This is a genomic window from Chryseolinea sp. H1M3-3 (assembly GCF_029360725.1).
Classification (GTDB): domain Bacteria; phylum Bacteroidota; class Bacteroidia; order Cytophagales; family Cyclobacteriaceae; genus Chryseolinea.
In genome coordinates this window covers 346,028-403,698 of record NZ_JARKMY010000019.1, presented here as the reverse complement: position 1 = coordinate 403,698, position 57,671 = coordinate 346,028, and the positions used below count along the sequence as shown (strand labels likewise).

39 protein-coding genes (2 of these 39 running past the window's edge) are annotated in these 57,671 nt (G+C 42.3%); 18 read left to right on the top strand and 21 right to left on the bottom strand.

What is annotated here, in order from left to right:
* A protein-coding gene (locus tag P2W71_RS28655; protein WP_276374994.1) for a TerC family protein crosses the window boundary here: on the top strand, nt 1-519 show its 3' portion. Its footprint begins 405 nt before the window's first position; 519 of the gene's 924 nt are visible here — the last part of the coding sequence; its start codon lies off the left edge, out of view; the stop codon is at nt 517-519.
* A gap of 27 nt (nt 520-546) precedes the next feature.
* Here P2W71_RS28655 and P2W71_RS28650 read toward each other — a convergent pair whose 3' ends face one another.
* From P2W71_RS28650 to P2W71_RS28640, 3 genes are all read right to left on the bottom strand, one after another.
* Nucleotides 547-6,423 (bottom strand): S8 family serine peptidase, encoded by a 5,877-nt coding sequence (locus P2W71_RS28650; protein WP_276374993.1) that lies wholly within the window; start codon nt 6,421-6,423, stop codon nt 547-549.
* A 285-nt stretch (nt 6,424-6,708) separates the two neighbouring features.
* Entirely contained in the window at nt 6,709-8,754 is a 2,046-nt protein-coding gene (locus P2W71_RS28645; protein WP_276374992.1) for a 3'-5' exonuclease, read from the bottom strand.
* 199 nt (nt 8,755-8,953) lie between these two features.
* Nucleotides 8,954-9,832, bottom strand: coding sequence for a c-type cytochrome (locus P2W71_RS28640; RefSeq protein WP_276374991.1), 879 nt, complete (start codon nt 9,830-9,832; stop codon nt 8,954-8,956).
* Nucleotides 9,833-10,076: 244 nt separating this feature from the next.
* Here P2W71_RS28640 and P2W71_RS28635 point away from each other — a divergent pair, with 244 nt between their 5' ends.
* The gene (locus tag P2W71_RS28635; RefSeq protein ID WP_276374990.1) at nt 10,077-11,063 is read left to right on the top strand and encodes an AraC family transcriptional regulator; all 987 of its coding nucleotides are present in this window, start codon (nt 10,077-10,079) and stop codon (nt 11,061-11,063) included.
* A gap of 30 nt (nt 11,064-11,093) precedes the next feature.
* Here P2W71_RS28635 and P2W71_RS28630 read toward each other — a convergent pair whose 3' ends face one another.
* Both P2W71_RS28630 and P2W71_RS28625 read right to left on the bottom strand, forming a co-directional pair.
* Nucleotides 11,094-11,573, bottom strand: coding sequence for a nucleoside deaminase (locus P2W71_RS28630; RefSeq protein WP_276374989.1), 480 nt, complete (start codon nt 11,571-11,573; stop codon nt 11,094-11,096).
* A gap of 66 nt (nt 11,574-11,639) precedes the next feature.
* Entirely contained in the window at nt 11,640-12,671 is a 1,032-nt protein-coding gene (locus tag P2W71_RS28625) for a phosphotriesterase (protein ID WP_276374988.1), read from the bottom strand.
* A 197-nt stretch (nt 12,672-12,868) separates the two neighbouring features.
* Between P2W71_RS28625 and P2W71_RS28620 the strand changes: the two genes are divergently transcribed.
* Nucleotides 12,869-13,363: a VOC family protein gene (locus P2W71_RS28620; RefSeq protein ID WP_276374987.1), complete on the top strand. Its 495-nt coding sequence runs from the start codon at nt 12,869-12,871 to the stop codon at nt 13,361-13,363.
* Nucleotides 13,364-13,500: 137 nt separating this feature from the next.
* Here P2W71_RS28620 and P2W71_RS28615 read toward each other — a convergent pair whose 3' ends face one another.
* From P2W71_RS28615 to P2W71_RS28605, 3 genes are all read right to left on the bottom strand, one after another.
* Nucleotides 13,501-14,520: an alpha/beta hydrolase-fold protein gene (locus P2W71_RS28615; protein WP_276374986.1), complete on the bottom strand. Its 1,020-nt coding sequence runs from the start codon at nt 14,518-14,520 to the stop codon at nt 13,501-13,503.
* Between the two features lie 107 nt (nt 14,521-14,627).
* Nucleotides 14,628-16,784, bottom strand: a complete 2,157-nt coding sequence (locus P2W71_RS28610) for a molybdopterin cofactor-binding domain-containing protein (RefSeq protein WP_276374985.1) — start codon at nt 16,782-16,784, stop codon at nt 14,628-14,630.
* A gap of 31 nt (nt 16,785-16,815) precedes the next feature.
* Nucleotides 16,816-17,886: an alpha/beta hydrolase-fold protein gene (locus P2W71_RS28605; protein WP_276374984.1), complete on the bottom strand. Its 1,071-nt coding sequence runs from the start codon at nt 17,884-17,886 to the stop codon at nt 16,816-16,818.
* A 403-nt stretch (nt 17,887-18,289) separates the two neighbouring features.
* Between P2W71_RS28605 and P2W71_RS28600 the strand changes: the two genes are divergently transcribed.
* The 4 genes from P2W71_RS28600 to P2W71_RS28585 all read left to right on the top strand — a co-directional run bounded on the left by P2W71_RS28600 (nt 18,290) and on the right by P2W71_RS28585 (nt 23,468).
* Nucleotides 18,290-20,920, top strand: a complete 2,631-nt coding sequence (locus P2W71_RS28600; RefSeq protein ID WP_276374983.1) for an ABC transporter permease — start codon at nt 18,290-18,292, stop codon at nt 20,918-20,920.
* Between the two features lie 39 nt (nt 20,921-20,959).
* Entirely contained in the window at nt 20,960-21,307 is a 348-nt protein-coding gene (locus P2W71_RS28595; RefSeq protein ID WP_276374982.1) for a PadR family transcriptional regulator, read from the top strand.
* A 193-nt stretch (nt 21,308-21,500) separates the two neighbouring features.
* On the top strand, nt 21,501-22,937 hold the full coding sequence (locus P2W71_RS28590; protein WP_276374981.1) for a S41 family peptidase: 1,437 nt from the start codon (nt 21,501-21,503) through the stop codon (nt 22,935-22,937).
* Between the two features lie 159 nt (nt 22,938-23,096).
* Nucleotides 23,097-23,468, top strand: a complete 372-nt coding sequence (locus tag P2W71_RS28585; RefSeq protein WP_276374980.1) for a nuclear transport factor 2 family protein — start codon at nt 23,097-23,099, stop codon at nt 23,466-23,468.
* Between the two features lie 122 nt (nt 23,469-23,590).
* Here P2W71_RS28585 and P2W71_RS28580 read toward each other — a convergent pair whose 3' ends face one another.
* A complete protein-coding gene (locus P2W71_RS28580) occupies nt 23,591-25,987 on the bottom strand; it encodes an ABC transporter permease (protein ID WP_276374979.1) in 2,397 nt (798 codons plus the stop codon).
* A 604-nt stretch (nt 25,988-26,591) separates the two neighbouring features.
* On the opposite strand from P2W71_RS28580, the gene P2W71_RS28575 reads away from it, so the two are divergent.
* Complete coding sequence (locus P2W71_RS28575; RefSeq protein WP_276374978.1) at nt 26,592-27,074, top strand: SRPBCC domain-containing protein; 483 nt, start codon at nt 26,592-26,594, stop codon at nt 27,072-27,074.
* A gap of 172 nt (nt 27,075-27,246) precedes the next feature.
* Here P2W71_RS28575 and P2W71_RS28570 read toward each other — a convergent pair whose 3' ends face one another.
* From P2W71_RS28570 to P2W71_RS28555, 4 genes are all read right to left on the bottom strand, one after another.
* Nucleotides 27,247-29,667, bottom strand: a complete 2,421-nt coding sequence (locus P2W71_RS28570) for an ABC transporter permease (RefSeq protein ID WP_276374977.1) — start codon at nt 29,665-29,667, stop codon at nt 27,247-27,249.
* Nucleotides 29,668-29,807: 140 nt separating this feature from the next.
* On the bottom strand, nt 29,808-30,266 hold the full coding sequence (locus P2W71_RS28565) for a DinB family protein (protein ID WP_276374976.1): 459 nt from the start codon (nt 30,264-30,266) through the stop codon (nt 29,808-29,810).
* A 60-nt stretch (nt 30,267-30,326) separates the two neighbouring features.
* Nucleotides 30,327-31,271: a hypothetical protein gene (locus P2W71_RS28560; protein ID WP_276374975.1), complete on the bottom strand. Its 945-nt coding sequence runs from the start codon at nt 31,269-31,271 to the stop codon at nt 30,327-30,329.
* Between the two features lie 47 nt (nt 31,272-31,318).
* Complete coding sequence (locus tag P2W71_RS28555) at nt 31,319-31,684, bottom strand: hypothetical protein (RefSeq protein ID WP_276374974.1); 366 nt, start codon at nt 31,682-31,684, stop codon at nt 31,319-31,321.
* A gap of 636 nt (nt 31,685-32,320) precedes the next feature.
* Between P2W71_RS28555 and P2W71_RS28550 the strand changes: the two genes are divergently transcribed.
* Nucleotides 32,321-32,782 carry a GNAT family N-acetyltransferase gene (locus P2W71_RS28550; protein WP_276374973.1) on the top strand — a complete coding sequence of 154 codons (462 nt, stop codon included), beginning with the start codon at nt 32,321-32,323 and terminating at the stop codon, nt 32,780-32,782.
* 62 nt (nt 32,783-32,844) lie between these two features.
* Here the strand turns inward: P2W71_RS28550 and P2W71_RS28545 are convergent, their stop codons facing one another.
* Nucleotides 32,845-33,423 (bottom strand): class I SAM-dependent methyltransferase, encoded by a 579-nt coding sequence (locus P2W71_RS28545; RefSeq protein WP_276374972.1) that lies wholly within the window; start codon nt 33,421-33,423, stop codon nt 32,845-32,847.
* Nucleotides 33,424-33,652: 229 nt separating this feature from the next.
* Nucleotides 33,653-34,198, bottom strand: coding sequence for a PepSY-associated TM helix domain-containing protein (locus P2W71_RS28540; RefSeq protein ID WP_276374971.1), 546 nt, complete (start codon nt 34,196-34,198; stop codon nt 33,653-33,655).
* 341 nt (nt 34,199-34,539) lie between these two features.
* On the opposite strand from P2W71_RS28540, the gene P2W71_RS28535 reads away from it, so the two are divergent.
* The 3 genes from P2W71_RS28535 (at nt 34,540) to P2W71_RS28525 (ending at nt 40,055) form a co-directional block, all read left to right on the top strand.
* On the top strand, nt 34,540-37,980 hold the full coding sequence (locus tag P2W71_RS28535; RefSeq protein WP_276374970.1) for a ThuA domain-containing protein: 3,441 nt from the start codon (nt 34,540-34,542) through the stop codon (nt 37,978-37,980).
* A gap of 226 nt (nt 37,981-38,206) precedes the next feature.
* Entirely contained in the window at nt 38,207-39,325 is a 1,119-nt protein-coding gene (locus P2W71_RS28530; protein WP_276374969.1) for a histidine kinase, read from the top strand.
* 7 nt (nt 39,326-39,332) lie between these two features.
* Complete coding sequence (locus tag P2W71_RS28525; protein WP_276374968.1) at nt 39,333-40,055, top strand: LytTR family DNA-binding domain-containing protein; 723 nt, start codon at nt 39,333-39,335, stop codon at nt 40,053-40,055.
* A gap of 24 nt (nt 40,056-40,079) precedes the next feature.
* On the opposite strand, the gene P2W71_RS28520 is transcribed toward P2W71_RS28525, so the two are convergent.
* Entirely contained in the window at nt 40,080-41,516 is a 1,437-nt protein-coding gene (locus tag P2W71_RS28520) for a sulfatase (protein ID WP_276374967.1), read from the bottom strand.
* 228 nt (nt 41,517-41,744) lie between these two features.
* Here P2W71_RS28520 and P2W71_RS28515 point away from each other — a divergent pair, with 228 nt between their 5' ends.
* Together P2W71_RS28515 and P2W71_RS28510 are read left to right on the top strand one after the other, a co-directional pair.
* Entirely contained in the window at nt 41,745-43,763 is a 2,019-nt protein-coding gene (locus P2W71_RS28515) for a sensor histidine kinase (protein ID WP_276374966.1), read from the top strand.
* Nucleotides 43,764-44,068: 305 nt separating this feature from the next.
* A complete protein-coding gene (locus tag P2W71_RS28510; RefSeq protein ID WP_276374965.1) occupies nt 44,069-44,344 on the top strand; it encodes a hypothetical protein in 276 nt (91 codons plus the stop codon).
* Nucleotides 44,345-44,396: 52 nt separating this feature from the next.
* Here the strand turns inward: P2W71_RS28510 and P2W71_RS28505 are convergent, their stop codons facing one another.
* Nucleotides 44,397-45,569 carry an FAD-dependent oxidoreductase gene (locus P2W71_RS28505; RefSeq protein ID WP_276374964.1) on the bottom strand — a complete coding sequence of 391 codons (1,173 nt, stop codon included), beginning with the start codon at nt 45,567-45,569 and terminating at the stop codon, nt 44,397-44,399.
* 232 nt (nt 45,570-45,801) lie between these two features.
* Between P2W71_RS28505 and P2W71_RS28500 the strand changes: the two genes are divergently transcribed.
* Nucleotides 45,802-46,317, top strand: a complete 516-nt coding sequence (locus P2W71_RS28500) for a RidA family protein (protein WP_276374963.1) — start codon at nt 45,802-45,804, stop codon at nt 46,315-46,317.
* Between the two features lie 48 nt (nt 46,318-46,365).
* Here P2W71_RS28500 and P2W71_RS28495 read toward each other — a convergent pair whose 3' ends face one another.
* Nucleotides 46,366-48,762 carry an ABC transporter permease gene (locus P2W71_RS28495; protein ID WP_276374962.1) on the bottom strand — a complete coding sequence of 799 codons (2,397 nt, stop codon included), beginning with the start codon at nt 48,760-48,762 and terminating at the stop codon, nt 46,366-46,368.
* An 804-nt stretch (nt 48,763-49,566) separates the two neighbouring features.
* Between P2W71_RS28495 and P2W71_RS28490 the strand changes: the two genes are divergently transcribed.
* From P2W71_RS28490 to P2W71_RS28480, 3 genes are read left to right on the top strand one after another with little or no spacing between them, the layout of a single operon-like run.
* On the top strand, nt 49,567-50,646 hold the full coding sequence (locus P2W71_RS28490) for an HlyD family efflux transporter periplasmic adaptor subunit (RefSeq protein WP_276374961.1): 1,080 nt from the start codon (nt 49,567-49,569) through the stop codon (nt 50,644-50,646).
* A complete protein-coding gene (locus tag P2W71_RS28485) occupies nt 50,643-51,902 on the top strand; it encodes an FtsX-like permease family protein (RefSeq protein WP_276374960.1) in 1,260 nt (419 codons plus the stop codon). The genes P2W71_RS28490 and P2W71_RS28485 overlap by 4 nt, the downstream gene beginning before the upstream one ends.
* Nucleotide 51,903: 1 nt before the next feature.
* Nucleotides 51,904-52,584, top strand: coding sequence for an ABC transporter ATP-binding protein (locus tag P2W71_RS28480; RefSeq protein ID WP_276374959.1), 681 nt, complete (start codon nt 51,904-51,906; stop codon nt 52,582-52,584).
* Between the two features lie 73 nt (nt 52,585-52,657).
* On the opposite strand, the gene P2W71_RS28475 is transcribed toward P2W71_RS28480, so the two are convergent.
* The 3 genes from P2W71_RS28475 to P2W71_RS28465 form a co-directional block, all read right to left on the bottom strand.
* Nucleotides 52,658-53,347 carry a hypothetical protein gene (locus P2W71_RS28475; RefSeq protein WP_276374958.1) on the bottom strand — a complete coding sequence of 230 codons (690 nt, stop codon included), beginning with the start codon at nt 53,345-53,347 and terminating at the stop codon, nt 52,658-52,660.
* 182 nt (nt 53,348-53,529) lie between these two features.
* Nucleotides 53,530-57,042: a tetratricopeptide repeat protein gene (locus tag P2W71_RS28470; protein WP_276374957.1), complete on the bottom strand. Its 3,513-nt coding sequence runs from the start codon at nt 57,040-57,042 to the stop codon at nt 53,530-53,532.
* A gap of 166 nt (nt 57,043-57,208) precedes the next feature.
* On the bottom strand, nt 57,209-57,671 hold the end of the coding sequence (locus P2W71_RS28465) for a carboxylesterase family protein (protein WP_276375001.1). The gene runs 1,124 nt beyond the window's last position; 463 of the gene's 1,587 nt are visible here — the last part of the coding sequence; its start codon lies off the right edge, out of view; it ends in the stop codon at nt 57,209-57,211.

The following is a 57,671-nucleotide window of genomic DNA, read 5'->3' as shown; positions in this document are numbered from 1 at the left end:
GGGGCTTTCCTTGTGTTCACGGGCATCAGGATTTTAACACAGGATGACTCAAAGTTTAATCCTGAAAAAAATCCTGTCGTTAAATTTGTTCGCAGATTGTTCCGCGTCACTCCCGGTTTTGAAGAAGACAAGTTTTTTGTGAAACGTGATAATTTGCTGTGGGCGACTCCCCTTTTCGTCGTGGTGGTAATGATCGAAGCAACGGATCTTATTTTTGCAGTCGACAGCATTCCCGCCATCCTGGCCGTTTCTGACGATTCCTTTATCGTTTATACTTCCAATGTGTTTGCGATTTTAGGATTACGCTCGCTTTATTTTGCTTTAGCCGGAATCGAAAAATATTTCGTCTATCTTAAATACGGACTATCCGCTATACTAATTTTTGTTGGCGTCAAAATGTGCGTCTCTGACTTTTACAAAATCCCGGTTGAGATATCGCTTGCTTTTATCATCCTGACACTTTCACTGGCAATACTTGCGTCTATGGCGATGCAGCAGCGTAAGGATATAGAAAAATAGGAATTGCTCCTGCAGGGTGAGATGGTGTTATCTTACAATCATTATTCTTTTCCAGACAACACCTTCATCGGTTTGGATGCATAACAAATATGGTCCTGCTGGCAAATGTGACGTATCTATAATGGTTGTATCGATATCAAATGATTGAGATATATTCAATCGCCTGCTTTCATTTGAAAAAAGTTGAATGTTACTAATCTGATTACCTCCTGATTCGATTTGGACATATTGCTGTGCAGGGTTGGGATATACTTGAATGGTGTTGCTTAATTGTGCTTCGATACTGGTAAAAGGGAGAACTTCTATATCCAGCAGGAAAACTTCACTATCCATCTCGCCATCGTTTACCAAGACATTTACTTTCAATGGCCCACTAAAATTTTCGAGCGGTTGTAGCGTGTTATTCTGCACGGTATAATCCGGGCCCGGAAGGACAAGCAACAGTAGATCATCTAAATCGTTGTCGATGTCAATTGCTTCTACATGATCCAGTGACAACTCCAATTGGCCGTTGCCTTCAAGCGTGAGACTTTCACCGCCCAGGATCTTGGGAGCATCATTGACAGGGTTAACCATCACTTCCAATAAGTATGGACTACTTTCGGAACTGCCATCACTCAACACGACGGGCACGAATAACGGGCCATTGTAGTTTTCATCCGGTGTCACGGTGAAACCAGAAAGCGAATAATTTGCGCCTGCTGTCAATTGCAAATTAATATCTTCCTTGATGTCATCGACGTCGCTGAACACTATATCTGTAATTTCGATCATGCGCTGATTGTCTTCGTCAACCTTCAGCGTATTCTGCCCGGCAATAACAGGTGCATCGTTGATCGGGCTAACCGTAATATTTACGTTGAAAGGTTCACTGTCATTCGTACCATCGTTAGCTACAACGGGTACGGAGAGCATTCCATAAAAATTCTCCAATGGAGTAACCAATGTACCCTCAACAGCATAGTTAAATCCAGGTAAGATTTTTAGAAAGAAATTATCACCGTCGACATCCGCTATTTTTAGATCTGAAATCTTCATCGTTATACTTACATCTTCCATCGTCGTAATGGATTCATGGTCTAGAATTACTGGAGCGTCATTCACGGCAGTGACTGTCACCAACAGATCGTATACCTCACTCGTTGTGTTTCCCTTCGATAGCGTGACGGGGATCATAAGGGGCCCATTGAAGTTTGGTGATGGCCTGATTGTTTGCTCCAAAACCGTGTAATTCTGCCCGGCATGTAACTTAAGTGAATAGGTGGCGGGAAAATCATTACCAACGTTTTTCACTTTAAAATTTGATATTGAAATTTCTCTTTCAGTATCCTCCGGCATCGTGATCGCTTCCAGGACACCTTCAATAATTGGCAGTCCATAATAGTAGGCACCCATATCCGCTCTCGTTGCATTGGCATCGGGACTAGAAGATGGATCGCCGGCATCAATGCAAGGCGAAGAATAGGTTAATGAATAGTCATCGTTTACAGGGTCTTTCAACTTAGGATTCGCATTTATATTTCCTGTTCCAGCTCGACCTCCTTTTACGTCCGAATAGGAAATAAATGCATTTCCGAAGATTACATTGTCAGTATTGTTCCAAAGAATGGCGTTGGAAATATACACTTTGGAAGTAAACTGTGTATAAACCTCCCGACCAGTAGTTGCCGCGTTATTATATAAGGTAACATGATCGAGTTTGGGGTTTGCACTATTCCCGGTATAATAAATTCCACCGCCGTGGGTTGCACTGTTTTTTGAAACGACGGAATAGCGAATAGTGTTATTGGAAAAAGAGCTGTAGACACCTCCCCCGTTTGCAGCAGTATTGTTAAGAATATACATCGCTGACAATTCCAGGTTGTTTGATTCAATATGTAAGCCCCCACCGCCGTTCACCGCAGTGTTGTTTTGAATTGTCAGATTTTGAATATCCGGCGCAGCTAAATATCCCAGAAATAATCCGCCACCGTTATTGCCCGAACGATTGGAAACAATCTTCGTATCTTTAATGACACTCTTGGATTGAGAAATGTAAATACCACCACCCTCACTGTAGTTAAATACGGACTCATTTGACTGTACCGTTACCCGCTCTAAGCGAGGATCGCCATTTTCTATAAAAATGCCGCCGCCGCGATAGTTCGATTTATTATTTTTAACAAGTACATCAACTATAGTGGGATTGGAATTTTCGATAAAAATTCCGCCACCATAATATGCGGGATAATTATTGCCGTTCGCAAAGCCATTTTGCACGGTTAAGCCTGAAAGTCCAGCATTGGGTCCTTCGTTATTAGAAAATACCACAGCCCTGCCGTTGCTGCTGCCGTCGATAATAGTAGATGCAACATGTTTAGTATTGTTGTCTAACTGATAGTGGGATGAGACACGTACATCCTTACCGTTAAAATTTATGTTTTCCTTATATAGGCCATCCGCTACCAATATTACATCGTCATCGTCAGCTCGGTCGATACCATGCTGGATGGTCTTAAACGGTTTGTTTCTGGCTCCCGTACCGGTGGTATTTGAACCTGTAGTCGCCACATACAACGTATCAGAATCCACAACGTGTAAAAGACTAACTTTTATTTCATGATCCTCATATACATTATTTCGAATCGTTAGCTTCACCGTATAATCTCCTGCGGTTTTATATTCATGAACCGGGTTTTTATTCGTCGACAAATTGCCATCACCAAAATCCCAGGTCCAGGTGTCTGGTGGCGTTGTATAAAATCCATAAGACTCATCAGTGAATTGAACTTTGAGAGGAATATTGCCCGTTGTCCGATCCGTAGTAAAGGCTGCTTTCAAATAGGGATGATTGAATAAATATGCACCCATATCGGGCGCCGCTCCTTCAAATTCCTCGGGCTTAAGGTCAACATAAATTTTTTCATTTGTTTCGAAGTAGGCTATACCAGTCGCGGTACAAGGTGAACCCGAACCAAGGTGATAGTCTTTTTTTTCAGGATGGTAGAAGATGGGATCGGCATCCAGATTTCCTGCAAGCCAGTTTACAATAACTTTGGATGAACCGTCAAAAAAATGAAGCCCATTTTTTCCACCCTGAACATTCGAATACGCTACCGTTAGCGCCCCACCGTCATCCAAAAATGAAATTGCATCTGCGCGTATGATGCCTGTATTGTATTTCGTCCACAAATTATTGTATAAGATGGAATTGATTATCGTCAGGTGATTCTCTTCATTCGTCAGGAAGATGCCAGCGCCACCATAATGATTGGTTAGTTTGTTTCCGGCAATGGTAGCGTTCACAAGCTCCAGCGTGGTACTGTTACTCGTAATTGCACCCCCTGGAAAATTGTCAATGATTGCCGTATTCTTTATAATCAATTTTTCATTGGCGCGCGCGTCAACGCCTTGCCGGTTTCCGGTTATAACGGCACTATCCAGTTCAATGGTAGAGCGAATGGCAAATAACCCTGTGGCAATTGTTCCGGTGCAATCTTCAATGATGATGTTCCTTAATTTTACATTCGATGACGAAACATAAATGCCATCATTGTCGATGGACCGAATAACCCGGACATTTCGCATCATGATCTCATCGGGACGAGTAACATTGGCCACATAAATTCCGGCCGAATTTCTATTGTCTTTCAGAATTAGGTTTTTTAATGTCGGCATACCGCCGGAAACAAAAATTCCGGCACCGCTACCTGCTGCTACAGTATTCTCTTTGATAACAAGATTTTGTAATACAGGGCTGGATCCAACGCTTAATATACCCCCGCCTCCGGAATATGTGTTCGAAGTGCCGCTTCCTTTCCTGATTGTAAATCCAGACAATAAAGCCGACGCAGTTTCCCCACTCACAAAAGTCACAACGGTGCCCTTGGTGGCATTTACCGGCTTCGAACCATCGATGATCGTTTTTTCGATATAACTTGAGTCGCCTGTTGAATGATATAAAGACACCACCGAAATATCTTTTCCGATGAAGTCAATGTTTTCGTAGTAAACTCCAGGACTTACGGTGATGATGTCACCGTCTGATGCTGCATTAATGGCTGCCTGTATCGTTTGGTAAATCCCTGGAACTTCGAATTTCTTTGGTCCTACCGTTTCGAGTTCGAACGCAACGTTCTTTATTTCTTCGTCATAATTGATCTCAAGACTGAAAGCAATCTTATGATTAGGAGGAATGGAAGAACTGATTGTGAAAATAAAGGGGGTGTCGGTATTACCTTTAATACTTCCTCCGGGAATGCTCTGGTAATATCCAACAGTTTGAGAAATTGAAACGTTTGAATCATCGCTGCTAAGTGTGGCACTAACCATATCTGCCGTACGCCACGTATTTTGAAGATTTACCACCAGTGAAATTTGTTCACCGGCATTGATATTTCCGTCTTTGTTACCGATGATTTCTGTGATGTCAGTGCCATTGAAAACGATGTTCGGCCCGACCATATTTGCGATGGCCTTACTTACATTCACCCGCCCGTATCCTAGCAAAGAAACATACGATGGATTAAGCGCGTCAATATTATCAGCGGTGTTATATAGGGTTGAAATAATTTCTTCCCTTGTCAAAGAAGGATTCTTGGATTTGAGAAGGCCCGCAACGCCAGCGATATACGGAGACGCCATGGATGTACCGCTGAGTTCCTTATATCCATTAGTACCTGCCTGGCTTCCCACAGAAGGGACCGTTGACAGGATATCATGTCCCGGTGCAACGATATCCACCCAACTTCCATAATTGGAAAAATAAGAAAGGTTGTCGTATCGATCTGAGGATGCAACAGCTACTACTTCATCGTAACCGCCTGGATAATATTTGTCGCTCGTGCTGTAATTACCTGCGGCCGCCACGAGGATCACACCTTGGGCATACGCATAATCAATAGCGCTCTTTATGGTAAAGGATCCTCTGCCCCCAAAACTCATGTTAATGATATCTGCACCATTATCAGTAGCATATACAATCGCGTTCGCGATCGCATCATCGGGTAAGATGCCATATTCTGCACCGAAATATAATATGCTGCAGCCTGCCCGTACAGGTAAGATAGAACAGTTGTGACAAACACCGGATATGCCAACGTTATTGTCTCCCACACCGGCTGCAATTCCAGCGACATGGGTTCCGTGTCCATTGTAATCCGCTGGATTGTTATCCGGCACCGTGTAGTCCTCACCCTCCAAAAACTGGTACCCATAACTTTTGAACAGGGCCGTGTCTATGTCAACGAAATCATATCCCGTGTCATGTATGTTGGCACGCAAATCTTCGTGATAGGCGTCGATACCTGTATCAATAATGCCAATCACAGTTTCAACATCACCGGTTTCAACATCCCAAGCCTCGGTAGCGCCGGTTTTTGCATGTGACCATTGAGAAGAAAACATTGGATCATTTGGCGTAGCATTGACATAAAAAAGATTGATGCGCTCCGCACGAATATTGACGAACCCCGATGCTTGTAAGAATGTCTTGTCGTTGTTAATTTGATCTATCAGAAACTGAATATTCTCGTTCCTGTTGAGTTTTACGACAATCGATTTGGACAGGCTTGACTTAACAGGTGACGGTCTTTTATTTCGCAATCTTTTACTGAGATCTTTAGGCAGATCCGTCTCCGTGGAATTAAGGCGAATCATTTGATCTACGATGCCGGGGAACGCCGGGCTGTGATCTTTTATCGGTACTTTTAATTTATCCGAAACCAAACCCGTTAACTTGCGATGTTCCGAAATTATTTCCCGGCCTTTGGATGCTGCTTTACCCCGACTTTCGTAATGAATGATTATTCTATCCGGTATTTGATCCGGCAAGCCGGCAGGAATAGTTTGTGCATACGCATGAAGAATGCATAGCAACAATGCTAGTACAGCTATAACTCTTGTTCGATTTACGACAACAGGCATACGAAAGCGAATTTGATAGGATGCCCGCTATGGTTAAAACGCCGGTTGAAAATGAGAGGCAGGAGGATCAACTTCAAGACATTAATAGGCACCGTCGGTATTCGGGCTAAATATATGTAAATCGGAATATGCCGCAAGGTGGAGATGTGGAATTAATATTTACAGCCCGGCTGATGGGGCCTTCATGGTCGTAATGAATCAATACGCTACCATCCATAACAACGTAGCGTAGTCGTTACGACACGCCCTTTTTTGCCCTAGGACAATAAGACCTTCAACATCCCTTTAAATAAACTCCGTTTTCTCCTTCGAATACGTAATTGTTAAATGATGCATGGCCCGTGTGCAGGCAATGTACAGCATACTTTTGTCGACGTCAGTTTTGTAGTTTCGGGAGGAAGCGAAGGGTACAATCACTTCATCAAACTCCAGTCCTTTAGATAAATGAACCGTGGCAATAAGAACACCATTTGAAAAGGAGGTACTATCGGGCGTCAACAAGTGAATGCCGTGAGCTTTCACTTCATTGTATACGAATTCGGCTTGATCCAGTGTCTTGCAGATGATCCCCATCGACTGGTATTCAGACTCTTTAAAGTCGTGAATCATCTTTTTAATTTCCTCAAGTTCCTCTGCATTGCTAGTAAAGCCCTTGATGGCAGGTTCGTCGCCATGCCTTTCCATGGGAATGATGTTGGGATTACGGGAAATGCTTTGGGAAAAAGTTGTTATCTCAAACGTTGACCGGTAGCTTCTAAAAAGCTTAACAATATCAGCTTGCGGAAATATTTGTTCAATACTTTCTGCGGAGGATGCACTATAGGGATTCACGGTTTGACTCACGTCGCCAAGAATGGTTTTCTTGCAATGAAATATTCTTGAGAGAACTGCATATTGAACGGGGGTATAATCCTGCATCTCATCTACCAAAAGATGTTTTACATGGTCATAGGGTTGAGCACCTTCCAGGCGAATTTTGCAGTAGATCAAAGGGAAGACATCAGCATATTCTAGGGTACCATCCGTACCTGTCGCAAATAATTCAGGCCTTCCGATCCATGTGTAAAAATTCTTATACAGATCGAAAACATTTCCAAACTTCAACATCCGCGGTACGGCTTCCCATATCTTCGCTTTTTCCTGTCCATTCAGTTTGCGCTGTACTTCATTCCTGACATATTGTTGAATGTCTTTGACGACCTCGGGGAAACGTTTTAGCAGCGGAATCCTATGATAAGCCTTAAATTTTTCGAGGATGAAAGGAAATGGAACTACCGTTTTCCCTACACGCAACTCTGAAAAAGTAAAATAATTATTCTCAATGTGAATAAGATATTGATTGAGTTTGCTAAGGAATTCAAAAGTGGATTTGAAACGAATGCGTTCAATGAAAGCTGTGTCGTGCGCTTCTAAAAGATGCGAAACCTGGTCAAAGAAACTTTGAAAGTTAAATTTGTGTTCCAGTGCCTCCGCCGCAAGCTCTTCCATACCCATTTCCGGAATATGTTCCTCGCCAAGCTCGGGCAACACATTGGATATATAGTCCGCAAATACTTTGTTCGGCGAAAGGATCAAGATATCTTTTGCTGCAATTGTTTCGCGGAAACGGTAAAGTAAAAAGGCAATCCGGTGTAAAGCGATGGAAGTCTTTCCGGAACCGGCAACACCCTGGATGACCATGATCCTTGATGTTTCATTCCGGATAATTGCGTTCTGGTCGCGTTGAATTGTCGCGACGATATTTTTCATCTTGTCGTCCGATGATTTGCTCAGTTCCTTCTGCAAAACATCATCGTAAATGCTGACACCGGTTTCTATCATGAAATCCATGTTACCGTCACGAATCCTGTATTGTCGTTTCAAGGAGATTTCACCGTTGACTTTTCCACCTGGCGTGATATACCACCCTTGCCCTAATTCAAAATCATAAAACATGGAAGAGATCGGGGCCCGCCAATCGTAAATCAGGTTGGCCTTTTTCGTATCATCCGAAAAAGAATAAATACCGATGTAGAGCGGTATGGGCTCAAAATCTTTTTCAGTCTTGAAATCGATTCTACCGAAATAAGGTGATTGACCGAGCTTTAATAACTTTCTCTTCCGCGCTACTGCAGACTCACCCGAAAATGCCATTCGGTTAATGGATTGTCCCGCAGCGACCATATCAGCTTCATCCAGCCCAGACTGGTGCTCATAAATGTATTCTTTATTCTTTCTGAGTTCTTCTGAAAATTCCTTTACCGTGTCGTCAATCCGCCTGAGGGCTATCAACAACTTTTCCTTAATTTCCTCCAGATACTCGCGCTCTTCTTGCTCCGTGCTATTGATCATCTTTCGTTAAATCCAAACTTCAAAGTTCGGCATTTTTATCGAGAGTGCCACGGCAGGTTCAGGGTTATGAAACTTAAGAGGTTGATAAAGCGGATGACGCATCGATGATGGTCACCCAAAAAACAAACCTCAACTAAAAATGCGCTCAGTCTCAACTGAGCGCACCAAACATTGATCCGTCGAAACAAATGGAGAATGTTTACTTTATCGACTTCAGATACAAATGCAACGCTGTCAGTTCATCTTCGGTAAACGACTTAGTAATCGTCCAGGGCATCTCAGCAGGATTGAGGTGCTTTCCCTCAGGGGTGACGCCGGTATGAAGCGCCGTAATGAATTCCTGGTGTGACCATTTTCCCGGATTTCCCGTAGACGTAATATCAGCAACATATTTTCCGCCTGGCACAGGTGATTCTCCACCTTTAAGGTTCGGGCCATGGCAATTGATACAAATCGTGGATAGATATTGTCCGTAGGCAGCAGAAATTTCGCGCTTCACTTCTTTAGCAAAATGAATTTGGTGGTCCGTAAATTCTGCAGGCAGCAAAGGTATCAATCCAAATTCACTCAACACATAGCCTAATGGGCCGAGCGTAAATTCACGAGGCTCGCGGTCCACCGGGGGTACCTGGGAACAATACGCTATGATGGCAGCCATATCAGTCTCCGTTAATTGACTTAGTTCATGGGAGGGCATCAGAAAAAGCGGTTTCCTGTTCCTGTTCACGCCGTGTTTCAGCGCGCGTACCCAGTCCGATACCGTAAAGTCGTCAGGTAAGCCGCCTCTGCCCTTCGTGATATTTCTGGAAACAAAAGTTCCTAAAAGCGCGTCCTCGTATAAAACGGTGCCACCGAGATCTTTTCCGTGGCATTCAACACATGCCCGTGTGTTAACGAGCCGCTGACCCATGGCGAGAGAAGCAGAATCGTACTTTACTTGAATGGGTTCCGCATTGATATCGTAGGTTTTGGAAATGCGTAACCTCATGTCTACGTAAATGAAAGCGTAGGCAAGTATTGCAATTCCCACAATCACGCCAAGCGTGATTCCGGTTATTCTAAGGATTTTTTTAAACATGATGATGGTGAATTTTTTGTTGGTGATCTTTGTCCCCCTATACGAGGTCATCGTTGCGTCGGATCTACGTGGTCGGGTCAAAAACGTACGCGAAAGGAATTTTCTTCGGAGTACCCCTAAGCACTGTTAAGAAGTGGGCGGATGAGCGACGTTGCCGGATAAAGATCCATTTCTAAAAAGATTGTAAAACCCAAAGCAACTTTAGTGTTTGAACCTACGTATGAGGACATAATTTACTTACCCTGTGAAACTTAGACGCAACTCAATGGATGGTGCCACTGTCGCGGATTTCCAAGAGCGATTGACCATTTCTGAAATAAAGAGCATTCATCCCGAAAGCCCCGCAAGATTCAACATGCATGCTGCTTCTGAAATCGGCAGCCTTCAAGTGGAACAACTTTTTAACCGGCACTTTTCCGTCAGCAAAGTTGACATGCATTTTAAGTACAATACTTTAATCGATGTCAAAGAAGTGCCGACAGATAAGGTCGGCTTTTATATGCTGGATCATGGGCGCGGGGGAATTCCCTTATTTGGTGAAACTCATTATTCTGAATCCAGCTATGTAAGTGGTGGTGATTGTTACATCGCATTTAATCCCTCACTGAATGAGATTCACCGCTTTGACGCTCAAACTTCAAAACCTTTTTACATTGAGGTGACTGCAGATTATTTTGCTTCCTTGTTAGAAGGCGGCGACAACTTTACCGGTTCGCTGAGGGAAAAGATTTATAACAGGGAGTTCTTTGGGTTAAAGACGGTTTTAAAGCCAGCTCATTCTCAGTTGGCAGCTTCTATTTTTAATTGTCCGATTGAAGGTCCCCTCGGTAACTTGATGATCGAAGGAATCCTGCATCAATTTGTCGCCTTACAATTGTCTACCTATGTGCAACCGACTTTTACAACGGCGTGTTTATCTGCGCGTGATAGAGATACCATGCATGCCGTCAAAGACTACCTGCACCAGAATTTCCAAAAGAATCATTCGTTGATAGAATTATCCAAACAGTTTGGCATCAATCAAAATAAATTAAAAAAATCCTTTAAAGAGCTATTCGGTGTTCCTGTAATTGAATATCTGTATAACCTAAAGATGGAGAATGCGCGGACCATGTTGTATGACGAAGGAATGTATGTGAGCGAGGTAGCTTCTGTTGTTGGATATAAAAATGCCAATCACTTTGCCACAGCTTTTAAGAGAAAATTTGGTGTTAATCCGTCGAAGGTATAATGCGTAATCCCACGGTGTAACTACCATCTTTTAGTATGGAGTTTTGTCTTGTTTCTCTTGCCAATCCCGAAAAACTTCGAGGCCATTTTCTCTTCCCCATTGGTGCATGGGAATTTTACGATGACTTATTGGCGATACCATTTCCTTGTAAATAAAATCGTCGTCAAAGCCAATTGCGGCCGCATCCTGCCGGGTGCACGCGTATACGATTCGATCGGGTCTAGCCCAGTAGATCGCACCTAAACACATCGGACAAGGCTCGCACGATGTATAAATCGTACAGCCCGTCAGTTGAAACGAATTGAGAAATTGACTGGCCTGACGGATGGCAACAATCTCGGCATGCGCAGTCGGATCGTTGGTCGACAATACTTTATTATTGCCGGTTGCTATGACTTTCCCTTCTTTTACGATGACAGTCCCAAATGGTCCTCCCTCATTGTCTGACATTCCCCGCCTGGCAAGACCAATAGCCTGTTCGATGTAACGTAAATCTTCGTTTGATCGCATATTAGATTTAGAGCTCACATTCGTTTGATTTGTATACTAATTTACGATTTAGTGTTCCACTTGACGTTACTTATTTTTGGCGGTTGTTCTAACGCCAACGGTAAACGCTTTTGCGGGATTGGCAATAAAGAGCGTATCTACATCTTGCTGCGTGAAACCATTTTCCTTCAACGCGGGGATAAAATCCGTAAAGATGTAATGGTAGGGATTAAAATTGCCACCCCCTGGCTCTCCCACATGATACCAGCCAGCATCTTGCGAGACAAGGACAGCGTGAAGAAGCTGTTCGCGTTTCATAGCCTGCAAAAAAGAAATGTGATCTTTTGCGGAATCTTTGCTTACACCATCAAATGATACCCAGCTTCCCCGTTGTGCGGCGTCAATATGGTATTGTAAATCTTTTTCATTTTGCGCGTGAATCCATATTCGCGCCGAAGGTGCGACTCCTTTTGAAGCCAAAATTTCAAGCTGCTCTTTTGCTGCGGCTCCATCACCCGTATGAACACCAATCGTCAATCCTGTTGCCAGGTGTGTTAACGCTGCTGCCGTAATAAGTTTTTTCTGTACTGAAGTAAGCGGACCTTTATCGACGCCTGTTTTAATGAGCCCAGGCTTGATACCTGTTCCTTCAATTCCTTTTCTCCATTCGGAGATCCATCGGTCTGCAAGTTGTTCTGCGGTTTCAGTATACGCATGCTTCGGAACATACTTTTCTTTTGCAGCACCATAGTAGCCCGTGGGACAAATGATATGCATTCCACTCGCAACTGAAAGACGTTTTAAAATCTGAACATCTCTTCCGAGATATCCAGGTGTGCAATCAACGAAAGTGTTGCAACCCCTTTTCTCAGCATCTACCAAGTATGGTAAGGCTGTGTTATATACTTCATTAGCATCATAACGATTCTTGTTGACTTGTTCTGCTCCTATAAAATCAACCAGGATATGTTCGTGCGACAAAGTAAATTTCAAATCAGAAGATTTGATCGGTCCCGCGACAGTCATTATGGTCGCTTCCTCCATACCATAGTGTATCCGGGGAACAAGACAAGCGCCAGCGAAAAGTGTAATCTCTTTTAGAAAGGATCTGCGGTACATACAATTGCTTTTGTGAATTTAAAGTTAACAGTTTGCACCGTCAATACTGTAATTTGAATTGCTTCTTTCGGATGGTAATGCTCCCAATCTTTGTCGCATTTCCCCCCTAACATTGACAGATTTACACAATATCCTTCTGTAAAATATGGACTAGGTTTGTAGTGCAAACATGTCAAATACACTAACGCCAAATTAATATGGAACAGAAAATCACCCCTTTTTTATGGTTCGATGATAATGCAGAAGAAGCCATAAACTTTTATACATCCATTTTTAAAGATTCGAAAGTTGTAAACATTTCGCGATACGGTGAACATGGCCCGGGACCTAAGGGATCGTTAATGACAGCAACCTTCCAACTTCATGGACAAGAATTCATGGCCTTGAACGGTGGTCCGATGTTCAAATTTACGGAGGCGATATCATTATTTGTGAAATGCAAAACGCAGGAAGAAATCGATGAACTATGGGAAAAACTTTCTGCTGGTGGCGAGAAATCACGGTGTGGCTGGCTGAAAGATAAATTCGGCTTGTGGTGGCAAATCATACCGCCTGTTTTAGGAGAGCTTTTGAACAGTAAAGATTCCGAGAAATCCGGTCGTGTTATGGCTGCCATGATGAAGATGTCAAAAATTGAAATTAAGAAACTTCAGGATGCGTATGATGGTAAAGAAGAGTTGATAAAGGCTTGACTCACCTTAAATCGTATTTATTAAAAGCTATGCCAAAATGAATTGTGTCTTCTCATTTATAAAGACACAATTCTATTATCATCTTTTATCGAAGTTGAAGGCTATTTAAAAGTTTGAGACCTGGACATATGCGCGGATCATTTCTTTCCGGTTTTCACCCGGAGTGCTTCAGATAATTCTGATTCTTTAAAATAATAATTTACTACAGATACTTTATACTCATAGTCGGTGTGTTCATTTACGAGGTTGTCGGTATAATTTAACTTATCATTGTCCACTTCAGCGATTACGTTATTGTTCCTGTATATTTTATAATACCACGAATTGTTATCAGGTTTCAAGCTATTATCAGGTTTCCCCCATTCAAGAAAAACATGGCTAAACTCGTCCACCTTTCCCCGAACATTTTTTAATTGATCAGGGCGACCGTGAACCGCGCCCTTCCGTTGTGCGAGCAGCCAGGCATAAACTTTATTGTTATTCACATAATTCCATGCATTGTGTTTTACGTCCTTGAATTCCGTATACCGGATTTGTTTGCCACCCTTTGCAACGACTGCATGGTAAATACCTCGCGATCCTTCAACAGGCACGATGTCATCTTTTTCCCCATGAAAAATCCAAAAGGGAACTTGCGATAATTGAGGTCCCATTACCGGGGAAGCCCAGCCACAAATGGCATAACCTCCGGCAAACATGTCGGGATATTTTTGAATAGCAGCAAAGGTGCCGATAGCGCCCATAGATGTACCGTGAATATAAAGTCTATTCTCGTCGATATTATATTTCTTTTTTATGATATCGATCATTTCAAATGTTTTTTTCATCATGGGTGAAAGCACCGGTGAGGAGGTATCACCCCATCGGCCATCTTCACTTGCCGGGCATTTCGGTGTAAGAACAATCGCCGGATCTGCAAGCGCTGAAGGTTCGTGATACCACCCGAAATTTCGCGATGTGGTATCGGTATGTCCATGTAGATAAACAACAAGCGGATATTTCTTCGAGGGATTATAAGAAGGAGGCACAAAAACACCGCAGCGAAAATCCCCTATGTACCAATTCTTATATCCTTTTGGAAGAAGCACCGCCTGTGATGTACATTCTTGTGTACAACCCGCAAGTACAATGAGCAATAAAAAAAGATAGGTCTTCATGAGAAGTATCGAAAATTTTTATGGTGGACTATCACGATGAAATAAACCTCAAAAACACTGTTGTTCCCTGAACCAGGAGAAACCTGATGGCCACATATAAATTAGATTTATAGGGCATCCATATCAAATGGTAGTTTGCGTATGCGCTTGCCAGTTAAGTCAAAAATAGCATTGCACAAAGCTGGGGCTAACGGTGGAAATCCCGGCTCCCCTACACCTCCCGGTGGTTCATCGTTTTCCATGATGTGAGCTTCAATATCAGGGATATCACTGATGCGTGGCATTTTATAACGGTCAAAATTCTTTTCAACGGCCTTACCATCTTGAAAATGAGTTTCATGTTTGTATGCGGCAGCTAATGCCATCACGATGCTTCCTTCCAGCTGTGCCCGAATGGTGTCAGGGTTTACATACCAGCCGCAATCAATGATCGCGATCACTTTATCGATCTTAATTTTCTTGTCGCGCCCACGGGAAACTTTAACGACATGTGCAACAATCCCTCCGAAACATTCGGTTATCGCCACACCCTGTCCTTGCTTCTTGGTATGTAATTTCCAGTCACCCACATGTTCAATCTTATCGATGATCGCCTGGTACCTCGGATTATCTAAATGTGTTCTTCGAAATTGAAGGGGATCTTGCCTTGCCTGATGTGCCAATTCATCTATAAAACTTTCAACAGCAAACGCGTTTGTCGACGCATAAACCGATCTCCACCACATTACAGGGATTGGTGCCTTGGTTGGCGCATATCCAAAACTAAAATTAGGTATTGACTGGAGATAGGGCTTTGCTAATCCGTCCAATATACCAACCATGTCGTTGTCGGACGGAGGCGCAGGCGTTGGGTTCGGCCAGAAAGCCTGGGCCGCCATGAGCGTTTGAAAGGCAAGAATTTTACCGTGTTTATCCAGCCCTCCTTTACATTTATATACAGCTCCAGGACGAAAAGGTCCTGCTGTCATATCATCCTCTCTTGTCCATACCACTTGAACGGGTGCATTTATTTTTTGCGAGATGAGTGCCGCTTCATGCGGGTAGTCCGGGAAGGCCTTTCTTCCAAAACCACCGCCAAGAAAAGTCATATTGACGGTAATATTTTCTGTAGGAATTCCCATCCTAGCGCTTAAGTCATTCTGAATCCAATTGACTTCTTGTATGGGCCCCCAGATTTCAATCCTGTCAGCCTCCACATGGGCAATGCAATTAACGGGTTCCATACAACTGTGCGATTGGTATGGCGCTTCATAAGTCGACTCAATTTTCTTCGTCGCCTCTGGGAAGGCTCGTTCAAATCTTGTAGGCGCATGCGGCAATTCCAGGAGTGCGGATACGTCTGCATGCATTCGCGAAAAGATGGTTTCGGTATTCAAGTGTTCGAATCCCTCGTCATCCCACTCAATTTTTAAAACCTTTCTTCCTTCCATCGCTGCCCAAAGTGTATCTGCGACTACAGCCACACCCTCATAAAGGTTTTCGAATACGGCACGCTGTATTTTAAATACATGCTTGACACCTTTCACCGAAATTGTTTCGGAATCGTTAATGCTTTTTACCTTTCCACAAAACCTGGGGCTCCGCTCAACAACGGCATACAACATGCCAGGAAGTCTCTTGTCCATTCCGAATACAGCCATGCCGTTAGTTTTGAGAGGAATATCTTTTCTCGGAAGTGGCTTCCCAATGATGTTATAGTCTTTCCGGTTTTTTAATCTGGCATTTTGGGGAGGTGTTAATTTTGCAGCATCGGCTATAAGTTCGCCATACCCAAACTTTTGTCCGGAACTCCGATGAATCACAGAGCCATTTTCAGCATAGCATTCCGATGCAGTTGTGCGCCATCGGGCAGCCGCCGCTTCTATGAACATTTCACGTGCAGAAGCTCCGGCTTGCAGCAATTGCCTGTACCAGCCACGAACCGAATAACTTCCCTCCTGTGGCTGCGGGCCAAACTTTCCAGGATTAGCTGGAACAAAATTAACATTACACTGATCCAGGTTGACCTCAAGTTCCTCGGCAACCATTTGTGGAATTGCCTGAAAAGTGCCTTGTCCCATTTCTGACCTGTGCGTCATGATGGTTACAATACCGGAAATATCAATGGAGATCCAGGACTGTAATTCTATTCCCATGCCTCCGGTAGTATTGGCGTTGATAACCTGAATGATGTTCTTGCCAGCGCTTGGAACACAAATACCTAACGTTAAGGCTACACCCGAAAGGCCGGATAGCTTAATAAAATTTCTACGTGATATCGGCATGTTGTGCTTGGATAAATTTGGCGAATACACTTTACTGTTCTCGGAACACCAGGTGTTGATTAAAAAACGGGAGCATGTTATCTTCCACACGACCGTGGCTAATCCAATTCTTGTCGTATGCACCACCATTGTATTCTTCGGCAACATGCTCGATACCGAGGTGATCAAGTTTTCGTGTGAAGGCTTGATTCGAGTAAATGTGACTCTGTGTTTGATCATAACGTCCCCAGTCGAATGCAATACCACGCATCTTCCTAAGGTTGCCTGCATATTCGTCTAACAACTCATCCAGGTGAAAACGGGACTGCAACTTTTTTAAATTATCTGGTTGAAGCTGCGGCTCTCCATTTTCTAACTCGACAAAAAAGTCGCAGTAAAAAGGTGGGCGATTCGGATTGGGCAAGTAAGCTTGCGACATGGCAACAAAGCCTGGCGCGTAATGATCACCCCACAATTCTGCAAATGATTTTGATTTATGAAGTCGACGCCAATCGACAACACCTTGTGGCGGCATCAGTCCCGAGCCGGTGCCCACAGGATGAAGGGCATACACGACACTAAATAGCTCAGGATAAAGCATTGCGAATTTCAATGCGCCATAGCCGCCAATAAATTCTCCGGCTAAACCACGACTATCGCGGTGGCGAATCGTGCGAAAATTATTATCAACAAAAGGAACCACTTCCTTGATGGTATAGTCAAGCCAACGTCCGCTCGTCGCCGAGTTTTCAAACCAACTACCCAACGTGGGTGAGCTGTAATTCGCAGCAACAAGAATGAACTCATCAATAATACCGTTACCAATCGCCCGGTCAAGCAATGGTTGAACTAAATTATCTACTGTAAACATGCGCTCGTTACTTCCTCCTAACGAATGGAAAAAATATATTACGGGATAGGCCTTCCTGCTTTCATGATATCCCGGGGGCAGATATACAGATATGCTGCGCTTCAAATCAATACCAATTCGGTTATCGCGTAAGATTTCCGAATTGATATACTTCGTCACTAGCGTCCCTTGTTTTATAACCTTGCTTCTGTCGATGCTTATCTCTTGAGCAGTGTCATCAATCCCTGACTGGCCATGAACCTGTATCACCATAGTCAGGGCTAAAATATAGCCGTACACGAAACATTTAAATTGCCGTCCGATCTGTAGGTTTTGACGCTTAGAAATCCTACAAATTAAATAGGCTGCCGGGAGGATGCTTTTGGAAATTTGGTCTAACATGGTAATCATTTTCATGTCCCTATCATTTACTCGAATCAACGAACTTGCAAGGGTAATGACTAAGTGGAATGACAACAGGTAGAAATTAGTTGATGAAATGAACTGACTGGGTGATTTGCGAATGGCGACTTGGCATCTTTTTCACTCCCATCTCCGCCTTAAGGCGCCGCGCCATCATTCAACAAAATTGTATGCAAGTGATCTTATGGTTACTTTATATAAAATTCTACAAATATGAAACATATGTATTACTTTCACGTTTGTAGAATATTGTATGCCAAAGCATTCTCCACCTAAATGGGCCGACCGCTTCCTGGAGTGGTATTGTAATCCGAAGTTGCTGGAAGCAATTCAAGGAGATGCATATGAGCTTTACCATCGAGCGGCAATCAAAAACAAACTCACCGCAGACGTTTTATTTATCTGGAACGTGCTGCGCTTCTTCCGCTGGTCAAACATCAAACGTTCATCAACCACTTCTCCCTCCAATCTTATGATGTACAAAAACTATTTCAAGGTATTCAAACGTGGCTTTGTAAAGCAAAAAGGATATTCATTCTTGAATGTTTTCGGCCTTGCAATAGGCATTGCCTGCTTTCTGCTGATCAGTTTATACATCCGCGACGAATACAGTTTTGACAGGATGCATTCAAAAGCTGATCGCATCTACCGCATCCATGAAATCTTTCAATCGGAAGGTGTCGGCGAAAGATCGGCAAGCCAGCCATTTCCTGTAGCCGAAGCGTTACTAAACGATCACGGAGCACAGATTGAAAAAGCGGTTCGCCTTTTCAATTTTCAGGCCCCTACCCTGGTGGTGTCTACCATCGATAATAAGAAAGAATTTAACGAATCGCGATTGTTTTTTGCAGACTCTACTTTTTTTGACGTCTTCGATTTCCCACTTATTCAAGGTAATCCAACGGCTGCACTGGCAGATGCGAGGTCAATTGTTATTACAGAAAGCATGGCTAAAAAATACTTCGGGGATGAAGATCCGATGGGAAAATTCTTGAAGTTTCAAGGTACTCAGAATCTGCTCGTCACGGGTATCATGCAGGATATTCCGCTGAATACCCATTTTCAATTTGATTTCCTGGTATCTTTTGCAACCCTTCATGACGTTTATGATCCTAGTGTTCCCCAGCAATGGCACTGGTACTGGAATCCGTGCTGGACTTACTTGCTAATGAAAGATCAGGAAGCGGCAGCCGCAGTTCAATCCGCTATGCCTGCATTCGTGCAAAAATATTTTCCGGAAATCGTCCGAAACGATGTCTCCATGGAGCTCATACCCTTAACAGATATCCATTTGAAGTCCCACATGGATTATGAGATTCAGCCCAACAGCAGTCTTACAACGGTATATGTATTTGCTTCCATCGCAGCGTTTGTGTTGTTAATAGCCTGCATCAATTTTATTAACCTGAGTACAGCGCGGGCAGCTAAACGTGCGAAAGAAGTTGGTATGAGAAAAACATTGGGTGGACAAAAAAGTCAACTCGTTTTTCAATTCCTCTTTGAGTCAATATTGTTATGCGTGATATCGGTCGTCATCGCCGTTTGCATTGTTGTGGTAACCCTTCCCTTGTTTAATGCTTTTGCAGAAAAGAAAATCGACGTGGCTATTCTTTTTGAATCATTTTACCCGGGATTATTGATTTTGCTACCACTCGCGGTTGGTTTTCTTTCAGGAATATATCCTGCTTTTATATTATCCTCTTTCCGTCCGATTACTGCATTAAAATCAAATGCCACCCGGGAGAAAGGTGCTGTTTTCAGAAAGTCATTGGTAGTAGTTCAATTTACGCTGTCGATTATTTTACTTATAGGTACAGGCGTTGCGATTGACCAATTAAACATGCTGCGAAATAGTGACACGGGCTTTCATCATGAAAATGTCATTATGATTCCGGTGTTGCGTTTACCCATTGCAAAAAACTACATGAGCTTAAGAAATGAATTTTTGCGAAACGAAAATACGCTTAGTGTTACAGCCGTTGAAGAAATTGTGGGTGCCAAACACCAGGTTGGAAATTATTTATTCGAAGGAATGGAAGTTTCAAAACCCTTTCCGAGGCTCAACATCAGGCATGACTTTCTGAAAACATTTAACATTCCCATTGTCGCAGGCAGGGATTATTCTGAGGATATGATTACAGATGATTCGCTTGCGTTGCTGGTGAATGAGACACTGGTAAAACAAATGGGATGGACTAACGAAAACGCAATTGGCCGAAAATTTTCTAACCGATCGAACAGAATGATTGTTGGCGTGGTAAAAGATTTTCATTTCACTTCCAGGCACCAGCCGATTCGGCCGCTGGTATTGGATTTAAACATACGCGACCAGGGCTTCGACACGTTCATAAAGTATATGGCGGTCAGGATCAGTGGCAGCAATGTTTCAGAAACGATCTCATGGCTGGAGAGTCAATGGAAAGCACAAATGCCGGGCTGGCCCTTTCAGTATTTCTTCCTGGACAGCGACCTTGAAAAGCTTTATAAGGCAGAAAACAAAATGAGTAAAATCACACTGATATTTTCGGGTCTCTCCATCCTTGTTGCATGCTTAGGTTTGTTTGGCCTGTCTACCTTCACGGCCGAACAACGGAAGAAAGAAATGAGCATTCGAAAAGTTTTAGGCAGTACGGATTATGAAGTATTTGTTTTGTTTTCAAAACAATTCTTCGGTCTGATCCTGATTGCGAACGTCGTGGCGTTTCCGCTCGCTTACATCGTAATGAAACAATGGCTGGCAGGTTTCGCCTACCAGGTAAATATCGACTTTAAACTATTTGCGCTGGCGGGCCTATCCGCTGCGGCCATTGCCTTTTTAACGATTTCATATCAGGCCTTGCGCGCTGCCCACAACAATCCCGCAGACATCCTGAAGACAGAATAACTTCAACACTTCGAACTCCAACACTCCAACACTTATAACATGAAAGGAACAAACCTCGGCGAACTGGAAGAACTTGTACTACTAACAGTAGGGGTACTCTACAAGGAAGCTTACGGCGTGGCCGTGATGGACGAAATTGAAAAACAAACCGGACGGACTCTTAATATCAGTGCTATCCATGCCGTCTTAAAAAGACTGGAGGACAAAGGTTTTGTTAAATCAGAAATGAGCGAACCCACGAGTGAACGTGGCGGCCGCCGAAAGAAAATTTTTATCCTTACCGCATCCGGAAGAAAATCGTTGGAAGAAGCAAATGAACTTCGCAACCAATTGTTTAATCAGATCCCGAAAATTGCATTTCAACGTAGTCTAAAATACCAGGTTTAAACTGGCGTAAAACATTCCGTCGGGCTTCAAAACGGTGGTGTCAACTATGAGCTGACTATCCCCATACACCTTTAAATTAAGATACGCCATTTAAAACCTGCGCAACGGGAACTTTTGAGCGCAAAAATTTTTTCCTAACATTTATGATCCTGAAATAACTTTTACCGTTATACCTCCATCCATCGATTAAAATATGAATTACAGACTCGTTCAAAAACTTCAGCAAAGCATTTTTTCAATACTTTTTCTCTCCATTTTACTGCTCGTTTCTGCTTGTGATCAGGATGATGATCCTTCACCCGACGTCCTGAACGAAGACAACGCCCATGTAAACGAATGGATTTACAAGAATATGGAATTCTGGTATCTGTGGTCTAATGAGCTGCCCGCAAATCCAGACAAAAATTCCAATCCTGACGAATTCTTTCAGTCATTGCTTTCAGACGATGACCGATTTTCATGGATACAGGAAAATTATCAGGATTTGTTAAACTCATTACAGGGTATCAGCAAAGAAGCGGGATTTGAGTTCGTCCTTTATAAAGAAGATGACAGCAACAATATACTCGCACAAATTCTTTATGTGAAGCCTGCGTCTCCCGCCGACAACGCGGGATTGAAACGCGGCGATGCGATTACGCATTTTAACGGTCAACAATTAAATACCACTAACTACCAGGATGTTTTAAAAGGGCTGGGTAACAGCACTTTTTCAATTACTTATAAACCGCTGGATATCGCACAAGAAACATTTGGCGAGGCGAAAACAATGTCACTGTCAACGGTTGTCTATACGGAGAATCCTAATTTTCTGAGCAAGGTTATTGAAGTCAATGATAAAAAAATTGGTTACTATGTGTACAATTTCTTTTCACCTGGTACCGGCACAACCGAAATTTATGATAACGAAATGAATGATATCTTCGCTGGCTTTAAGGCGAAAGGTGTTACCGATCTTGTCCTGGATTTTCGTTTCAACAGTGGCGGTTCTGAAGTGTCCGCCAACAACCTGGCAAGCCTCATAGTACCCAATGCAAACGACAAGATTTTCTTCAAAAGAGAATATAACAGCAAGGTGGAAGACGAAATATTGAAAGATCCAAATGCTGGTCCTTCCCTGTTGCAAAACAAACTCAAAGACAAAGCAGAAAATATCGGCAGTCAGCTTCCCGGCCGCGTGTATGTACTAACGGGCTCGCGGACAGCTTCTGCAAGTGAATTAATCATCAACGGACTGAAGCCATACATGGATGTATTTTTAATCGGTGATGTGACGTATGGTAAAAATGTTGGGTCAATTTCGCTCTTCGATGAAGAAGATCCTAAAAATACGTGGGGCATGCAACCTATCGTTGTAAAAGTTTCAAACGCTCTTAACCAATCGGATTACAGCCAAGGTTTTACACCTAACATTGAAAATAAAGACAATAATCTTTTCATCTATCCCTTGGGAGATACACGTGAAGAACTGCTGAGTAAAGCAATTGAGCAGATTACGGGTGTTCCAACCACCGGACGTAAAGCTCAGGTGGAAAAGAAAGAAATTATCGGGCATTCTCTGGATAACAAACGAAGAAGCTTTAACCTTACTGTGGAAGGTCCAATCCCGGCACGCGTTATAACACAATAATTATTGTTCAGACAAAATATTTGAAAATCCGGCGAAAGTTGCTCGACATATAGGAGAACAAACAACGCATGAATACTGTTGAAGCTTTCATAAGCGGAAGTCAGGACTTTTTTTCAACGATATTTTGAGATCGCTAATAACTTACAATAAACGTCAGCCATGGCTTCTGAGGACTCATTAATTGTTTTTTCACATCAGTGGGATGAAGCGATGGTTAGAAATAACGTGAGTGAAATAGATCAATATATGGCCGACGACTGGGTTATAGTTGGAACAGAAGGTGGAATCACACCTAAAGAAATATTTTTGAAGTCGATTGAAACTGGTGATCTCGTTCACACTAGAATGGACGCCGACGAAATACGGGTTCGCATTTATGATAACACCGGTGTCGTTACCAGCCGAGGTACAAGCAGCGGAACATACAAAGGACAACCCTTTAGCTTTCACGAATGGCAAACCAGTGTTTTTGTTTGGAAGCAAGAGTCATGGCAATGCGTGCATACTATGTTAACGCCCGCGATGAAATAATTCGGAGTATTTCCATTATGTAAAAGAGTCGTCTACCTATCCCGAATATAACAGCAACATTTTAAAACATGTTGGCAAGCGAATGCTTGGTTGGGTGAAATTACTTCGCCATCCCCTTGCTATCATTCATATCGCAAAGAATCCACCGGATTGTTTCTGGCTGATCGTACCGTATGATAACTGATGGTAAGCAACGCGATGGCTACTGCAATTACACCACCCAGGAAAAACAACAAAGGGTTGATGGTAATGCGGTATGCAAAGCTCTCGAGCCATTTAAGCAATAGCCAATACGTAACAGGGCTGGCAATAACAAAAGAAATCATTAGTAAGAATGTAAAATTCTTTGAAAGCAGCATCGTGATCTGGGCTTCCGTGGCGCCAAGCACTTTACGAATGCCAATCTCTTTAACTTTACGCGCAGTAGTAATGGCTGCTAAGCCGAAAAGACCCATGCACGAAATCAGAATTGCAAGGCCCGCCATGATTGCTACTACTGAACTCATCTGTTGATCTGTCCGATAAAGCTTTTCAAAATGCTCATCAAGAAATGAATAATCGAACGGATAGGAAATATGTTCATCCCATAATTTCTTTACGAAGCCAATCGCTTCCTCGGCGTGTTCACTATCAATCTTGACAGACATTTCATCATAACCCCATTCGGGATGCACCGACATTTGCAGGGTGTTTATTTTATAATGCAAAGAATTAAAATTGAAATCCTTGGCGACACCTATGATAGTTCCCAATGAATCATTATGATACCAACCATGTCCTGCAGGAGTGCCGATAATATCTTTGATGCCTAATTCTTTTGCAAATGATTCATTGATAACGAATGCCATGTCCTTATCGGTCACAATATCCTTTTTGAATCCCCTCCCCTCTTTCAACTGAATACCATATACGTCTAGGTATTCGTAATCTACATTTACATTGGATGGTGTAATGGAGAATACGCCTGTATCAGCTTTCACTTTAAAACCCGATTGATGAAAATTTTCACCAAGACGCTGACCACTCGCGGTAACGCCCAGGATGAGTGGACTACGTTTTAATTCCGTACGAAGCAACTCAAATTTTTTATTCGCTTCATCATTCAAATCAACCAACATCATTTGCTCCTTGTTGAAGCCAAGATCCTTATTCTGCATAAAGGATAACTGTTGTATGACGATCAATGTGCTCACAATCATCGCCAGCGCTAATCCAAATTGAACAACCACCATCCCGCTTCGGAAGACAGACCGCCCATTTCCTTTTTTTCCACCCTTAAGAACGCTTGACATATTGAATGATGTCATGTAAAACGAAGGATAAATGCCAGTAATCAATCCAAGTCCGATCGTTACAACAAATAGATAAATAATATTTATGGGTGACTCCAAAAATGTAAATAACGATAACTGCCTGTCGAGTGCAACATTGATTAGCGGGACAAATAGCAAGCTCAATGCTACACCCAATACCAACGCAAAGAAAGCAAGAACAGTCGACTCAAAAATAAATTGCAAGAACAGTTGCAATTTCTTTGCTCCTACCGTTTTTCGAACCCCGATTTCTTTCCAACGGTGTGACGCCCGCGCTGTCGTGAGATTCATAAAATTCAGGCCGGCAATAAGTAAGATGAACACGCCCACGATTGAGAATACTTCCAGGTATTCGCCGTTAAATTTCCTGTAATTATTATAATCGTGTTCTATATCGGTGGAGCTAAGATGTACATCAGTCAGCCGTTGCAGAAAAAGCGTATAAAATTTATTGATGTCGGGATTGTCCATATGCCTGCTCATGAATGCGGGAAATTTTGATTCCAGCGCTTTTATGTCCGCGTTGGAATTAATGGTGAGATAAGTGTTCAGGAAATTGCTGCCCCATTGATCATTAAATTCTTTTCGCTCGGCTGTAATGGAGGTCATCGAAACAAGGGCATCAAACTTCATGTGAGAGTTCTCCGGCACTTGCTTCAACACCCCCGTCACTTTATATTCTTTCCCCTGAAATGTTAAAGTGTTATTAATGGCTTCCTGAGCGCTATTAAAAAACTTCAAAGCAGTTTGCTCTGTAACCATGATGCTATAAGGAGCATCAAGTGCCGTTGTACGATCGCCAATCAACACTTCAAAATCAAAAATTTCCAGAAACGTGCTGTCTACCGTTGCAATGTATGGAAGGAGAAAGCGCTTGTCTTCTCTTACTAATAACTGCTTTGGGCGACACATGAATCGCGCATAATTGCTCACTTCAGGAAAATCCTTCAACATCGAGGGTCCCATACCGGGCATGGAGAGGGCTACCTTTTGGAGGTTCGTTCCCGGAAAGTTCTGCACCTCATCAAGCCTGTAAATGGTGTCTTTCTTTGCATGGAATGCATCGAAGCTTTTTTCATCCTGAATGAAAAGGTAGATCACCATGCAAGCGGTCAATCCAATGGCCAGGCTGAAAATATTGATAAAAGCGTACAATGGACTTTGGCGTATGTTACGCAGGGCGATGAGGAGGTAATTTTTAATCATAAAACGAGGGGAATAAACTAAAATACTGATAAAAATTCAGAAGGTTACGGCGGATAAGAATTTTATTTGAACCCCTGAACTAATGCGTTGCACATGTTCATACCCGCTTGATGATAAATTTGCGCAACAAATTCAGCCGACCAGAATTATAACGGTATGCCTATGCATACAAAGCAAATCCTTCTAAATAAGAATAAACTGGGTCAAGGATTGTCGTATATCCACCCTAAGATAGCCGTAATTACACCGCCTCCCTTTCTGATTTACACCATATGTTTGTATCAGAAAGTCAGACGGTAAATATTAACATAACTGTCAGGAGGTACGGGAGGGAAATTCCACGGCTAGATTATCCTGCCTATTTCGGAGCCATGCTTGCGGCGTTCAAAATAGCGGGGTGTTTATGATAGGCTTTCAAAAACAGAATGGTATCAGAAACCATAACTTATACGCTTCTCACGGCTAGTAATCCGGGTCATATCAGCATGATCTTGAATGCTTGTTGAACATTCAAATTCTTAACTTGTTCAAATTAAGACAAGCTTGTAAAATACGACCTTGTCCTCGACCGAAATTAATTATGTTAAACCTAAAATAATCGATTATGGAAAGGCACCAATTTAAAATCACACTTGATGCTCCACGTGAAAGGGTTTGGGAAATCCTGTGGGGTGATGTAACGTACAGTGAATGGACTTCAGCTTTTGCCGAAGGGTCCCGTGCTGAAACGGATTGGAAAAAAGGAAGTAAGGTTCTTTTCCTTGATGGCAAAGGTCAGGGAATGGTCTCCAAGGTCGCTGACAACATTCCGAATGAATTCATGTCTTTCCTACACCTTGGTGAAATTATAGATGGAAAGGAGGACATGAATGCAGCAAAAGAAAAAGGCTGGGCAGGTGCTACTGAAAATTACACCTTAAAAAATGTAAATGGCAAAACCGAGTTAACCGTTGACATGGACGTGGCAGAAACCTATAAAGATTATTTTCTCGAAACATGGCCTAAGGCGTTGCAGAAGTTGAAGGAATTGGTGGAGGGAAGCGAATTTGTCGCTGAAGACGGTAAGTCGAAAGAAACATATCGATAATTACTTAGAAATTTAATGCAGAGCGTTGACAGATTTCCTTCTGATCAGTCAACGCTCTGTTCAAGCCTCGCCTCCAAGCAGAACAGCTTAATGATTTATGAAGTATGGATTCAGCCGTGCATCCGGCAGCTTCATAAATGAAAGGATTTATCTTTGCATAAAGCAAATTAAACTACTCACTTCTCAAAATCGTCGCTGGATTTACATGAGCAGCTTTTAAAGTCTGACTGCCGATCGTCAATGCTGTAATGACTAATGCAACGGTTGCTGCGGCTAAGTAGGTCATTACATTCATATCAACATGGTATGCAAATTCACTTAGCCATTCATTCATGAAATACCACGCCAGCGGCCAGGCCACTGCATTGGCAATTAGAACTAAAGTAAAAATTTCTGTTCCTAACAATTGAAGAATGCTCGCAACTGGAGCTCCTAGGACTTTTCTGATACAAACCTCTTTACTTCTTTGAAGGGTGTTGAAGGTTGCTAATCCGAATAATCCCATAGAAGCAATAAAAATAGCCAGACCCGCAAAAATGATGAACAACTCATTTTGATTTTTTTCACTCGTATATAAGTACTGGTAGCGTTCATTTAAAAAGCCGTATTGGAAAGGTCGATTAGAGACAAATCGACTCCATACTTTCTCCAGATGTGCCAATGCTTCTTTGATGTTAGATTTTTCTAGTTGCACAGAAATTCTGTAAAACCGCTTTTGTCCGTGAAACACCACAGGTACAATCGGCTCGTGAAGTGATTCAAAATGGAAGTCTTTAACCACGCCGACAACGGTTCCCTTGACGGACCCATTCTTTAACGCCTTGCCAACTGCTTCTTCATTGCTCCACCCAACCATGCGCGCAGCAGACTCATTAATAATAAAAGCAAGCGAATCATCTGTCTTTATTTCGCGTGAAAAGTTCCGACCACTGAGCATAGGAACTTGATAAGTATCAAAAAAATTAGGATCTACACTGACATCTTTCATTGAAATTTCCGTTGGCACCAAACTATCGCCTCTTTCAATCCACGTCCCCTGGTAAGCCAATAACCTATCCGTTGGTACAAGACTGGATCTGGTCGCATTGATGACTGCAGGATTCTTCGTCAACTCGTCATGAAAAGCTTCGAAACGTTCCATGAGTTGTTCGTCATAGTCAATGGTCACGACCTGATTTTTCGCATAGCCTAATTCGCGATTATTCAAGAAAGTAAGTTGTTGATAAGTGACCAGTGTTGCAATGATCATGATGATCGAAATTGAAAATTGAATAACGACCAATACTTTGCGAATGTTGCCCGCACCTTTTACGGAGCCAGCTCGTCCCTTTAAGATGAGTGATGGTTTAAAACCAGAGATGATAAAGGCTGGGTAAAGACCAGCAATCATTCCGATCACAATTATAAATGCGAGAACCACAAGCGTCGTGCTCACATTTACATAGTCCGAAAATTGTATGGACTTATTCGTAAAATCATTTAACCACGGGATGGCCATCGTTACAATGGCAACTGCTAGTATCAAAGCTGACAAGGCGGTTAAAGTTGACTCACTAAGGTGTTGTGTAATTAATTGTTTTTTAAATGCGCCCACAACCTTTCTTAACCCAACTTCTTTCCCGCGAGTAGAAGCCCGGGCCGTAGATAAATTAATAAAGTTAAAACACGCAATCAGAATTAAGAATATACCAATAGCTCCCATGGTATACAACTGATTTATATTTCCGTTTGCCTCAAGTTCAAAATCAAGATGGGAATGAAGGTGAATAGATGTGAGTGGTTGCAGGAAAAGATTTGTCCATGTATGAGGAAGCTCAGGATTTCCCTTTTCGCCCATATGTTTGTCGAGAAATGCAGGAAACTGGGATGCCGTCCTGTCGGGATCAAAATCATCATTAACGAGAATATATGTGCTAAAGGTATTATTTCCCCAACTACGTCCTTCCAATCTTTCCCTGCTATATACAGCATCGTCATTGAGGGTTGAAAATGAGATCAGTGCATCAGCGTGCCAATGAGTTTGTTTTTCGAAATCTTTAAATACACCTACGATCTCCAGAAAAACCTTGTCAGCTTTTATTTGCTCTCCGATAACATCCAACGTACCAAAGTACTTCATTGCTGTGGCCTCGGATATTAGCATGGTGTATGGTTTTTCCAGAGCAGTCTTTGAATCGCCCGCAACTATCGGGATCGTAAATATTTTAAATACCGACGGATCTGCGTAATAAACATTCTCGATATTTAAATGCTTTCTGGATTCTCCGCTTTCTTCTCTGCTCAAGGACTGATAAAAACGAAAAATCCTTGCGGATTCAATAATGTCCGAAAAATCATTTTTCAACAGCGGACCGAACGGTGGTGCTATTAGACCAAGATGCAAGCTTACACTTCCGTCAGGAGACAGGAAATTCCTGGTAACACGAAAAATACGATCGGCGTTTTCATGATAGCGATCGTAACTCAATTCATCATGGATAAAAATAGCGATCAACAGACTCCCCGCCAAGGCCAACGCTAGCCCTGATATATTAATGGCACTGACTAATTTATTACGTGTAAATAAACGTATCGCGATCTTCAGGTAATTCAAAAACATGCAGGGTAAAGGGTATGAATTGCCTCTCTACGAATATGGGGCCAGACCTGTTTTACCTATACCGCCAAAAGAAACATGCAACTGGAATTGTACGATTTGAACTATTTATGTCCGATAGTGAACTAACTTTCAAATCATATTATGGTACCGTATTTCAATGTTAATCCCAGTTGTCCTGCGTGATAGGCTGTATGCGACATAATTCTGCCAAGCGCTTCTGCTTTTGTTTTAGTACCGAATTCTTTTGTGATGATTGTTTTAATCCAATCATCATCGTTTTGTGCTTCAATGATTTTTTTTAATTCTTGGGCAGCTTCCTGCTGATAAATGATAAGCTCTTGCAAGTTTGTCCATTCACCTGTATCGTGCTGAGCAATCACAGTTTTAGCTTGAACTCTCAGGTCTATCGCACCAAAAACATTTTTCGCAAAGAGAAATTCTACATCGCCGACGTGGCGGATCAGAAAGCCAGCGCTGTTCTTCGTGTTTTGCAATTTCCGTTTCAGATCCTCTTCCTTTATGTCTTTCAGAATATTGGTAAAGCGGGTTCGTGCTTCTGCCCAGGTTTGGAGATAGAGGGTTGTAGTGCTCATGCTTTAGTGTTGAGGTGTTGAGGTTCGAAGTGTGGAGTGGGGTATAATTTAACCTTTGTACTAGTAAATTTTCCGATTTGACTCCGGTGAATAAAACCGCATCACACGTAAGGCTCTTAGGGTGTTCCAGCGGCTGGGCTCGCCGGCTTGCTCCATGTCAAAGTGGACTGCCCCGGGATGCTTTGCCGGAAGTTTCCATTGTCCTGTTTGCGTTCGCTTGTCGAGAATGACCTGCACAGCGTCGCTCATTCTGCTGTCGTACTTCAATCGTTCTGCCTGAAAGTAGTCCATTGCCTTGAGTATATCATAGTACCACCGGGGGGGATAATAAAGCTTTAAAAAATTTTCATTAATGATTTCTCCGGTTTTATCGGAACGGAACAGTTTGTGCATCAAAATAAATTCCTGGGATTTCTTTTTTGCCTGCCGAAGTTCTTTTAATCTGTAAGTGTATCCATTTCTTTCATATTCAAAAATTCCCTCCAGGATAGAAAGAGTAGTATGCAACGAGCTATGTACTGCCCCTCCCCGGTTTGACCGACAATTGAAACCTCCATCAGCCATCCATTGAGAAAGAATAAAATCTACGATTGACCTAAGAGATTCTTCTTTCGCCATAAAATAGCATGCATAATTTAAGACCATTCCATTAATACACACATCGCTTGCGGCTATCTCACGATTCGGGTTGATGCCGCCGTCTTGCGCCTTCTCGTTCTGTAAGATTAGGGCTACAGTTGCCTTGATTTCTTTGTTGGCCGGAGAAATACAAAGATTTTTTAAATCCAGCATCGTGTAATGTGTCGACGTCCATTTCGGTTGATAAAAGCCCCTGCCCCAGTGACCGTTCGGGTTTCTAAATGAAAGAAATTTCTTTCCCCACCCCTCCTGTTCAATCCTTTTTTGAAGGCGGGGCTTGTTAGTGTCCAGAAGGTCTTTATAGGTTTGATATTGGATGGACACATCACCTTCTAAAAGCCACGATGTTATTTCGTTTGTGTTCATTGCTTACCTGACTTCTATTCAAAACAGTTTATTTTACTACAATCTTTCTATTTCAACAATATATACAAGGCCACAGCTGCCATTGGGACAGCTCTTAATAAAATAGGGGCTAATGTATTTAAATGTTTTACTCTTCGGACTTGAAAGAACAGCACCAACGTGGTAGCTATGCAAAAAATCTGAATGCCTATCAATAATACTGGTTTGTATCCATGGTTGCCCGTGTAAAGTAAATATAAAAGGATACCAAAGGCGAGCAATGATGTACTAATCCACATCGCTTTAGGAAGTATCACGAACGCCAACAACTCTGTTAGCCCGGGGTTTTCATTTTCTGACCATTGTATCATCACCGGTCTATAGGTATACATGAAAAACGTTAAAGCCAAGCCACCCAGTGATATCTTGATCACGTTTGAATCTAATTTTAAAGCCATCAAAATTATTCCGACCAAAAGCCCAACAATGAAAAATCTTTCGATCAGGGAAAGATGTCTTGTGACCTTTACAATGAGCGGTAATTTAAGTGAAGCCATTCTTATATACTGAACTTCGATTTTGAACCCTGCAATTTGAACCGTCTGGAACGCGCTTTCCTAAGGTATACCTTATGCATATTAGGGCAAACTTCACTTTTCGACTGGTTTGTGATATGACGAATCTTATATCTGAATATGATTATTGTCACTAGCCATGTTGACATGCGGTTTGCCATCTGGTTTTTTTCATTCAAACTGCAAATTGTTTTGTCATTTTTTTTATCTTGTATACTCAATTTCCATTCTTTAGACCTCCTTTTCAACCCCGTATCCCGAATGAATGGCTCAATGTAGATTGACTGTAGGATGAGTGTAAGACGACTGAAGGATGGACAAAACTAACGGCCAGCTACCCTGAAGCTAACCCTCATCTCAGTTAAGGTGTTGCCGTTTCGATTCCAGGGCAAAAGCTGCAATGCCGATACCTTTTTAAGCTCCTTGAGATCAACAAATATTTTTGTCGTTTTTTTATCCAATTAATCGCAATATCCGTAATGGTGTAAAACAGATATGGTAGAATTAATTGAATACGCCGACAAATACGCCACAGATTTCAAACGGATAAACCTTGAATGGCTGGATAAATATAATCTTCTTGAAGAACCAGATCTTATGATGTTGAATGATCCTCGGGGCAAAATTCTCGATGGAGGCGGCGCAATTTATCTTGCCAGAGTCGACCACGAAATAGTTGGAAGTGCGGCCCTTATTCACGAACACAATGGCATCTTTGAACTAGCAAAAATGACTGTCATTCCCGCCTGGCAAGGAAGAGGTGTAAGTAAACTGCTATTGGAAAAATGTCTGGCTATGGCCCGATCGTTGAAAGCAAGGAAAATTGTTTTATTTTCAAATCATCAGCTACGCCCAGCGCTAGGGTTGTATCAAAAATATGGATTTCAATACGTGGAAGTCACCGACAGTCCCTTTGAAACTGCCGATGTAAAAATGGAGTTGGAAATCGGTATCTGATTTCCGGTAAAAAATACCTGCCAGAATCATTGAATTCCATGTCCATTGTACACCACAGGCAGTTACTTCTTCACAGCAATCACAATACCGGTTGCCCAAACTTGTCTCGTCAAAATTAGGTCGTCCCTGCTATCCAGGCAATCAAGGAGATTGATTGCCTTAGCATGATGACCTTCCGGCCAGTTCGGCTGAGGCAACATATCATCAATAATGTAAAGTCCTCCTTTATTCAACATCGACAATGCTTCATCCAGCATCAGATATTTACCGTGCCATGTATCGGCGAAAATGTAATCGAACCTTTGCTCAGCATTGTTGCTTATCCACTCGCCGCCATCCGTTGATACTAACGTCAATCGTTTATCACTGCCTAGAAATCTGTTTGCTATCTCCAGCAATTTTTGATCATTGTCGATAGAAATTAATGAAGATCCATCATCCATCCCGTCCAGTATCCACGAAGTCGACAGGCCAGTGCCTGTTCCAAGTTCTAGAAACTTTCCTCCAGGCTTCGAAGCGGCCAGTGTTCTTAAAAGCGAGCACGTCATCATATCGGACGCCATTGAAAATCCTGAAGCATTTGTTGCTTCAAGAATTTGATCATAAAACTTTGGCTTCGCGTGGTTAATTTCTTGAGTCATGGGAGCTGGTGTTTTTTTTAAGTATTCCAGGAAAGTGATACCTAAAAGTAGTGCGAACCACCATGAGAACTTTCGACTTTTGTACAAAAATTTAAATCAAAACAACACCCTGGATTCAATCAATGATGCCGAATACAAATTCGCTTAAAGGTCGTTTTGACAAAATAAAAAATTACAAGCTAACGTTAGCTCCGACAGTGGCCCGGTTAGCAACGTGGCCTGTGTGGTACTAGCTAATTATGAAAAGAAAGATCAATGGAAACACAATGCCAACAACAGCAAGCTTCCATCCTCTTTTACTGAAGCTATTTTTCCCACGCTCAATGAACATTCCTGTAATAGCGATGGTGAGCATACCTAGTCCAAATACATCTGAATAATAGATCCACCATTTGCTGGTGTCCAGGTGCAACTTAGTCATGTGGCCCAGCAACGGAATGGTTTTATAAGTCTCAATCTTACCTTTACCTGTTGCTATATCTACCTGTACATCATGATTTGCATAAGATATCTTGAGCATGCTCCCTTCAACAGAAAATCTTCTAACATCATCGTCAATATGCTGTTGCTGCGAAAATGCGGCAATGAATGCTTCATTGATAACTTCCTTGGTTGCAGGAACGGGAACAACAATTTCCTTAGACTCATAGGTGTAACGCCTCGGATTAAAATCTTGCCGGTGATTTAAAAAAATGCCGGAAATAGAAAAAGAAATAATCAATCCTACATAAAAGTAAGCGATATCACGGTGGGTGTTACGGGAAGTTAATTTCATGGGAAAAGTTTCGCAAATAAAAACAGTTTTTATGGCGATAGCTATTTTTGAGATAATTTTCGGCGACCATCTCACTTCTGGATCCAATGCACATGCGATTACATAAAGGGATCCGGCACTTCCATTTAATTGGCCATATAGTACCTCCAGAGATCAGGCCTTGCGGAATTTATATTCAATAGAAACCGCCAGTAGTCCCTACGCTTAGTCCGAACTTGTACCAATATTCCAAATAATCTTACGGATGGCCATTGTACGTCGTACCACCGATGGAATACGCATACGATATTTTTATTTATGCCGATAGATTGATATTATGCATAAGAATGATTTATTCCAATATGATTAAGACGGCCGTCACCCGCTTTAACCTGCTGATTGCACTGAATATTGCTGCTGTGCTTTGCGGGTGCGCTGATTTTGAGCACAAACCTTCCATCCTGATCGTCACCAAAACAAAAGGTTGGAAGCATACTTCTATCGACGCGGGTGTCGAAGCTCTTCAAAGACTTGGCGCTGAAAATAACTTCACCGTAGATACTACAAAAGATAGCAAGCGCTTTAACGATGAGGATTTGAAGCGATATGATGCCGTTGTTTTTTTGAACACCACCGGCAATATTTTGAATGCCGAGCAGCAAGCTTCTTTTGAGCGATACATACAAGCCGGCGGTGGTTTCGTTGGAATTCATTCTGCTGCCGCCACGGAATATGAATGGCCGTGGTATAACAAACTCGTTGGAGCGCATTTTGCAAGTCACCCCATTAATCCAGGCACACGAAAAGGTGTAATTGATGTTACCAACAACAACCACCCGGCTACTGTTGGTTTACCCTCCCGCTGGGAACGAAATGAAGAGTGGTACAACTTCGGAACGTTTTATCCCGGTATAAATGTGTTGGCACAACTGGATGAGAACAGTTATGAGGGCGGTACCCATGGAACCTATCACCCCATTGCCTGGTACCATGAATACGATGGTGGCCGGTCATTTTATACGGCGGTCGGTCATGAGAATTCAAGTTTCAGTGAACCACTTGTTGCAAAACATATTCTCGGCGGAATCAAATATGCCATGGGCGATGGTAAAAAAGACTATAAGAAAGCTCGTGCAGTTACAGTACCTGAAGAAAACAGATTTGTAAAAACAATTTTGGTAAATGATCTGAATACGCCGATGGAATTGGCAGTCTCTAAGGATGGATTAGTTTTCTTTACAGAATTGCGGACCGCCAATCTTTACGTGTTCAACACTAAGACCGGAAAAAATTCTATAGCGCACAGGTTCGATGTCTGCACACGCGGAGGCACCGGTCTCATCGGTCTGACACTGGATCCGAAATTTGAATCGAACCGGAATCTATATGTCTACTATTCCCCGCCGATAGAGGGCGAGCCGATATATTTTCACTTATCACGTTTTACTGTAAAAGTTGATAACACGCTGGATATAACATCCGAAAAAATTTTGTTGAAGGTACCGGTGGAGGAAAACAGCGGTGCGCATCATGGCGGCTCACTGGCGTGGGATAAAGAGGGTAATCTTTATCTTTCGACCGGAGACAGTTCTAGTCCCTTTCCTGCTAATGGGTATGCACCCCTGGATGAAAGACCCGGAAAAGAATTTTACAGCCTTGATGCCCAACGATCTTCGGCAAACACAAATGACTTGAAAGGAAAAATTCTCCGCATTCACCCCGAGCCGGATGGTACCTATACCATACCCGAGGGAAATTTATACGCAAAGGGTACAGAAAAAACACTCCCTGAGATTTATGTAATGGGTTGTCGGAATCCATATCGCATTGCGGTCAATCCAAAAACTTCAGTTTTATACTGGGGCGAAATAGGGCCCGATGCCGGCAAGGATAGTATTCAGGGCCCTCGCGGGTACGATGAATTCAATCAGGCAAAAGAACCTGGCAATTTTGGCTGGCCATATTTTGTAGGAAACAACGAAGCGTATTTTGACTGGGACTTTGCAACCAATACGGCCGGGGCGCGCTTCAACCCGGCGTCACCCGAAAACATTTCGCCGAATAATACCGGCCTTACAAAATTAAAACCCGCTATTCCGGCCATGATCTATTACCCCTATGAACCGTCGAAAGAATTTCCAGCGCTGGGCCAGGGAGGAAGGAGCGCTATGGCCGGGGAATTTTATACTTTTAGCAAGGCTGCAGATTCAGAGAACAAGTTTCCGGAATATTACGATGGTTCATTGTTCGTGTTCGATTGGATGAGAAATTGGGTGCTGGCGCTTCGGTTTGATCAGAATGAAAATTATTTATATAGCGAACCATTCATGGCTACCACAGGTGACTTCAGACGACCTATCGATCTGGCGTTCGGTAGCGATGGGGTTATGTACATGCTGGAATATGGTTCTGTCTATGGTGCAGACAATGCGGATGCGCGGCTGGTAAAAATCGAATACAATACGGGCAACCGTGCCCCTATTGCAAGCGCTGGTATTCCAGATCCTGAAAATGCCAATTGGAATTCCAAAGTCTTTCTCACGAATGAACAATCGACCGTACAGTTAAAAGAGATCGAAGGCGAAGCACCGCTGAAGATCACTTTCTCAAGTGCTAATTCAAGAGACCTGGACGACGATGACGCGCTTTCGTATGAATGGACGTTTGACGGAAAAATAAAGTCTTCTGATCCAAATCCCACGTTTACCTACAATGCCCATGGTAAATTTCATGCTATTCTTAAAGTGACAGATAAAAATGGCTCGACCGATACCGATACCGTGGTAGTTCTTGTTGGCAATACAAAACCAACGGTGTCTATTGTATCTGCTGATAACAAATCCTTCTATTGGGATAATAAACCATTTCGTTATTCAGTAAAAGTAACAGATAAAGAAGATCCTGTCATTGATCCGTCGAAAGTTTCGCTAACCGTTACCTATAACCCTGACGGCGGAATGCAGTCGTCGTCGGAGACAATCGCACGACCTAAGCTAATTCAAACTGCCGAACCCATACCCTTGGGCTACGCCAAGATACTTTCAAGCGATTGTAAAGCTTGTCATACCATTGATAAAAAATCAGTTGGCCCAACGTATACCGCTATCTCCGAGCGTTATAAAAACAAGACCAATGCTTTAGAAACACTTTCAAAAAAGATTATTGCCGGTGGCGGTGGAAACTGGGGAACAGAACATGTAATGAGTGCTCATCCGCAGCTCTCCGCCGACGATACTAAGCAAATGGTTCAATTCATTCTATCAATCACAGATCCGAACATAAAACGGAAGTTACCATTAACAGGTGCCGTAAACTTCACATCACATAAACCGAACGAAAATCCTGGCATCTATACCCTTACAGCCAGATATACCGATCAAAACGCTAACGGTGCAACCACCCTTTCGGATAATGAGACCATCCTATTGCGAAGTGCATCCATGAGGCCCATCGACGCTGATGCCCACATCGGCATTGATCGTTGGGGAAATGCGTTTGGGAGCGCAAAAAACAAATCATATATATTCTTAAAAAGCATCGACCTTTCTGGAATAAAAAATATTACCTACGATTATGGATCGGAAAGCCGGGGCGGTGAAATCGTTGTAAGGCTGGAATCACTCGCAGGCCCCGTCATCAGCAGAACCAAGTTTGAACCAACGGGTGGCGAGGAAAAGCGTAAAACCATTTCTTCTGCGTTTGATATGCCGGTTTCCGGCAGGCATCACATTTATGTTGTTATTGAAAACAAAGAAAAAACAATGGACGATTTATGTAAATTATGGTCCTTTACGTTTAATTAAATTTAAGGTTTTCTGCTTTTAAATGATCGTTTCGTCAACCTTAGTGATCGTGAAATAACGTCAGGGCTGGAATATATAGGCTAGAATTTGTTGTTCGTCAATTAATATGAGCCGGTTGTCAACTTTACATCATTGCAGCATGTAGTTAGCAGCATTATCCGGTTCTTTTAAATATTTTCACATTGGAGAGATTTTGTTAGCAACTGCTCCACCTAAAGATTTGTTTATGGCCGAACTGGGCAAAGCCAAAACCAATTGGCTGATCAAATACAAACTCTACCATCTACCCTTTTGGTTTGTTTATCATTATCTCTGGTGGTCATTAATTACAGGAAGCTTAACTGCGCCTGCGAATGCACTAAACACACCATACGCTTTTAAATTTTTGTTCTATGTAACCTTTCAGGCAATCGGTGTCTATTTTAATCTCTACTTTTTGATTCCAAAATTTCTGGAAAAAGGAAAGTACGTAACGTATGTTGTATTGGTATTCATCACCATTATTGCCGTTGCAGCCCTTATTGTTCCTGGATATTATATCAGTACATGGGTCTCAGGAAAAACTTTCCAGGAACTATTTAACATGGGTCCAGACTTCTTCTTTCTTTTTAAAAACAACTCTCTGGCATCATCAGCGGCAAGCATGACCTTAGCCATGAGCATCAAGCTTACCAAGAACTGGATACAAAGTAATCGCAGACAGCAAGAGCTGGAAAAGGAAAAGCTTGAAACCGAGTTGAAATTTCTCCGGTCACAATTCAATCCGCATTTTCTTTTTAACACCATCAATTCAATTTTTTTCCTGATCCATAAGAACCCTGTTTTAGCTTCTAACGCCTTGGCAAAATTTTCGGACCTGCTCCGGTTTCAGTTGTATGAATGCAATGAAACGCAAATTCCCTTGAGTAATGAATTGACATATCTCGAGAATTTTATTGAACTACAAAAACTCAGGCAAAGTAAAAATGTTGATGTCGTTATAAACATGGATCATCAGCCGAAGCAGCATCTTGGCATTGCACCATTCATGTTAATTACATTTACAGAAAATGCCTTTAAACATTTATCAGATCACGCTGACAAACCCAATTGGATTAATGTTAGCCTTGAACTACGAGGCCTTGACCTGCAATTTAAAATTGCAAACAGTGTAGCTGCGATTAAAGAAAATGATGTGGTAAGCTACAGTGGATTAGGATTGAAAAATATAAAGAGAAGACTCGACTTGATTTATCCGGGCCAGTATGTATTAAATATAGATCATGATGCTGACCAGTTTGAAGTAGAACTCAAACTGAGATTATCAGAGATATCAGATCTGCAACCTATTCACAAAAGCGCATAATTGTCAAATGGAATCTGCTTTAAACTGTGTAATCGTTGATGATGAACCTTTGGCAAGAGAGGGAATAAATACTTATGTACGAGAAATAGATTTTCTTCGGCTTGCCGGCACTTGTGAAAATGCGATCGAACTAATGAAAGTAATGGATCAACAAAAGGTTGATCTGATTTTTTTGGACATTCAGATGCCCAAAATGAATGGGATGGATTTTTTAAAAATCATGAAAGATCCTCCTATTGTAATTATTACTTCGGCGTATCCCAGCTATGCATTAGAGAGCTTCCAATTGAATGTGCTCGACTACCTGCTTAAACCCATCACCTTCGATCGGTTCTGCCAGGCTGCAAAAAAAGCCAAGGATTATTTTCAGCTATTATCCGGACAAGCGTCTTACGCAGATTCCAAGCGTTACTTCTTCATCAAATGTGAAAACAAATACGAAAAAATATTCTTCGATGACATCCTTTATATCGAAGGCATGCAAAATTATGTAAGGATCTATACGTCAAAAGGAAAATATCTAACCCTGCTAACACTGAAAGACATCGAACAAAATCTAATCAAAGAATCGTTTTTACGTGTTCACAAATCCTACATTATCAATGCTACCAAAATTGATTCAATAGAAAAACACGAGATCAGTATTCAGTCTGCGAGAATTCCAATCAGCCGTAATTTCAGGGACCAGGTAATCGAAAAAGTATTGAATGACAAGTTGTGGAAGAAATGATGCCGCGCCATTGATCCCAGCAATCTAATCTACCGTTGCCGGAGGACGGATGTTGTTTCCCTTCGTGCCTGTAATTTCATCGCCCAGGTCTTCACGCGCCGCTTCGGCATATTTCATTATTTGTTCAACGATATCCGGATTAAGCGAACTGATGTCATACACTTCTCCCGGATCATGCGCAAGATCGTATAATCCTCCGTGAACCGAAGTGCTTGCATTGAATTTTCCAGGGATGCGATCTTTACCCACTGCGCCGCCATGAACGTACGATTGCGACTCATGTGGCAAAATTAATTTCCAGTGCTTGTATCTCACCCCCATCAGTTTGTTGCCATAATAATAGTAGAAAACCTCTCTCGGACTCTTGTTGGTTTTTCTGAGAAGAAAGTCAGAACAATCTACGCCGTCAATTCTTTTTGAAGGTAGATTTGATTTTGTAAGGGCACATATCGTAGGCAGTAAATCCATGCTCGTTAGTAACGCTCCACTTACACTTCCCGGTGTTATCCTACCGGGCCACCGCATCAAAAAAGGTACACGCGTACCTCCCTCAAATGGTGTACCCTTGCCTTCTCGAAGGCCGCCACTTGATCCTGCGTGATTACCGAAATGTACCCAGGGACCATTATCGCTGGTCACAATTAATATGGTATTCTCGGTCAACTTCTGATTATCCAATACCTTCATGATCTCACCCAATGACCAATCGAGCTCCATGACCACGTCGCCAAAAAGACCAAGGTCGCTTTTTCCTTTGAACTTCTCCGATACCGCCAGAGGAACATGTGGTAACGGATGGGCTACATATAGAAAGAACGGCTCTTGTGTGTGGCTTTTGACAAAAGAGACTGCCCGCTCCGTAAGCGATGTTGTCCAATGTGTTTGCTGCTCTAATGAAGTAATGGTTCCTATTTGTTTATCATTTTCAATAATGGGTAATGGTGGCCATTTACTCCGCCTGTTGCTGGTATCGGTGATCAAATTCCCCTGGTAGTCAAGCGGCCAGATATCATGCGAATAAGGCAATCCATAAAACGAGTCAAAACCATATCGCAACGGAAAATAAGGTGGCCGGTTTCCGAGATGCCACTTACCAAAAATTGCTGTGGCATAACCGTTGCTTTTCAAAAGAGAAGCGATGGTCTGCTCTTGCGGATGAAGCGCTACTTTTGATTCCGGCAGTAATGCGCCTGTCAATCCTAACCGGTTGGGATAACACCCCGTGAGTAAGGCTGCCCGTGATGCTGTACACACCGCTTGGGCTACATTAAAATTCGTTAACCTTAGGCCCTGCGCTGCGAGTCTGTTGAAGTTCGGTGTTGAAAGCCCAGTCATGCCGAAGGGCTCGATGTCACCATAACCCATGTCATCCATGAATATGATGATGATGTTAGGTCTTGTTGATTGGGCCTGACTGTTGTTAACAATCAAGGCCAACATTAGCCATAAAAGTGTTCGCATACCTTGGTTCTAAATGTAAATAATAATAAACCAATCTCGTATGCCAAAACCAATTTCTCGAAAGAATCCAAGTTTTTCCAACATTGATGCTTGATTTACTAGTCATAGACCAAAACCCACACATTTCACACATGAGTTAATGCTTTAAAAAAGCCTATTCTATTCCTCTCACATACCTGATCATCACAAATTTGACTATTTTTAACACATATTTTTTAAGGCAGTCAAATGCGCCATTGTTTTAACTTCAAGTTATATTTATTTATCGCGCTATTCCATCAGTTTGCTTCCTATGCAACGCCTGTCGCTGACACGACCTTTGTGCTAACAGATACAACTTTAATCTATAGGCTGGATACATATGTCGATGTACTGATGGATTCCAGTAATACCATGTCCTTAGAACAAGTGATCGACCCTGTCATTCAGCAACGCTTTCATCCTGCGAAAGATCTGGCATTCGGCTACACCCGTTCTTCGGTATGGCTGCGCCTGAAAATGAAATCGCCAATCAAATTAACCCAATGGTATCTCGAAATACCTGCGCCCTACCTGGAGTATGTTGATTTCTATCAACGAAAGGGTGACGGCACATGGCAGCATGCTACTGCCGGCTACTACAGAAAACAAAGTGAAAAAATAATCTCACACACAGGGCACGTAGTTCCGCTACTGTTTGATGCCAAATCTGAGAACACCATTTTTATCAGGATCGATGGCAAAAGTCCCAAGACCTTCCCTTTGCATGTTCTTGGAAAAGAACGATTCCACGAGAAGGTAAGAATTGAAGATATCGGCTACGGAGTATTTTATGGGATTTTAATTGTAATGATGTTTTATAATCTCCTTCTCTACCTGACACTAAAGGAGATAAATTATTTATTATACATTTTTACTATCCTTTGCACGATCATTATATTTTTATCGGCGACCGGATATGGTGGCAAATTCCTTTGGCCAGAAAACCCCAGTTTAAATTTTTATGCCGGCAGAATGTCAATGGGGGTTCTGACCATCGTCTTTACAATTTTCACAATACGGTTTTTAGAAGTAAAACAACATTCTAAAATCATGTATTATACCCTAGTTCCGTTGATACCCCTTGGCATCGTCGCCAACATCCTCGTGGCTACCGATGTCGTCTCTTCCGCAGGAAACAATTTGATAACATTAGGCACCATCTTGTTCATGATCACTGGCGTTGTCTGCAGAATTAAGGGAAACAAAACGGCAAACTTCTTTATTGCCGCATGGACCTTTTACTTTGTTGGAGGACTATTACTGACGTTGCGTAACAGTGGCGTTTTTGAATTTAATTTCTGGACAACCCATTTTGTAGAAATTGGTGGAGCATTAGAAACGATCATCATTGCGTTTGCCTTGGGTGATCAATACCGGCGGTTTAAAAAGGAAAAGGAAGATGCCCAATTGATGGCATTGAAAGTACAGCAGGAGGCGACAGAACAACTGGAAATAAAAGTAATGGTTCGTACTGAACAACTATCTAAAGCCTACGAAGAACTGCATTCAACACTGGAAAAGAATCAACAGCAAACTGAAATTATCGAAAATAAAAATGCCGAACTGGATACTTTCTTCCACCGGATCGCGCACGATCTGAGAGGACCTATTTCATCATTACTCGGTCTGTCGTTTTTAGCAAAGATTGACATCAAAGATCCAATCGCACTGGATTACATCAATAAACAATATCAGCAAGTTGAACGCTTGAATCAAATTATCAGTGGATTGATAAACTTAACCAAGTTGAGTCATGATAACCTGCGAAAACAAAAAATAGATTTCCACAAAATGATCGATGGTTGCATCGCATCATTTGAGAGTCTTCCGAACTATGATAAAGTCTCTTTTAACAAACACATTCAACCCGATATCGACTTTCATTCCGAATGGACACTATTGAATGCAATTATGCAAAATCTGATTGAGAACGCCATTAAGTATTCAAACGAAAATACACCATATGTTAACATCCGAGTAACAGACCATCAGGATCATATACTGCTAGCCGTCGAAGACAACGGTCAGGGTATACCTGATCATCACCAGCCGAAAATATTCGAGATGTTTTTCAGGGCTACCAGCAATGCCACAGGCTCAGGCTTGGGTCTCTATATTTTAAAAAGGTCGGTCGATCGGTTACACGGATCGGTAGAATTGAAAAGTAAAGTGGGCGTTGGTTCGGTTTTTACAGTAAAATTGCCACGTCTCAGTGGTCCTGAATAGCCGACTAAACTTATTTACTAATTAAGCATAAGTCACTCTCCCTGGCGATACGTTCTTTGGACCCGGCATCGCATTCTTAGATAACGGGCGCTAATCAATGAACGTAACCACGTAATCCACGGGATTAAAATGCGCATTATCATGCGGAACATATTCAACAAGTCAGGTGGTGTTGTAGAAATCATGTGACGGCCAACCACCTATTCTTAATGGACAGACGGTTTCATTTTAGGCACAGTATTTATGAAGTTGGTATTGAACAATATGTTCATCTCAAATACATAAACTGATTAAATATAAAATTTATGGCAACAGAAACATTGGAAAAAGAATTGAAAAGCAAGGTCTCGAACTTTAATCCTGAACGTAAAGAGGGACCCGTAGCCAAAGCGATTGAATCACAAACGGCAAAATTACCGTCTGATCTTTTTTTGTGGACGTCGATCGGAGCAATGGCAACATCCTTTACACTAAAACTCCTAGGTAAGAATCACACTGCACTCTTTATCGGACAGTGGGCAGCACCGTTTCTCCTGCTAGGAATTTATAACAAAATTGTGAAAGTTGAGGGTCATGATTAGATGAATAGAATTCCGGTGATAGCCGGAATTCTTTTATTAACTATTGGACGTTTTATGCCCGTATTCTGTGCATCACATCCGTTAGTGCCTGAACAACTTTTTCAGTTTGTGCGCGATCGGGAGTTTCTGTCCAACTACCTTCCAGCGCATTGCCTCCCAATATAATTCCATCCTTTCTCGGTATAGCGTATCCGTTGTCCGTACTGATTCTATAATTGAAATCAGGCTGAGGTATTAAGAACGAAAGTTGTCCTGCAATCGGAAGCATTTCATTGTCGTTGAATAATGTCATGGACCCAAGGCCTGTACAATTAACAATGCATTTCTCCTGAAGCGCGTCGATATCCTCCAGGGACTTAAATTCCTTTATCACTACCCTTCCTCCAAAGGCAAGAAAATCATTTAGGTGTTTATTGATGTAGGACGGAATGTTAAACACAAGGGTGGTCTGCTTCACAACTTTGTCGACATGAAAGGGATGATCTTTCTGTTCCAGTACCTGCCGCTCAGGTAAAATTCCTGCTATTCTCAAACGGGCATATTTCCCTCCGTCGGTATCCAACGGTTCTGGCTCCGGATTAAATTTCTCCCGGACAATGTAATTGTCGATCCAGGTAACAATGTCATTGAAGCCTAAGAGATTTTGATACGTCCGAAACGAATACATTGCGGTTTTTCTCCATCGTTCTTCAAAATCCGGAGTAAGGTATTGCGCTTCAATAAGTCGTGACGCAGGAGACCACGTCCCAGTAGCTTTGCTAGACGTTACCAGAGGAGGAAGTGCCTTCGTATAAATGGTAGCTTGAAAGCCGTGCTCTTGCAACGTCCTGGCTGTTGTAATTCCGACAATCCCGGATCCCAATACTGCAAATGATTTCTCTCCTGAAGTTTGAGCAAGGTCTACGGCAAGTTTTGCTGTTCCCCAACTTAGAGACCATCCGCTCCCACCATGTCCGTAATTATGAATAATTGTCTTACTACCGAGTTCTTCTTTTTCGACTCGAAATCCTTTCTTTCTAAATGGCCTTAAGCCAACCGTTTCTTTTACAATTCTGTCGAGGGAAATCTCAAGTTTCGGATACCGTTTAAATTTGTTTGATGCGATGAAATTCCGGTCGATATACTTCTGCGAGATTTTCGGTGATGTACATGCTGTTGCTATGCCAGTCAACAGTCCTGCACCAAGCACGCCCGATAGTTGAAGAAATTTTCTTCTGTTTTTCATAGTGAAAAGAGTTTAGGTTAAAATCTTTCTACACCATCAATAGGATGGTGTAACTTCGGGCGTCATCTAAATTTAAAATGATTGCGCATAAATTCTCTATGGTATAACAAAACTTTCTCAGCAAACGTGTGTAATCTGAATCATGAAAAAAAGTCCGCGCACTGAATGGACACTTACATCCAATTGCTTTAATTGATAAAGAATTTTATTCACTAACCCAAGCCAAAAGCGTATGAAAACGATTTCGTTTGCTCGGACTTTTATGTCACTGTATATTGGTGCATCAACTATAGCTACACTCGCAGCACAAACACTTCCTAATAAAAATGATAAAGTAATTTACCGGGGAAACCCGACATCTGCGATTTCATCTTCGGTGACCATACCGGCGGGAAAGAAATATTTTTACTCATCGGGAACGTTGGGTCCCGTCGTTGACTCGACTGCAGCAAATGGCTCAAGAGAACGTTATGGTGATACGAAAACTCAAGCGCTTGGTATACTGGAAAAATTTAAAACCGACTTGGGTAAAGAAGGCCTAAGTTTAAGCAACATTGTGTTCATGCGTGTATATGTTGCCCCCGACACCAAGACAGGCAAGATGGATTTTCAAGGATGGTTTGATGCGTACGGACAATATTTCGGGACGAAAGATAATCCAATTAAGCCGTCGCGGTCGACCATTGGCGTAGCCCAGCTGGTTAACCCGGACAGATTCATTGAAATCGAAATCGTCGCAGTATACTAAAACGCCGTGAGTGTTAATGGTAAGCACTGTTCTCCTCGCAGACTTCCCTTATTCTGTACGCAGCGAGTTGATTGGGTTTACCGAGGCAGCTTTGAAAGATTGAAAACTTATCGTCAGAACAGCGATTAACAACGCACTGACGCCTGCCACGATAAATATCCATATACTTACCGGGGTTTTGTACGCGAAGTTTTCCAACCATTTGTGAATTCCGTAAAGCGACAGTGGTACAGCGATACCGAATGCAATGACAACTAGCCGCACAAACTCAGAAGACATCATCGTCATAATCTCGTTAACACTGGCTCCCATCACTTTTCTCACACCAATTTCTTTAAACCTTCTTTCAGCCATATAGGTAGAAAGACCATAAAGTCCCAGGCTCGAAATGATCATAGCAATAATTGTAAAGCCTGTTATCGTCCGGGATACACGCTTGTCTTCTTCGTATTGTTTTCTGATGTCATCATCTAAAAAGGAATATTCAAAAGGCGTATCGGCATTGATTTGTTTCCACGTTCCTTCAATCTGACCAATGCTTTCCTGAAAATTATCCGGATGAATATCGAGTACCAAATGATCGTGCTCTGTCACCTCCAATGGTAGGCGAACCAGCATAGGAAACACGGCTTCCTTCACGGTAATCTGATGAAAGTCTTCCATCACTCCTATGACTTCGTAGGTACGAAGGCCAGATTGTCCTTCGCTATAAAGGTTTTGCCCAACAATCGTCTCGGGTTCGAATCCCAACTGACGGACGGCGATACGGTTCAATATAATTTTATTTTGGCTTTCCGATTCCCTGTTATCCGTAAAATTCCGGCCTGCGATTATCTTGATGTCCAGCACATCAAGATAGTTCGGTTCGACCCAATTGTTTTTTACCATCACACCTTTCTCCATGTTTGATCCCTCAGGATACAGTGTAAAATCCGTCCATACATAAGAACCGGGTGCGTAGTTTGTTGCTGTAACATCTTTTATCGACGGAATTTTTAACAATTCATTCCTCAGTGATTGATGATTTTTATGGGCCGTCTCAGTCCGCAATGGTAAAATAATTTTTTGCTTAGACTGAAAGCCAAGATCTTTTGACTGCATAAAATTCAATTGCTGGGAAATAACCATCATGCCGCATATCAATACGATGGCTACAACAAATTGAAAAACGACTAATGACTTACGTAAAAGACCTCCGGAATTGTTCAGGGCAAACTTACCTTTCAAAACTTTGGCAGGTTGGAAAGAAGAGAGATAAAATGCAGGGTAACTTCCCGCGGCCAACCCTGTAACTACTGTTATGACGACAAGTGTAGTCGAAAAGAAGAATAGGTTGTCAGCATCAAAGCTGATTTGTTTTTGTGTAAGCTGATTAAAAATGGGCAGCATAACCTGCATGAGTACGACACTTAATAAAATAGCGATGGTAACAATCACCATGACTTCGCCAAGAAATTGAGTAATCAACGAGCTCCGGTAAGCGCCCAGTGTTTTTCGCAATCCGACTTCACTGGCACGTTTGGTAGCTTTCGCTGTACTGAGGTTCATGAAGTTTATACAGGCAATTAACAGAATAACTCCAGCGATAGAGCCAATCACATAGAGATAGGTCACGCGCGGGCTACTGTCGCCGGGAGTTGAATACAAGTAAATATCCTTAACCGGTTCAAGACCGAGAGTCTTTTTCATTCCCAGCACTTTCAAGTCGTCGGCGCCATGTTTAATAAACACTTCGTTCATTTTAGGCAGTACGCTTTCAGCCGTATGCCCCTCATTTAACTTAACGTAAGAAAGCATAAAGTTTTGACCCGCCCATTCATCTAATACTTGTGGACTGCGCAAATATTCCGCCCATCCACTGCTGGTCATAGACACGAAGAAATTGGCTTCGATGTGGGAATTTTTCTGCTTGGCTGCCAATACACCGGTGACTTTGAAATCGGCTGAGGGCCCTCCCTGATTGATATAAATGATTTTATTCAGGGCAGATTCATGACCAAAAAGTTTGGTGGCAAGACGCTCAGTGATGACCACACTATTTGCCTCTACAAGTGCTTTATCAGGATTGCCTTCCTTAAAGTCATAATTGAATATTTTAAACAAGGTGGAGTCCGCAATATAGCCATCCGACTCATAGAATTGATGGTCTTCATATCGGATAAGATTCTGCGATACACCTGGCGGATTTACCAAACGGGTAACCGCATCAATTTCCGGAATCTCGTCTTTTATCCCCCACACAATGGGCGCAGACGTTGTCCGCATAATTCGATGGTCCGCCTTCTCCCCCATGATGGACGTAACGCGATAAAGATTATCGACGTCTTTATGATGCTTATCATAAGTCATTTCGTCCTGGATGTACAGCGCTAATAATAAGCAACACATCAGTCCGACCGTCAGGCCAAAAATATTGATAAACGAGTAGGCTTTATCGCGAGCCATATTGCGAAAAGCTATTTTGATGTAATTCCTTAACATGACATTCTGGTTGAAATCTGGACCATGTCAACATCGATGCCATAACAGAAAATCCGAATAGCGCTGGTTTTGCTATGATTTACAGGTTCTCAACGATCATTTTTGAACGATGGTGTTCGGTGGTGGACAAACGCCACCCCGCGTCAGTGTCACTTTAGCAATGATGCCCGCGGCGCTGGAATATGCAGCGCCAGCGGGTCTCGACTTCTTAATGGTGGACGCTGAGTTTAAGATTACTCCCCTTTGGCCTTCCGTTTTAATTTTCAATCTCAGAGTCAAATGTGCTATCGCCGTTGGTATTACTGCGAGCCGAGTGGACTCTACCAACAATACTACAACCTCGCATACCCGGTTCGGTAGGTTACGGTATAGCGTTCAACATTATTTTTCGTTTGTTCTTGCCCTCTATTTTTAAACAACAAGTCTGTGTGCTACAGAATCTACGATCTACACTTGCACGCTGTCTTATGCAAACGGTGGCGTATGGTCCCCACCGTTGGTGCGCGGTCGGGCTCCCGTGCGTGATTACTTTGGCGGACCGTGTCGGCGGTACTTACATCTTGCTAATGCAGTCGCGCAGGATGTATTGCGGCAAGTCCGGAAATTCCGATTAAGCGGAAACGTAATAATCAGAACTTCAGCGAAAGTCCACTGACGGTCCTCGGCGTGTCAATAACTAAACGTCCATATATTTGTTAGCAGAAAAACTGATATTCATCAGGTCTGTGATAGATTGGAATGATGAACTTGCTTCCAAATTATTATTTCATGAGATTGTTTTTTCTGTTGCTTGGTCTTGCCGTTTTATTCTCTTGTAAAAAGGATCAAGTAGAGATCCAACCAACCACTGAGGATATTACCGAATCAGTTTACGCCTCGGGCATTGTCAAAAGTAAAAATCAGTACCAGGTATTTTCTACCGTAAGTGGAATTGTTAAAGAAATACTGGTAGAAGAAGGTGACAGCGTTCACATAGGCACACCATTAATGCGAATCTTTAATAAGACTTCTATATTGAGCGAACGAAATGCTGCGCTGGCCGCGGAGTATGCAAAACTTAGTGCGAACCGCCAAAAGCTCGAAGACCTACGATTGGCCATTGACCTCGCGAGGAGTAAAATGAAAAATGACTCCATGTTACTTCAACGCCAACAAAATCTATGGGCACAGAATATAGGTTCACGGGTGGAACTTGAGCAAAGGGAATTGAATTATAAAAACTCCGTGAATAATTATCGTTCTGCAAAAATTCAATATTACGATTTGGAACGCCAACTGAAATTGAACGCTGATCAATCCAGGAATAACCTCGAGATCAGCAGCACTGTGGCCGACGAATATATCATTAAAAGTGAAGTCAGTGGGAAGGTCTACGATATCCTTAAGGAGAAAGGAGAGCTTGTCAATAACCAAAGCCCTATTGCTCTGGTCGGCGATGACGAGGAATTTCTCCTCGAACTACAAGTAGATGAATACGACATTTCACGGATCAAAGAAAAACAGAAAGCTTTTGTCACGATGGACAGCTATAAGGGAAAAGTATTTGAAGCCATCGTCACAAAAATTAATCCTGTTATGAATGATCGAACTAAATCCTTTACCGTTGAAGCAAACTTTTTAACATCACCACCCGTGCTGTACCCTTTTTTATCAGTTGAAGCTAATATCCTGATCCAATCCAAAAAAAATGCGCTCACCATTCCACGCGAATATCTGGTTGACGAGTCGTTTGTATTGACAAAAGAAAAGGAACGAAAGAAAGTAACGACCGGCCTAAAGGACTACGAACGTGTGGAAATAGTGGATGGGTTAACTGCCCAAGATGTCATCGTAAAACCTGTACAGTGAACGCCAAATTAATTTATAGAATTGCAGCTTCGCTGCTGTTAGCACGATGGAAACAGACCTTGGTAGCGGCTATTGGCGTGATGTTCAGCATCACCATGTTTATCGCGTTACTGGGATTTATGAACGGCCTCAATGATCTCTTGGATGGACTGATCCTCAACCGGACGCCGCATATCAGGTTATTCAACGAAATCAAAGTTAACGACAGGCAACCCATAGCGCAAGTACCGAAATTTAGCAGCGCGCACAACTTTATACATTCGATTAAGCCTACCGAAACGCGTAGGGAAATTTATAACAGTCAGCCGATCATCAAAGCAATTCAAAAAGACGATCGCGTTCTCGGCATTGCTCCCAAAATAAATACACAGGTTTTTTTTAATGCCGGGACGATTGATATCTCGGGGGTCATTAACGGAATTGATGTTGAAGCCGAGCGTCGACTTTTTTTCTTCGATGATTATATCACACACGGTACTTCCAAGGATATTAACATTATGTCCAATAGCATTATCCTTGGCAAAGCATTGGCAGATCAGCTCATTGCCAATATTGGCGACATCATTCAAGTGACTACACCCCAAGGCGCGCAATTCTCGCTGAAGGTGGTTGGTTATTTTCAATCGGGAATTTTAGAACTAGACAAGGTTCAGACTTACACATCGCTTGCAACTGCTCAGAAAATCATTGGAAAGAGTAACTCATACATTACAGACATACAGATAAAACTCAAAAATTACGAATGGGCACCTGGGATTGCGAAGGAATACCACCAGCGATTTGATACAGATGCCGAAGATATTCAAACCGTTAACGCCCAGTTCGAAACCGGTAGTTCCATCCGTTCACTCATTTCCTATGCAGTAGGCATTACGTTATTAGTTGTGGCCGGTTTTGGTATTTATAATATCTTAAATATGATGATCTACGAAAAGATGGATTCAATTGCAATTCTCAAGGCTACTGGTTTTTCCGGTTCGGACGTTAATCGGATTTTTATTTTAATAGCACTAAGCATTGGGTTCTCAGGAGGAATTGCGGGCATCATCCTTGGTTTTCTGATTTCAAAATTCATCGATGACATTCCTTTCAATACGGAAGCGTTACCGACCGTCACAACCTACCCAGTAAACTACGACCTCATTTATTATGCAATCGGCTTAAGTTTTTCGCTTATCACAACTTATTTCGCCGGCCTGTTTCCAGCATCCAAAGCGAGTCGTATTGACCCCGTAGCCATTATCAGAGGAAAATAAGATGCAGCAAGTTATCCTGGAAGCCAAAAATATTAGCAAGGATTTTCACGATCCCATAACAATACAGGTTCTCAAGGACATAACGTTTTCTATTTCTAAAGGAGAATTTGTTTCGATGGTCGGTAAATCAGGAAGCGGAAAGTCTACGCTGCTCTACGTGCTTTCGACTATGGATACTGACTTTGAAGGTGAGCTGCTCATTGATGGAGAATCCACGAGAGAAAAAAGTGAATCACACCTGGCTCATATCAGAAATGAAAAGATCGGTTTCGTGTTTCAATTCCATTATTTGTGGAATGAGTTTACTGTACTTGAAAATGTCATGCTGCCTGGTTTAAAACTCGGAAAATTTTCTGAACAAGAAGTTGAGCATCGTGCGATAGAACGCTTAAGAAGATTGGACATTGAAAAGCTTGCACTAAAAAAAGCATCACAGATTTCAGGCGGAGAAAAGCAAAGGGTAGCGCTAGCCCGGGCGTTGATCAACGATCCTTTAATCATCATGGGTGATGAACCGACAGGTAATTTGGACAAAAAGAACAGCGAAATTGTCTTTGAACTTTTTAAGAAAATGTCTGCAGAATTGAATCAAACCCTTCTCATCGTTACACACGATCCTGGATTTGCTGAAAGAACACAACGCATCATTGAGTTGGAGGATGGGCGTATTCTCAAACATTAACAGGTCAGATATATTAGAATGCCCCAGCTGCTTGAACTGGGGACATTCCTTACTGCGGCAATTTGTTTGCCTATTAAATATTGGGGACGGCCAAATACACTTCGATAATTCGCGGCGTCATGGACACAATCCTGATACCACCATAAAGTTGTTCACCCGCTAACGCGTTATCCAGTCTAAATTGAATGAAATCCCCCTCCTGATATGCCAGTTCGTTGTCACTGGATCCGGGCCAGTAACTTTCAAATAAACTGGGGCGTTTGGTAACCCAATCTTTTATATTATCCAAGGTTTGTTCGCTATGGGCGAAATAGATGCCTTCCATATTGTTCCCTGCGCCAAAAGAATGCTCTAACTCATTCCACATGGTATTGGCCGACGCTACTTTGTTTTCGAAATAGAGAGAGAAAGTGCCATTGTAAGTATTTTGAGCGCTGTTGTTGTTCAAAAAATTAAAGCTATTAAGAACTCCCGTATGACGTGATAAAACGGTTGGAATCTGGTTGATGTCATAACTTCCATCATACGCCGGCCATTCGATTCGCCATGTCAGGCATTTTGTATTCGCAAAAAGGTCATAGCTAGGAATGTATTCCCTCTCGATAATTTTAGGATATGGATACGTTCCGTTTGAGTTTTCAAAGTAGTTCGGACCGTCAAATCCATCACCACCAATAGTTTTACCACCAACAGAACGGTGATCTCTTTGAAACGCATTGTCTTCGCAGCCAGCTAACGTCGCTACCAGGATACTGGCCATCACACAAATTGATTTTAAATTGTACATTTTAGATTAACAAAATTTAGTCGTGCCTACTGTTTAAAGGTATTTCGGCTTACACCTGTTTAACACGACAAAATTACTTGGAGGTGATGGGCGTGGTTTAACACAGACTTCCCAGAGAGTAGAACTATTGTAACATTTAATCTTTTCGATAACGCATTTCAGGTATCGACCGTGACCTTGCTATACTCCGAAGGCAAAACCCCGAATTGTTCTTTGAAGCATTTGGTGAAATACGAGAGGTGGTTAAAGCCAGACTGAAATGCAGCCTCGGCAACGGGGGTTCCCGGTCGTTGTAAAAGCTGCGCGGCGCGTTTTAGTTTTATTGTACGAACGAAATCGCTCGCCGACTGATTGGTTAAAGCTTTCAGTTTCCGGTGCAGTTGCATCCGGCTCATACCAATTTCGCTTTGCAGATCTTCAATTGTAAAAGATTCTTGCGTAAGGTTGTTTTCAACGATTTGTATAATTTTTTCCAGGAAAACGGCGTCGCGGTTGTTCACAACAACGTCACTAGGGCGAAGGGTAACCTCACGGCTGAATTTATTTCTCAGCCTTTCTCGTTGCAACAACAAACTTTTTATCCGTGCAGACAGCTCTGCTATTTCAAACGGCTTCACCACATATTGTTCCGCACCCGTCTCAAAGCCTTTGATTTTTGTTTCCCCATCATCACGTGCGGTTAGGAGAATAATGGGAATATGGCTGGTTCTGTCGTCTTCCCGAAGTCGCTTCGTAAGCACCACACCGTCCATAATGGGCATCATTATATCTGTGATGACCAGATCAGGAATGTCTTTCAAGGCAAGGTCAAGTCCTTCCTGTCCATTTGCCGCTCCAATGAAATTAAAAGCATGGGATAATTGGCTCTTTACATGATTCAGTAAATCCTGGTTGTCTTCTACCATGAGCACCAGTGGACGATCGGTACCGGTGTTATCCTGAACAATTTCCTTATCGTCCAACGGTAATGCAGCATCGAGGTAATAAATATTTGTCCCAGGAAATGCAACATCCTCCTTTTCATCAAAAGACTCGTTTATAGGAAGATAAACTATAAATGTGCTGCCCCCTCCCTCAACGCTTTTCACTTCAATCGTTCCACCAAGCAGGTCCACCAATTCCTTGGTCAACGCAAGGCCAATCCCGGACCCCTCATAATCCCTGGTAGATGAACCATCAACCTGATAAAAACGCCTGAAAATATTTTCCCTAAGGTTCTCAGGTATACCTATCCCGTTGTCGGTAACTTTTAAATATAGTGCGCTACGTTGATCAATAATCAAATCAATGTCAACCTTTCCTCCTTGGGGAGTAAATTTAAATGCGTTAGAAAGCAGGTTGTAAACAATCTTCTCAACCTTATCCGGATCCAGGTAACTTACGTGATCACGTTCAGGTATGCGAATCCGATATGAAATTTCTTTCATTTCGGCAATGGAAATAAATGAATTAGCGATGCTTGTTAAAAAACGACTAACGTTAATATTTCTGAGGTCTACTTTTAACAGGCCGACCTCAATTTTAGCCAAATCTAAGAGCTGGTTGACCAACCGCAGAAGTCGTTTTGCATTCCTACCCATCATCTCTATTTCCATTTCTGAGGGCGGTTGTCCTTTCTGAAGGGGTGCTAAAATCAAATGCAACGGGGTTCGGAATTCGTGAGAGATGTTAGCGAAGAACTGCGACTTCAACTGGTCAAGTTTTTTGATTTGATCGGCTTCACGCTGCGATTCTTTCGCTTTGATAGCCTCCTCATCTGCTTGGGCTTGAGAAATCTTGCTGGCGCAAATGGATGCAATGGTGCTCAACGCATCTAAATGATATCGGCTATAAAAATTCTTTTCGGGGTGCTCTGTGTCAATGATGCCGATAACCTTGTTGTGTATAATTAAAGGCACGGCAAGTTCAGACAATCTTGCTGCATCATCTACAATATAGCGAGGGTCCAGTGTCGTATCGTTTACAATTTCGGCAACTCCTGTCTGAGCAACGGATCCAACGATACCACATCCCAACGGTATCTCTATAGGATCATGGATATGAAAATCTCCAGGATTTTTGCCGCCATAGGCTGCTTTTTGAACCAGTACGTTTCTCTGTTGATCGACTAAGTAAATAACGCAGTCAACAAGCCCTAGTCTGGCTATACAGTTTTTAGCAACGTCCCATAAAATTTCGTCCACTGAATTCTTGCCAAACAGCGACGCGGCAAAATAATTGATGGTGTCGTCTGTCTCTTTACGAAGTTGAATTTGTTGTTCCAGCTGCTGATTAATGGTTTCGATCTCTTCGTTTTGTTCCCTTATCAACTCATTTTGCGTTTCAAGTTTTTGAGAATACTTGATACGTGTTCGGTATTTTTGATAATATAAAACTCCTGCTATCAACAGAGAAATACTGGCCATGCCCAGCGTCCAGTTCCATCGGTTCTCCAGTTCAATTTGTTTATTTAATGCAGCAAGCCGGAATGACTGCTCTTCAATTTTCTGATCCTTTTCGTGGACTTCCATTAATACCTGCTGGCTTTTAAAAGTCTTTAATTTGTTTTCGTTAAACAGACTATCCTTGAGAGATTTATGAATCTTAAAATGTTCGAGCGCTCGCGTGGGATCACCAGATTGTTGATAACTATACGAAAGCAATTCCTGTACTTTAGAACGAAGACTGAGACTGCGTGTGGAATCAGCGATGGATTGCGCGCGCCTGGCATACCTTATCGCTGCATTAAAATCTTTTTGATCGCATTTCGATTTGGAGAGCGTATACAGTGCATCGACCATAACCTGATCCAAATTGAGCGTAGCGGCATCGTTGTAGGATGAAAGCAATAAAGGATCAGCCTTTTGGTATGCTTTAATTTTATAGTAGGCATATCCAAGGCTTGCCATTTCCTGCGCCCCGTGGTTTTTCAAATTATTGGTTCGGAAATAATCAAGATTTGATTCATAAATCTGAATCGCTTCGTTATAGTTCTGTTTTTGCAAATGCAGCAGGGCAATATTTGAATTGAGAATCGTTAACTTCCGCAGATCGTTTTGCTTTTCATAAAACGTCTTGGATTTCTGATAATGTTCCATCGCCATATCTGGTTCCTTCATCAGATCGAAAAGGACTCCCATGTTTTCATGACAAGAAGCAACACCTTCTTCGTCGTGCAACGAATCGTATAAACGCATAGCCTTCGAGTAAAATGAAAGGCTTTCGGAATAATCACCTAACCGCTTGTAGACGATACCCAGGCTGTTATAACTGTTGCCTGCGTATACCTTAAAGTCATTCATCAGGGCGAGGGTTAGGGCCTCATTAAAATATTGTATGGCTTCGGCATATTGATCAAGCATTCCGTAACATATGCCTAAGCCATACAAAGACCGAATCTTATACTCCACGGCTGCCAATTCATCGCTTAAAGCAATGGCTTCTTTAAAATACGTTTGTGATTGTTCTATACTTTCATTTCGGATGTTGATCGCAAGGGCTAGCAGGTTTTGCAAATACAGTGTATCTCTAACTGTTTTTTGAGCAAGGGCTAATTTGAGACTATCAATTTTATCAGCGGAAGCGTGAGATGGGAACTGAAAAAATATAGCAAAAACAAAAACTGAAAGTATACTTGCAGATTTTGCCAGGGTAATTCTTTTTAAAGCATATGATGATATCGGTACTTGCATCCAATGATAAATCGCAAGCCGATTTTAGCTAAAAAGTCAGAATTCCCATGTAGAAGTCTTGAAATAGTTCAAGCCTTTTTTCATGGACGCGGTAAACACAGTGCTGAGGAAAGACTACATACCCATCCTGGTCTCTAAAACCGCTTGAATGTGAGCTGCAGAATGGTTAGTTGTTCTTGTATGCCTTATCAAGGAATAAATAGCGAGCATCATCTTTGGCATCCACCGCCTTGGAAATCACATCAAGGATCATTACAGGCGGAGAAGCATCGTTCGGCTCTGCTGCGGGCCAGTTCGGAAGGTTGTCGCCGTTTGGATTTCCGCGAATGATGAAGTTGGCAAAGTAGTTTTGCATTGTTTCCGACACGGCGTAGTCGTCTTTCGTCCATGCATATTCCTTAACAAGGTCAAGATTACCCATGCAATATTCGATTTCGCAGGCGTGTGGTGCGCCGACTGGCTCGGGCATTTTTGGCGCATCTTGCTTGTCCACGGTCCCGCCCGCCAGACCGGGCACTTTATTTTGATCTACCAAGGGAGGACGTAATTTACTGTACAAATACCGATAAACGGGCTGGCTACTGTTCTTGCGATGAAGATCAAACCACTTCCATGTGCTGTAGGCAATA

Bases quoted from the DNA above. Each gene is read 5' to 3' on its own strand.
- P2W71_RS28525 (WP_276374968.1), top strand. From the start codon at position 39,333: ATGGAATCTGCTTTAAACTGTGTAATCGTTGATGATGAACCTTTGGCA.
- P2W71_RS28560 (WP_276374975.1), bottom strand. From the start codon at position 31,271: ATGAACACAAACGAAATAACATCGTGGCTTTTAGAAGGTGATGTGTCC.
- P2W71_RS28610 (WP_276374985.1), bottom strand. From the start codon at position 16,784: ATGCCGATATCACGTAGAAATTTTATTAAGCTATCCGGCCTTTCGGGT.
- P2W71_RS28605 (WP_276374984.1), bottom strand. From the start codon at position 17,886: ATGGTGATACAGGTTCATGGCCAGTCAGGGATTGATGACACTGCTCAA.
- P2W71_RS28490 (WP_276374961.1), top strand. From the start codon at position 49,567: ATGAGATTGTTTTTTCTGTTGCTTGGTCTTGCCGTTTTATTCTCTTGT.
- P2W71_RS28565 (WP_276374976.1), bottom strand. From the start codon at position 30,266: ATGAGCACTACAACCCTCTATCTCCAAACCTGGGCAGAAGCACGAACC.
- P2W71_RS28480 (WP_276374959.1), top strand. From the start codon at position 51,904: ATGCAGCAAGTTATCCTGGAAGCCAAAAATATTAGCAAGGATTTTCAC.
- P2W71_RS28580 (WP_276374979.1), bottom strand. From the start codon at position 25,987: ATGATTAAAAATTACCTCCTCATCGCCCTGCGTAACATACGCCAAAGT.
- P2W71_RS28600 (WP_276374983.1), top strand. From the start codon at position 18,290: ATGCCAAAGCATTCTCCACCTAAATGGGCCGACCGCTTCCTGGAGTGG.
- P2W71_RS28500 (WP_276374963.1), top strand. From the start codon at position 45,802: ATGAAAACGATTTCGTTTGCTCGGACTTTTATGTCACTGTATATTGGT.
- P2W71_RS28650 (WP_276374993.1), bottom strand. From the start codon at position 6,423: ATGCCTGTTGTCGTAAATCGAACAAGAGTTATAGCTGTACTAGCATTG.
- P2W71_RS28620 (WP_276374987.1), top strand. From the start codon at position 12,869: ATGGAACAGAAAATCACCCCTTTTTTATGGTTCGATGATAATGCAGAA.
- P2W71_RS28575 (WP_276374978.1), top strand. From the start codon at position 26,592: ATGGAAAGGCACCAATTTAAAATCACACTTGATGCTCCACGTGAAAGG.
- P2W71_RS28540 (WP_276374971.1), bottom strand. From the start codon at position 34,198: ATGAAATTAACTTCCCGTAACACCCACCGTGATATCGCTTACTTTTAT.
- P2W71_RS28510 (WP_276374965.1), top strand. From the start codon at position 44,069: ATGGCAACAGAAACATTGGAAAAAGAATTGAAAAGCAAGGTCTCGAAC.
- P2W71_RS28550 (WP_276374973.1), top strand. From the start codon at position 32,321: ATGGTAGAATTAATTGAATACGCCGACAAATACGCCACAGATTTCAAA.
- P2W71_RS28505 (WP_276374964.1), bottom strand. From the start codon at position 45,569: ATGAAAAACAGAAGAAAATTTCTTCAACTATCGGGCGTGCTTGGTGCA.
- P2W71_RS28615 (WP_276374986.1), bottom strand. From the start codon at position 14,520: ATGAAGACCTATCTTTTTTTATTGCTCATTGTACTTGCGGGTTGTACA.
- P2W71_RS28630 (WP_276374989.1), bottom strand. From the start codon at position 11,573: ATGCGATCAAACGAAGATTTACGTTACATCGAACAGGCTATTGGTCTT.
- P2W71_RS28520 (WP_276374967.1), bottom strand. From the start codon at position 41,516: ATGCGAACACTTTTATGGCTAATGTTGGCCTTGATTGTTAACAACAGT.
- P2W71_RS28535 (WP_276374970.1), top strand. From the start codon at position 34,540: ATGATTAAGACGGCCGTCACCCGCTTTAACCTGCTGATTGCACTGAAT.
- P2W71_RS28595 (WP_276374982.1), top strand. From the start codon at position 20,960: ATGAAAGGAACAAACCTCGGCGAACTGGAAGAACTTGTACTACTAACA.
- P2W71_RS28590 (WP_276374981.1), top strand. From the start codon at position 21,501: ATGAATTACAGACTCGTTCAAAAACTTCAGCAAAGCATTTTTTCAATA.
- P2W71_RS28530 (WP_276374969.1), top strand. From the start codon at position 38,207: ATGGCCGAACTGGGCAAAGCCAAAACCAATTGGCTGATCAAATACAAA.
- P2W71_RS28585 (WP_276374980.1), top strand. From the start codon at position 23,097: ATGGCTTCTGAGGACTCATTAATTGTTTTTTCACATCAGTGGGATGAA.
- P2W71_RS28625 (WP_276374988.1), bottom strand. From the start codon at position 12,671: ATGTACCGCAGATCCTTTCTAAAAGAGATTACACTTTTCGCTGGCGCT.
- P2W71_RS28495 (WP_276374962.1), bottom strand. From the start codon at position 48,762: ATGGCTCGCGATAAAGCCTACTCGTTTATCAATATTTTTGGCCTGACG.
- P2W71_RS28515 (WP_276374966.1), top strand. From the start codon at position 41,745: ATGCGCCATTGTTTTAACTTCAAGTTATATTTATTTATCGCGCTATTC.
- P2W71_RS28640 (WP_276374991.1), bottom strand. From the start codon at position 9,832: ATGTTTAAAAAAATCCTTAGAATAACCGGAATCACGCTTGGCGTGATT.
- P2W71_RS28470 (WP_276374957.1), bottom strand. From the start codon at position 57,042: ATGCAAGTACCGATATCATCATATGCTTTAAAAAGAATTACCCTGGCA.
- P2W71_RS28545 (WP_276374972.1), bottom strand. From the start codon at position 33,423: ATGACTCAAGAAATTAACCACGCGAAGCCAAAGTTTTATGATCAAATT.
- P2W71_RS28645 (WP_276374992.1), bottom strand. From the start codon at position 8,754: ATGATCAATAGCACGGAGCAAGAAGAGCGCGAGTATCTGGAGGAAATT.